Annotated in this window: 58 protein-coding genes and 1 riboswitch (2 of these 59 running past the window's edge); of the genes, 32 read left to right on the top strand and 26 right to left on the bottom strand. The window is 72.1% G+C overall.

Annotated elements, in window-relative coordinates; translation table 11 throughout:
- The 4 genes from QFZ71_RS05220 to QFZ71_RS05205 all read right to left on the bottom strand — a co-directional run.
- A protein-coding gene (locus tag QFZ71_RS05220; protein ID WP_307667076.1) for a cobyric acid synthase crosses the window boundary here: on the bottom strand, positions 1 to 1,216 show its 5' portion. It extends 512 nt beyond the left edge of the window; only the first 1,216 of its 1,728 coding nucleotides appear in the window; it begins with the start codon at positions 1,214 to 1,216; its stop codon lies beyond the left edge, outside the window.
- Between the two features lie 121 nt (positions 1,217 to 1,337).
- Positions 1,338 to 2,303: a cobalamin biosynthesis protein gene (locus tag QFZ71_RS05215; protein ID WP_307667075.1), complete on the bottom strand. Its 966-nt coding sequence runs from the start codon at positions 2,301 to 2,303 to the stop codon at positions 1,338 to 1,340.
- Positions 2,304 to 2,438: 135 nt separating this feature from the next.
- Positions 2,439 to 2,571: riboswitch (cobalamin riboswitch) on the bottom strand.
- Between the two features lie 173 nt (positions 2,572 to 2,744).
- Complete coding sequence (locus QFZ71_RS05210; protein ID WP_307667074.1) at positions 2,745 to 2,972, bottom strand: hypothetical protein; 228 nt, start codon at positions 2,970 to 2,972, stop codon at positions 2,745 to 2,747.
- A gap of 12 nt (positions 2,973 to 2,984) precedes the next feature.
- Positions 2,985 to 4,247 (bottom strand): inorganic phosphate transporter, encoded by a 1,263-nt coding sequence (locus QFZ71_RS05205; protein ID WP_307667073.1) that lies wholly within the window; start codon positions 4,245 to 4,247, stop codon positions 2,985 to 2,987.
- A 278-nt stretch (positions 4,248 to 4,525) separates the two neighbouring features.
- Between QFZ71_RS05205 and QFZ71_RS05200 the strand changes: the two genes are divergently transcribed.
- The 3 genes from QFZ71_RS05200 (at position 4,526) to QFZ71_RS05190 (ending at position 7,917) form a co-directional block, all read left to right on the top strand.
- Positions 4,526 to 5,185 carry a class II aldolase/adducin family protein gene (locus QFZ71_RS05200; RefSeq protein ID WP_307667072.1) on the top strand — a complete coding sequence of 220 codons (660 nt, stop codon included), beginning with the start codon at positions 4,526 to 4,528 and terminating at the stop codon, positions 5,183 to 5,185.
- A gap of 67 nt (positions 5,186 to 5,252) precedes the next feature.
- The gene (locus QFZ71_RS05195) at positions 5,253 to 6,380 is read left to right on the top strand and encodes an alpha/beta hydrolase (protein WP_307667071.1); all 1,128 of its coding nucleotides are present in this window, start codon (positions 5,253 to 5,255) and stop codon (positions 6,378 to 6,380) included.
- A gap of 184 nt (positions 6,381 to 6,564) precedes the next feature.
- The gene (locus QFZ71_RS05190; protein ID WP_307671343.1) at positions 6,565 to 7,917 is read left to right on the top strand and encodes a hypothetical protein; all 1,353 of its coding nucleotides are present in this window, start codon (positions 6,565 to 6,567) and stop codon (positions 7,915 to 7,917) included.
- 163 nt (positions 7,918 to 8,080) lie between these two features.
- Here the strand turns inward: QFZ71_RS05190 and QFZ71_RS05185 are convergent, their stop codons facing one another.
- Complete coding sequence (locus QFZ71_RS05185) at positions 8,081 to 8,491, bottom strand: VOC family protein (protein WP_307667070.1); 411 nt, start codon at positions 8,489 to 8,491, stop codon at positions 8,081 to 8,083.
- A 294-nt stretch (positions 8,492 to 8,785) separates the two neighbouring features.
- On the opposite strand from QFZ71_RS05185, the gene QFZ71_RS05180 reads away from it, so the two are divergent.
- The 3 genes from QFZ71_RS05180 (at position 8,786) to QFZ71_RS05170 (ending at position 11,853) form a co-directional block, all read left to right on the top strand.
- Entirely contained in the window at positions 8,786 to 10,384 is a 1,599-nt protein-coding gene (locus QFZ71_RS05180; RefSeq protein WP_307667069.1) for an ABC-F family ATP-binding cassette domain-containing protein, read from the top strand.
- A gap of 320 nt (positions 10,385 to 10,704) precedes the next feature.
- Complete coding sequence (locus QFZ71_RS05175) at positions 10,705 to 10,926, top strand: helix-turn-helix domain-containing protein (RefSeq protein WP_006123601.1); 222 nt, start codon at positions 10,705 to 10,707, stop codon at positions 10,924 to 10,926.
- Positions 10,927 to 11,061: 135 nt separating this feature from the next.
- Entirely contained in the window at positions 11,062 to 11,853 is a 792-nt protein-coding gene (locus tag QFZ71_RS05170; protein ID WP_307667068.1) for an enoyl-CoA hydratase/isomerase family protein, read from the top strand.
- Positions 11,854 to 12,013: 160 nt separating this feature from the next.
- Here the strand turns inward: QFZ71_RS05170 and QFZ71_RS05165 are convergent, their stop codons facing one another.
- Positions 12,014 to 12,793, bottom strand: coding sequence for a hypothetical protein (locus QFZ71_RS05165; protein ID WP_307667067.1), 780 nt, complete (start codon positions 12,791 to 12,793; stop codon positions 12,014 to 12,016).
- A gap of 107 nt (positions 12,794 to 12,900) precedes the next feature.
- On the opposite strand from QFZ71_RS05165, the gene QFZ71_RS05160 reads away from it, so the two are divergent.
- Genes QFZ71_RS05160 through amaP form a run of 5 tightly spaced genes read left to right on the top strand, consistent with a single transcriptional unit; the run spans position 12,901 to position 15,231 of the window.
- The gene (locus QFZ71_RS05160; protein ID WP_307667065.1) at positions 12,901 to 13,371 is read left to right on the top strand and encodes an Asp23/Gls24 family envelope stress response protein; all 471 of its coding nucleotides are present in this window, start codon (positions 12,901 to 12,903) and stop codon (positions 13,369 to 13,371) included.
- A 60-nt stretch (positions 13,372 to 13,431) separates the two neighbouring features.
- Positions 13,432 to 13,623, top strand: coding sequence for a hypothetical protein (locus QFZ71_RS05155; protein WP_030117412.1), 192 nt, complete (start codon positions 13,432 to 13,434; stop codon positions 13,621 to 13,623).
- Positions 13,620 to 13,973, top strand: a complete 354-nt coding sequence (locus tag QFZ71_RS05150; RefSeq protein ID WP_307667064.1) for an Asp23/Gls24 family envelope stress response protein — start codon at positions 13,620 to 13,622, stop codon at positions 13,971 to 13,973. Before QFZ71_RS05155 ends, QFZ71_RS05150 begins: the two co-directional genes overlap by 4 nt.
- Complete coding sequence (locus QFZ71_RS05145; protein WP_307667063.1) at positions 13,970 to 14,647, top strand: DUF6286 domain-containing protein; 678 nt, start codon at positions 13,970 to 13,972, stop codon at positions 14,645 to 14,647. The genes QFZ71_RS05150 and QFZ71_RS05145 overlap by 4 nt, the downstream gene beginning before the upstream one ends.
- Before the next feature lie 5 nt (positions 14,648 to 14,652).
- A complete protein-coding gene (gene amaP / locus QFZ71_RS05140) occupies positions 14,653 to 15,231 on the top strand; it encodes an alkaline shock response membrane anchor protein AmaP (RefSeq protein WP_373465183.1) in 579 nt (192 codons plus the stop codon).
- A 101-nt stretch (positions 15,232 to 15,332) separates the two neighbouring features.
- Here amaP and QFZ71_RS05135 read toward each other — a convergent pair whose 3' ends face one another.
- The 7 genes from QFZ71_RS05135 to QFZ71_RS30415 all read right to left on the bottom strand — a co-directional run bounded on the left by QFZ71_RS05135 (position 15,333) and on the right by QFZ71_RS30415 (position 20,914).
- Entirely contained in the window at positions 15,333 to 16,088 is a 756-nt protein-coding gene (locus tag QFZ71_RS05135) for an SDR family oxidoreductase (protein ID WP_307667061.1), read from the bottom strand.
- Between the two features lie 4 nt (positions 16,089 to 16,092).
- On the bottom strand, positions 16,093 to 17,886 hold the full coding sequence (locus QFZ71_RS05130) for a glycoside hydrolase family 15 protein (protein WP_307667060.1): 1,794 nt from the start codon (positions 17,884 to 17,886) through the stop codon (positions 16,093 to 16,095).
- A 58-nt stretch (positions 17,887 to 17,944) separates the two neighbouring features.
- Positions 17,945 to 18,748, bottom strand: a complete 804-nt coding sequence (locus tag QFZ71_RS05125; protein ID WP_307667059.1) for an SURF1 family protein — start codon at positions 18,746 to 18,748, stop codon at positions 17,945 to 17,947.
- Positions 18,749 to 18,826: 78 nt separating this feature from the next.
- Positions 18,827 to 19,060 (bottom strand): hypothetical protein, encoded by a 234-nt coding sequence (locus QFZ71_RS05120; protein WP_078507646.1) that lies wholly within the window; start codon positions 19,058 to 19,060, stop codon positions 18,827 to 18,829.
- 63 nt (positions 19,061 to 19,123) lie between these two features.
- Entirely contained in the window at positions 19,124 to 20,137 is a 1,014-nt protein-coding gene (locus QFZ71_RS05115) for a DEDDh family exonuclease (RefSeq protein WP_307667058.1), read from the bottom strand.
- Positions 20,138 to 20,191: 54 nt separating this feature from the next.
- Entirely contained in the window at positions 20,192 to 20,482 is a 291-nt protein-coding gene (locus tag QFZ71_RS05110) for a hypothetical protein (RefSeq protein WP_307667057.1), read from the bottom strand.
- A 60-nt stretch (positions 20,483 to 20,542) separates the two neighbouring features.
- Positions 20,543 to 20,914, bottom strand: coding sequence for a hypothetical protein (locus QFZ71_RS30415; RefSeq protein ID WP_373465182.1), 372 nt, complete (start codon positions 20,912 to 20,914; stop codon positions 20,543 to 20,545).
- Between the two features lie 315 nt (positions 20,915 to 21,229).
- Between QFZ71_RS30415 and QFZ71_RS05105 the strand changes: the two genes are divergently transcribed.
- Positions 21,230 to 22,189 carry a sterol desaturase family protein gene (locus tag QFZ71_RS05105; RefSeq protein WP_307667056.1) on the top strand — a complete coding sequence of 320 codons (960 nt, stop codon included), beginning with the start codon at positions 21,230 to 21,232 and terminating at the stop codon, positions 22,187 to 22,189.
- Entirely contained in the window at positions 22,186 to 22,890 is a 705-nt protein-coding gene (locus QFZ71_RS05100; RefSeq protein ID WP_307667055.1) for a lysoplasmalogenase, read from the top strand. The genes QFZ71_RS05105 and QFZ71_RS05100 overlap by 4 nt, the downstream gene beginning before the upstream one ends.
- An 87-nt stretch (positions 22,891 to 22,977) precedes the next feature.
- Here the strand turns inward: QFZ71_RS05100 and QFZ71_RS05095 are convergent, their stop codons facing one another.
- Positions 22,978 to 24,516, bottom strand: a complete 1,539-nt coding sequence (locus QFZ71_RS05095; RefSeq protein ID WP_307667054.1) for a S8 family serine peptidase — start codon at positions 24,514 to 24,516, stop codon at positions 22,978 to 22,980.
- A gap of 375 nt (positions 24,517 to 24,891) precedes the next feature.
- On the opposite strand from QFZ71_RS05095, the gene QFZ71_RS05090 reads away from it, so the two are divergent.
- From QFZ71_RS05090 to moaA, 3 genes are all read left to right on the top strand, one after another.
- Entirely contained in the window at positions 24,892 to 25,257 is a 366-nt protein-coding gene (locus QFZ71_RS05090; RefSeq protein ID WP_307667053.1) for a DUF485 domain-containing protein, read from the top strand.
- The gene (locus tag QFZ71_RS05085; protein ID WP_307667052.1) at positions 25,254 to 26,897 is read left to right on the top strand and encodes a cation acetate symporter; all 1,644 of its coding nucleotides are present in this window, start codon (positions 25,254 to 25,256) and stop codon (positions 26,895 to 26,897) included. The genes QFZ71_RS05090 and QFZ71_RS05085 overlap by 4 nt, the downstream gene beginning before the upstream one ends.
- Positions 26,898 to 27,105: 208 nt before the next feature.
- Positions 27,106 to 28,095 carry a GTP 3',8-cyclase MoaA gene (gene moaA, locus QFZ71_RS05080; RefSeq protein WP_307667051.1) on the top strand — a complete coding sequence of 330 codons (990 nt, stop codon included), beginning with the start codon at positions 27,106 to 27,108 and terminating at the stop codon, positions 28,093 to 28,095.
- A 72-nt stretch (positions 28,096 to 28,167) separates the two neighbouring features.
- Here the strand turns inward: moaA and QFZ71_RS05075 are convergent, their stop codons facing one another.
- Positions 28,168 to 28,431: a hypothetical protein gene (locus tag QFZ71_RS05075; protein WP_307667050.1), complete on the bottom strand. Its 264-nt coding sequence runs from the start codon at positions 28,429 to 28,431 to the stop codon at positions 28,168 to 28,170.
- 221 nt (positions 28,432 to 28,652) lie between these two features.
- The gene (locus QFZ71_RS05070) at positions 28,653 to 29,030 is read right to left on the bottom strand and encodes a DUF3099 domain-containing protein (RefSeq protein ID WP_307667049.1); all 378 of its coding nucleotides are present in this window, start codon (positions 29,028 to 29,030) and stop codon (positions 28,653 to 28,655) included.
- Positions 29,031 to 29,231: 201 nt separating this feature from the next.
- Here QFZ71_RS05070 and QFZ71_RS05065 point away from each other — a divergent pair, with 201 nt between their 5' ends.
- The gene (locus QFZ71_RS05065) at positions 29,232 to 29,507 is read left to right on the top strand and encodes a GlsB/YeaQ/YmgE family stress response membrane protein (protein ID WP_307667048.1); all 276 of its coding nucleotides are present in this window, start codon (positions 29,232 to 29,234) and stop codon (positions 29,505 to 29,507) included.
- Between the two features lie 552 nt (positions 29,508 to 30,059).
- Here QFZ71_RS05065 and tyrS read toward each other — a convergent pair.
- The 3 genes from tyrS to QFZ71_RS05050 all read right to left on the bottom strand — a co-directional run bounded on the left by tyrS (position 30,060) and on the right by QFZ71_RS05050 (position 34,313).
- Positions 30,060 to 31,331: a tyrosine--tRNA ligase gene (gene tyrS / locus QFZ71_RS05060; protein ID WP_307667047.1), complete on the bottom strand. Its 1,272-nt coding sequence runs from the start codon at positions 31,329 to 31,331 to the stop codon at positions 30,060 to 30,062.
- A gap of 67 nt (positions 31,332 to 31,398) precedes the next feature.
- Complete coding sequence (locus QFZ71_RS05055; protein WP_307667046.1) at positions 31,399 to 32,793, bottom strand: metallopeptidase TldD-related protein; 1,395 nt, start codon at positions 32,791 to 32,793, stop codon at positions 31,399 to 31,401.
- Positions 32,790 to 34,313, bottom strand: coding sequence for a TldD/PmbA family protein (locus QFZ71_RS05050; RefSeq protein ID WP_307667045.1), 1,524 nt, complete (start codon positions 34,311 to 34,313; stop codon positions 32,790 to 32,792). Before QFZ71_RS05050 ends, QFZ71_RS05055 begins: the two co-directional genes overlap by 4 nt.
- A gap of 216 nt (positions 34,314 to 34,529) precedes the next feature.
- Between QFZ71_RS05050 and fabG the strand changes: the two genes are divergently transcribed.
- From fabG to QFZ71_RS05035, 3 genes are all read left to right on the top strand, one after another.
- A complete protein-coding gene (fabG, locus tag QFZ71_RS05045) occupies positions 34,530 to 35,249 on the top strand; it encodes a 3-oxoacyl-[acyl-carrier-protein] reductase (RefSeq protein WP_307667044.1) in 720 nt (239 codons plus the stop codon).
- A gap of 5 nt (positions 35,250 to 35,254) precedes the next feature.
- Complete coding sequence (fabI, locus tag QFZ71_RS05040; RefSeq protein WP_307667043.1) at positions 35,255 to 36,022, top strand: enoyl-ACP reductase FabI; 768 nt, start codon at positions 35,255 to 35,257, stop codon at positions 36,020 to 36,022.
- Between the two features lie 184 nt (positions 36,023 to 36,206).
- Complete coding sequence (locus QFZ71_RS05035; RefSeq protein ID WP_307667042.1) at positions 36,207 to 36,578, top strand: hypothetical protein; 372 nt, start codon at positions 36,207 to 36,209, stop codon at positions 36,576 to 36,578.
- A gap of 92 nt (positions 36,579 to 36,670) precedes the next feature.
- Here QFZ71_RS05035 and QFZ71_RS05030 read toward each other — a convergent pair whose 3' ends face one another.
- A complete protein-coding gene (locus tag QFZ71_RS05030; RefSeq protein ID WP_307667041.1) occupies positions 36,671 to 37,375 on the bottom strand; it encodes a FadR/GntR family transcriptional regulator in 705 nt (234 codons plus the stop codon).
- 138 nt (positions 37,376 to 37,513) lie between these two features.
- Here QFZ71_RS05030 and QFZ71_RS05025 point away from each other — a divergent pair, with 138 nt between their 5' ends.
- The 4 genes from QFZ71_RS05025 (at position 37,514) to QFZ71_RS05010 (ending at position 39,973) form a co-directional block, all read left to right on the top strand.
- The gene (locus QFZ71_RS05025; RefSeq protein WP_307667040.1) at positions 37,514 to 38,824 is read left to right on the top strand and encodes an MFS transporter; all 1,311 of its coding nucleotides are present in this window, start codon (positions 37,514 to 37,516) and stop codon (positions 38,822 to 38,824) included.
- A 17-nt stretch (positions 38,825 to 38,841) separates the two neighbouring features.
- Positions 38,842 to 38,958 carry an SGM_5486 family transporter-associated protein gene (locus QFZ71_RS05020; protein ID WP_007446146.1) on the top strand — a complete coding sequence of 39 codons (117 nt, stop codon included), beginning with the start codon at positions 38,842 to 38,844 and terminating at the stop codon, positions 38,956 to 38,958.
- 197 nt (positions 38,959 to 39,155) lie between these two features.
- Positions 39,156 to 39,362, top strand: coding sequence for a hypothetical protein (locus QFZ71_RS05015; protein ID WP_307667039.1), 207 nt, complete (start codon positions 39,156 to 39,158; stop codon positions 39,360 to 39,362).
- Between the two features lie 92 nt (positions 39,363 to 39,454).
- A complete protein-coding gene (locus QFZ71_RS05010; RefSeq protein WP_307667038.1) occupies positions 39,455 to 39,973 on the top strand; it encodes a histidine phosphatase family protein in 519 nt (172 codons plus the stop codon).
- Positions 39,974 to 40,138: 165 nt separating this feature from the next.
- On the opposite strand, the gene serB is transcribed toward QFZ71_RS05010, so the two are convergent.
- Entirely contained in the window at positions 40,139 to 41,434 is a 1,296-nt protein-coding gene (gene serB / locus QFZ71_RS05005) for a phosphoserine phosphatase SerB (protein WP_307667037.1), read from the bottom strand.
- Positions 41,435 to 41,858: 424 nt separating this feature from the next.
- Between serB and QFZ71_RS05000 the strand changes: the two genes are divergently transcribed.
- Positions 41,859 to 44,477: an FHA domain-containing protein gene (locus QFZ71_RS05000; protein WP_307667036.1), complete on the top strand. Its 2,619-nt coding sequence runs from the start codon at positions 41,859 to 41,861 to the stop codon at positions 44,475 to 44,477.
- 127 nt (positions 44,478 to 44,604) lie between these two features.
- On the opposite strand, the gene QFZ71_RS04995 is transcribed toward QFZ71_RS05000, so the two are convergent.
- Entirely contained in the window at positions 44,605 to 45,357 is a 753-nt protein-coding gene (locus QFZ71_RS04995) for a transglycosylase SLT domain-containing protein (protein ID WP_307667035.1), read from the bottom strand.
- Positions 45,358 to 45,858: 501 nt separating this feature from the next.
- On the opposite strand from QFZ71_RS04995, the gene QFZ71_RS04990 reads away from it, so the two are divergent.
- Together QFZ71_RS04990 and QFZ71_RS04985 are read left to right on the top strand one after the other, a co-directional pair.
- Positions 45,859 to 47,004, top strand: a complete 1,146-nt coding sequence (locus tag QFZ71_RS04990) for a GAF domain-containing sensor histidine kinase (protein ID WP_307667034.1) — start codon at positions 45,859 to 45,861, stop codon at positions 47,002 to 47,004.
- Positions 46,997 to 47,641 (top strand): response regulator transcription factor, encoded by a 645-nt coding sequence (locus QFZ71_RS04985; protein ID WP_307667033.1) that lies wholly within the window; start codon positions 46,997 to 46,999, stop codon positions 47,639 to 47,641. The genes QFZ71_RS04990 and QFZ71_RS04985 overlap by 8 nt, the downstream gene beginning before the upstream one ends.
- A 222-nt stretch (positions 47,642 to 47,863) precedes the next feature.
- Here QFZ71_RS04985 and QFZ71_RS04980 read toward each other — a convergent pair whose 3' ends face one another.
- Positions 47,864 to 48,655, bottom strand: coding sequence for a hypothetical protein (locus tag QFZ71_RS04980; protein ID WP_307667032.1), 792 nt, complete (start codon positions 48,653 to 48,655; stop codon positions 47,864 to 47,866).
- 132 nt (positions 48,656 to 48,787) lie between these two features.
- Between QFZ71_RS04980 and QFZ71_RS04975 the strand changes: the two genes are divergently transcribed.
- The 4 genes from QFZ71_RS04975 (at position 48,788) to QFZ71_RS04960 (ending at position 52,129) form a co-directional block, all read left to right on the top strand.
- Positions 48,788 to 49,585 carry an ABC transporter ATP-binding protein gene (locus QFZ71_RS04975; protein ID WP_307667031.1) on the top strand — a complete coding sequence of 266 codons (798 nt, stop codon included), beginning with the start codon at positions 48,788 to 48,790 and terminating at the stop codon, positions 49,583 to 49,585.
- Positions 49,586 to 49,690: 105 nt separating this feature from the next.
- Complete coding sequence (locus QFZ71_RS04970; protein ID WP_307667030.1) at positions 49,691 to 50,119, top strand: NfeD family protein; 429 nt, start codon at positions 49,691 to 49,693, stop codon at positions 50,117 to 50,119.
- A gap of 168 nt (positions 50,120 to 50,287) precedes the next feature.
- Entirely contained in the window at positions 50,288 to 51,277 is a 990-nt protein-coding gene (locus tag QFZ71_RS04965) for an SPFH domain-containing protein (protein WP_307667029.1), read from the top strand.
- A gap of 78 nt (positions 51,278 to 51,355) precedes the next feature.
- Positions 51,356 to 52,129: a sulfite exporter TauE/SafE family protein gene (locus QFZ71_RS04960; RefSeq protein ID WP_307667028.1), complete on the top strand. Its 774-nt coding sequence runs from the start codon at positions 51,356 to 51,358 to the stop codon at positions 52,127 to 52,129.
- Positions 52,130 to 52,238: 109 nt separating this feature from the next.
- Here QFZ71_RS04960 and QFZ71_RS04955 read toward each other — a convergent pair whose 3' ends face one another.
- From QFZ71_RS04955 to QFZ71_RS04945, 3 genes are all read right to left on the bottom strand, one after another.
- Positions 52,239 to 52,748 (bottom strand): HNH endonuclease, encoded by a 510-nt coding sequence (locus QFZ71_RS04955; protein ID WP_307667027.1) that lies wholly within the window; start codon positions 52,746 to 52,748, stop codon positions 52,239 to 52,241.
- Positions 52,749 to 52,886: 138 nt separating this feature from the next.
- Positions 52,887 to 53,423, bottom strand: a complete 537-nt coding sequence (locus QFZ71_RS04950; RefSeq protein WP_307667026.1) for a YbhB/YbcL family Raf kinase inhibitor-like protein — start codon at positions 53,421 to 53,423, stop codon at positions 52,887 to 52,889.
- Between the two features lie 64 nt (positions 53,424 to 53,487).
- Positions 53,488 to 54,270 (bottom strand): sporulation protein, encoded by a 783-nt coding sequence (locus tag QFZ71_RS04945; RefSeq protein ID WP_307667025.1) that lies wholly within the window; start codon positions 54,268 to 54,270, stop codon positions 53,488 to 53,490.
- Between the two features lie 87 nt (positions 54,271 to 54,357).
- Between QFZ71_RS04945 and QFZ71_RS04940 the strand changes: the two genes are divergently transcribed.
- On the top strand, positions 54,358 to 54,480 hold the 5' portion of the coding sequence (locus QFZ71_RS04940) for a DNA-3-methyladenine glycosylase (protein WP_307667024.1). 531 nt of this gene lie beyond the right edge of the window; only the first 123 of its 654 coding nucleotides appear in the window; its start codon is at positions 54,358 to 54,360; the stop codon falls past the right edge of the window.

The following is a 54,480-nucleotide window of genomic DNA, read 5'->3' as shown; positions in this document are numbered from 1 at the left end:
CCCGCACATCGGCCACCCCGTGGTGGATCTCGTACCCCTCCACCGGCTCGCCCAGCGCCGAACCGACCGGCCGCGCCAGCGTCTTGGCCCGGTCGAAGCGGACGCGTACGGGCAGCAGTCCGAGCCCGTCCACGACCCCCGCCCGCGACTCCACCTCGTCCTCGATCCGCTCGCCGAGCACCTGGAACCCGCCGCAGATCCCCAGCACCGGCCGGCCCTCCGCCGCCCGCCGCGCCAGCGCGTCCGCGAGGCCGCGCTCGCGCAGCCAGGCCAGCGCCTTCACCGTGCCGCGCGTCCCCGGCACGACCACCAGGTCCGCGTCGGCCAGCTCCTCCGCCCGGTCCACGAACCGCACGACGACGCCCGGTTCGGCGGCCAGCGCGTCCACGTCGGTGAAGTTCGACATCAGCGGCACCGCGCAGACCGCGACCCGCAGCACGTCCTCGCCGTGCGGGGGAGCCACGACCGACTCCCGCACCGCACCCCGCAGGGAGACCCGCAGGCCGTCCTCCTCGTCGATGCCGAGCCCGTGGGCGAAGGGGAGCACCCCGTACGTCCGCCGCCCGGTCAGCCCGTACAGCATGTCCAGGCCCGGCTCCAGCAGGGAGACGTCGCCCCGGAACTTGTTCACCAGGTAACCGGCGACCAGCGCCTGGTCCTCGGGGCTCAGCAGCGCCGTGGTCCCGAAGAACGAGGCGAAGACCCCGCCCCGGTCGATGTCCCCGACCACCAGCACGGGGAAGCCCGCGGCCCGCGCGATCCCCATGTTCACGATGTCGGTGCGCCGCAGGTTGATCTCCGCCGGCGAACCGGCCCCCTCGCAGATCACCGCGTCGTACGCCGACCGGAGCTGCTCCAGGCAGTCGGTGACCGTGCCGAGCAGCGCCTCCTGACGGCCCCCGTGGTATCCCCGCGCGCTCATCTCGCCGACCGGCCTGCCCATCAGGACCACCTGACTGGACCGGTCGCCGCCCGGCTTCAGCAGCACCGGGTTCATCAGGGCCGTCGGCTCCACCCGTGCCGCCTGCGCCTGCATCGCCTGGGCCCGGCCGATCTCCGCGCCCTCGCGGGTCACGAAGGAGTTCAGCGACATGTTCTGCGCCTTGAAGGGCGCGACCTTCACACCCTGGCGCACCAGCCAGCGGCAGATGCCCGCCGTGACGACGCTCTTGCCCGCATCGGACGTGGTCCCCGCGACCAGCAGCCCACCGCTCATGCCCGCTCCCGTTCCTGTACCGCGTCCCGTGCCGGACCGTCCACGCCCGTCCCCTCGGGGCGCCCCGTGCCCGTACCGCGGCGCGTCCCCGCGGCGCGTCCCGTTCCCGTGCCCCGACCGCTCACGTCCGTCCCCGCTTCCGCCCCGCGAGGAGGCATCCCGCCGCCAGCCGGCCCGCCACGCACACCCCGAGGGCCAGCAGACCCACCCGGCGCGACAGACGCACCGCGCGTTCGATGTCCGCGCCGCGCACGTCCCGCCCGGCCGCCCCGTTCAGCACCGGCCGGTGCTCGACGCGCCCCGCGTACGCCAGCGTGCCGCCGAGCCGTACGCCGAGCGCCCCGGCGAACGCGGCCTCCACCGGCCCCGCGTTCGGGCTCGGGTGGCGGTGCGCGTCGGCCCTCCAGGCGCGTACGGCGTCCAGGGGCCGCCCGCCGCCCACCACCGCCAGCGCGGCCGTCAGCCGGGCGCCCGGCCACCCCGCCACGTCGTCCAGCCGGGCCGAGGCCCAGCCGTAGCGGCGGTAGCGGGGCGACCGGTGGCCGACCATCGCGTCGAGGGTGTTCACCGCACGGAACCCGACGAGCCCCGGCACTCCGCCGATCGCGCCCCACACCAGCGCGCCCACGACGGCGTCCGAGGTGTTCTCCGCGACCGACTCGACGACGGCGCGGGCGATCCCCGGACCGTCCAGGGCGTGCGGATCGCGCCCGCACAGATGCGGCAGCCGCCGCCGGGCCGCCTCCAGGTCCCCGGCGGTCAGCGCATCCCCGATGGCACGGGCCTCCCGGCCCAGCGACGTACCGCCGACGACGGACCAGGCGGTGGCGGCGGTCAGCGCGACGGCGAGCGCGGGGCGGGTCCGGACGGCGCGCGCGGTCAGCGCGGCGGCCCCCACGGCGCCTCCGGCGCAGACGAGGGTGTGCAGTGCGCCCCGGCCCCGGTCGTCCCGCCACAGCAGGGACTCCACCCGTGCGGCGGCCCGGCCGAACCCGGCGACGGGGTGGCCCCGCCGTGGATCGCCCAGGAGGGCGTCGGCGATCAGCCCGGCCGTGGCGCCGTACGCGAAGACGCGATCGGCCCGCACGGGTCAGCCCGCCGCGGGGAGAGGCGTTCCGGCGGCTCGGCCCGGAGTCGGGGGCACGGAATGCGGCACACGGCGGCCGGGCATGGCGTAGTCCTCACTCAGGGTCCGCGCCCTGGTTCGACGTGACGGCGACGAGAGTCTCCTGGCTCCCGGATCCGCAGTTCCCCCGGCCTTCCAGCCCGCGTACCGCGAGCCGTGACGTCCGGTGTGGGGGAGTGCTCCCCGGTGACAGTGGCGGGACCGCGCCGGATTCGCACCGGCTTCCTCTGCTGTCGCCGTAAATGGCTCCGGCAGTCCACCACGCCCCGCGAACAGCCGTCAACTCGCTGTTGACCTGCGGGGCTCCACTGTGGGCAGACGCACATCGGGCCGGACACACAGGTGTGGGTCCGGCCCGATGGAGTGCCGATGCGGGGCGCCCGGGGGCGTACGCGTGACGGGTCAGGCGACGATCAGGTAGATCCCGTACGCGACCGCCGCCGCGCACGCCGCGAAGCAGGCGTAGGCGCTGGTGCGGGCCAGCGCGGCCGACCCGCCGGAGGCGCCGCCGGACGGGGCCGACAGCTTGGAGAGGGCGACGATGCCCAGGGTGAAGAGGCCGACCAGCGCGACGGTGACCACGAGGCTGACACCGAAGACGGAGGCGAGAGCTGCCCAGTCGATTTTCATGTGGATCCGTCCTTACACCGTGGCCGTCGGCCGGGCCGGGTCGTCGGGCGCCGATGCCGGGGCCGCGATGGTGGTCATGAGGCCGGCGGCCGGGACGCCGGCGGGCGGCGGCTGGACCGCGGCCATGGCGGTGGTGACGACGCCCCGGGGCTCGTCGTCGCCGTCCGAGTCGTTGACGTTGGTGTGGTCGACCGGCTGGCGGCGCGAGGCCAGCCAGATGGCGAAGGAGCCGCCGACGAGCAGGAGCGCGGTGACGGCGATGCCCCACGTGCCCTGCTTGGTCAGGAACTCGGCGGCGGCGCCGACCAGACCGGCGGCCGGCAGCGTCAGGCCCCAGGCGACGAACATCCGGGTGGCGGTGGACCAGCGGACCACGCCCCCCTTGCGGCCGAGGCCCGCGCCCATCACGGCACCCGAGCAGGACTGGGTGGTGGAGAGCGAGAAGCCGAGGTGCGAGGAGGCCAGGATGACGGTGGCCGCACTGGTCTGGGCCGCGAAGCCCTGCGGCGGCTTGAGGTCGGTCAGGCCCTTGCCCATGGTGCGGATGATGCGCCAGCCGCCGAGGTAGGTGCCGAGGGCGATGGCGACGCCGGCGGAGACGATGACCCACATCGGCGGGTTGGAGCCGGGAGCCAGGACACCGCTGGTGACCAGGGCGAGGGTGATGATGCCCATCGTCTTCTGGGCGTCGTTGGTGCCGTGGGCGAGCGAGACGAGCCCCGCGGAGGCGATCTGCCCGGCCCGGTAGCCCTTGGCGGTGGACTTCAGCTGGTTCGGGTCGGTGACGTTCCGGTTGATCCGGTACGTCAGCCGCGTGGCCAGCATCGCGGCGAAGCCGGCGACCAGGGGGGCGGCGATCGCCGGGAGCAGGACCTTGGTGACGACGGTGCCGCCGTTGATCGAGGACCAGCCGGCCGACATGACCGCGGCGCCGATCAGACCGCCGAACAGGGCGTGGGAGGAACTGGAGGGGAGGCCGACCAGCCAGGTCAGCAGATTCCACAGGATGGCGCCGACGAGCGCCGCGAAGATGACCTCTGTTCTGAGGCCGTCCTCGTTGACGATCCCGCCGGAGATCGTCTTGGCGACCTCCACCGAGAGGAACGCGCCGATCAGGTTGAGAACGGCGGACATCGCCACCGCTGTCTTGGGTTTCAGTGCGCCGGTCGAGATGGTCGTCGCCATCGCGTTGGCGGTGTCGTGGAAACCGTTCGTGAAATCGAACACGAGAGCTGTTACGACCACAATCGCAAGCAGCAGCGTGATGTGTTCCATTTACCCAGGCAATCGTTCGACGTCAGTGGCTCGTAGAACGTAGGCAACCTGAGTGAACGGAAGATGAACTGGGCAGGGCGTTGCGGTGACCCCAAGTGGAGTGGGTCGCCTCCGGTTGTGTGCGGGAGAGGTCGTACGAGGTCCGTGGGGCGCGGCGTGGACCGCCCTTTGCCGCTTGATGGCGAACATTTTGAACGGCCGTTCGACCCCTGATGGAGATCCCCGTCACGTCCCCCCGTGACGTTCCGGTTACGCGTGTTCCCGCCTAGCCTCGCCCCATGACTCACCAGCACCCGGAATCCGTGGACCGCACGTGGCGGGACCTCGTCGGCACGGCGCGCCGCAGCGCCGCGGACGGCCTGGTCGTCGGCACGTCGGGCAATGTGTCCGCCCGCGTCGGTGACCTGATCCTGGTGACCCCCAGCGGAGTGCCCTACGACCGGCTCGGACCCGGCGACGCGGTCGGCGTCGATCCGGAGGGGCGCCAGGTCCTCGGGGAGCTGAAGCCGACCAGCGAACTCCCCCTCCACCTGGCGGTCTACCGCTCCACCGACGCCGCCGCCGTGGTGCACACCCACGCCGTGCACGCCACCGCCGTCTCCACCCTCGTCGCCGAGGTTCCGCTCGTCCACTACGCGGCGGCCATCCTCGGCGGGCCCGTCCGCACCGCCGCCTACGCCCGCTACGGCACCCCGGAACTGGCCGAGGCGATGCTCGAAGCCCTCCGGGACCGCACCGGCTGCCTGCTCGCCAACCACGGCACCGTCACCTACGGCGACACCCTCGACCAGGCGTACGACCGCACCGCCCAGCTGGAGTGGCTCTGCCGTCTCTGGCTCACCGCGAGCTCGCTCCCCGGCCGCACCCCGGCCCTGCTCGACGAGGGCCAGCTGGCCGAGGTGACGGAAGCGCTCAAGGGGTACGGCCAGAGCGGCTGACGTACGCCCGCCCCCGGACGGCCGCCGTCCACTGGCAGCCCGCCGCCCGCCCGACGACACTGAAGCGGTGCGCCCGGTAACCGCGACGGCAACGGCCGTCACCACAGTCCTCGGGGTCGGTGCGGCAGCGGTCGCGGCCGGCCGGTACGCGGGCGACGTCGCCCTCAGGCCGACGCCCGGCCGTCCTCTCCCCGCCGACCGCCGCCTCACCGTGCACGCCACGGCGGCCGGGCGGACCACCCTGACCCGCTCCTTCTCGGCGCTCCGGCCCGGCACCTACGGCCTCGCCGGGCCCGGCGTCCACGCGGTCGTCGGCCCCGTGGTCGAGGGAGCCTCCCGGGGCGCCGACACCGTCGTACGGAGGCTGGAGAGCGTCGGCCAGGGGCTCCTCGAACCCGGCGCGAAGGTCCGGCTCACCCCCGAGCTGTACGGCGGCGACCCGAGCACCGACCTCGGCCTGGACCACCAGGAGGTCGAGATCCCCGGCGAACTCGGGCCCCTGCCCGCCTGGTACGTCCCCGGCGGGCGCGACACCTGGGTGATCACCGTGCACGGCCTCGGCACGAGCCGCGCCCACCCCATGAACGTGATGGGCTTCCTGCACGGGCAGAGCCTCCCCGTGCTCGACCTCGCCTACCGGGGAGACCCCGGAGCCCCGCGCCCCGCCGACGGCGTCGGCCACTTCGGAGCCTCCGAGTGGCGCGACGTCGACGCCGCCATCCGCTTCGCCCTGCGGTACGGGGCCCGGAACGTGATCGTCCACGGCTGGTCCACCGGCGCCACCATGGCTCTGTACGCCGCCGTCGAGTCCCCGCTCCGCGACCGGATCAGCGGCATCGTCCTCGACTCCCCGGTACTGGACTGGCAGGCCACCCTGCGGGCCCTGGCCGCCGCCCGCGGCGTTCCGGCCGCGCTGCTGCCGCTCGCCGTGCGGGCCGCCCAGGGCCGGACCGGCCTGAACCCCGCCCCGGTGCTGGAGACCTCCGCCCCGGTCACCCTGGACACCCCGACCTTGATCTTCCACGGCCCCGACGACACGATCGCCCCCTGGGGGCCCTCCCGCGAACTCGCCGCCCGCCGGCCGGAGCTGGTCGCCCTCCACGCCGTACGGCAGGCTCCGCATGCGTCGATGTGGAACGCCGGCCCGGCCCGCTACGAGGAGACCCTGCGCCGCTTCCTCACCCCCCTGATGTGAGCCGATGGGGTGAACTCTCGCCCTTGTCGTCGCGCCGGGGGAACCTTTCACGTACCGGTGAAACGCCTTCCGTTTGGGCTTTCGGGCCGTCAGGGGCAAGACTGCTCCCGTGACGTCCCGTACTCCGCGCGACTCCAGGCTGCGACTTGTCCGCCCGCGACCCCTCGCCACCGCCCGCAAGGCGGTGACCACCCGGCGTACCAGGCCGGCGCCCCGGCCCCCCGAGGGGACCCCGCCCCGGGCGGAACTGGCCCGCCAGGCCAGGGCCGTCCTCGCCGACGCCGTACGCATCGCCCACTGGGCGGCCGGCACACCGGCGCCGGGCGCCACCGCCCCGCTCGCGGCCCACGCCCTCGAACGGGCGGCCACCGCCCTGGAGCTCTCCCCGGCCCGGGTCCGGGCGGGATGGGACCGGGCCCGGCTGGCCGGGCTGATCGAGCTGCACGGCGACACCGCCCGCCCCGGCTGGCGGCTGCGGGCCTGGGACCGGGACGACTCCGCCGTCCTGCGCGGCTGGGTGGCGCTCTTCGACGCCTGGTCGCTCGTCCACGCCGCCCCCGCCGGCATCGAGGCGGGCGCGGTCGCCGAAGCGGTCGAGGCCGTGCCCCAGGTGCTCTCGCTCCTCCAGCTCTCGGCGGGCCCCGTCACCGTCCCCGCCCTGCTGGACCTTCTCGGTCAGCGCGTCGCCGAACTCCAGGAGGAGCGCTGCGAAGTCCCCCTGGGACCCGGCAGACCGGCGGCCCCGGCTCCCGACGGGCCGCCCGCAGCCGCCGACGGGACGGCCGGCGGCCGGGCCGGTGCCGCCCGCGGCGGCGACCTCAACGCCCTGCTGCTCGACTGGGCCCTGGAGGGCCTCGCCGCCGTCGGGGCGCTCACCCTCGGCGACGGGCACGCCACCCTCACCCCCCTCGGCAACTGGGCGGTCTGGGTCAAACTGGAACAGATCTGCGTCGCCGCCCAGAGCCCGGCCGGGAACATCGAGCAGTCGGCCGCCGACATGCTCCTCGGCTGCGCCCGGCTGACCCCCGGCCCGGCCCGCGACGAATACCGGGCCTGGCTCGCCGCCCGCACGGTCGGCAGCGCCGTCGCCGAACTCCTCGCCGTCGCCCGCGGCGAGGACGCCCTGCTGCGCGGCCTGGCCTTCGAGGCGCTGAGGGTCGTCGGCGCCCCCGCCGAGCCGGAGGTCCGCTCCGTGCTCGCCGAGCCCTCGCTGCGCCCCTACGCGCTGCTCTGGCTCGCCGAGTACGAGGGCAACGACCCCGACGACGCCCAGGACGTCCTCAGCCGCGAGGAGGCGACCTGGCTCTGGGTCGACACCGCGGCCGCCGTCGCCGACCACGGCGAGACCGGGCTGCTGGTGCGCCACCTCGACTCCGCCGTCCAGGGCACCGTGCCGGCGCTCCTCGACGAGGTCAGGGCCGTCGGCCACCCCCGCACCGTCCAGGTCCTGGTCGCCCTGGCCGCCGCCCACCCCGACCCGGCCCTGGCCAAGGCGGTCCGCCGGGCGGCCTTCCAGGTCCACACCGGGGGATCCTGAGCCGCACGGCCGCGGACCCGCGCGGGTCCGCGGCCACCGGAACGGTCCCACGCGGGTCATCGCCTCCGGCGAACCGCGCGCAACGGTCGTCCCCGAGAGGGCTGCGGGACCGCGGGCGAAGGCCCTGCCCGCCGGACGCGGACCGTCCGTCGCCGGGCTCCGCTCAGCCGGATCCCGGCGCGTACGTCCCGAAGCTCCACACATTGCCCTCGGCGTCCCGCGCCATGTAGTCGCGGGAGCCGTAGTCCTGATCGGTGGGCTCCATCAGGATCTCCACCCCGAACTCCCTGGCGCGGGCCCAGTGCTCGTCCACCTCGTCCACCACCACGTACACCCCCGCCGGGCCCGCACCCGCCATCGCCCGCGCGAACACGCCCCCGCGCCCCTTTGAGCCGAGCATCACCCTGCCGTTGCCCTGGGACAGCTCGGCGTGGAGCACGCTGCCGTCCTCGCCCGTGTGGACCGCTTCCTCGGTGAAGCCGAGCCCCTGCGTCAGCGTCCTGATCGCCGCCTTCGCGTCCTCGTACAGGATCGTCGGGCAGACCGTCGCCACCCCGGTCGTCGCACTCGCCATCGCCCTCACCTCTCCAGCCGTCCGTACGCGCGATGTGATCTGCGTCTCAGTCTTCCACCATCCATCGACAGCGGCAGCCGTACCCGAACGGACGCAGGTGACGCAGGTGTCGCACCGGGCCACGGGCCCCGTCCGGCACGGAGACATCAGGTGGTTCGTCCCACCAGGTGTGCGGAAAAGGAGTTGCGCACCGCCGGTAGAATGGGCCGTATGGCCTTTCTCCTTGTGCATTAGCGGCGTCGAGAGACCTCCGCCCTCGTCCCTCCGCCGTCCAAACTGCCCTGGAGTTTTTCCGTGATCACCGCCTCCGGCATCGAGCTGCGCGCCGGCGCCCGCATCCTCATCGAATCCGCCTCCTTCCGCATCGCCAAGGGCGACCGCATCGGCCTCGTCGGCCGCAACGGAGCGGGCAAGACCACCCTCACCAAGTGCCTGGCGGGCGAGGGCACCCCCGCCGCGGGCACCATCACCAAGTCCGGCGAGGTGGGCTACCTCCCGCAGGATCCGCGCACCGGCGACCTCGACGTCCTCGCCCGCGACCGCATCCTCTCCGCCCGCGGTCTCGACGAGATCCTGCGCAAGATGCACGAGAACGAGGACCGGATGGCGAACGGCAAGGGCGCCACCCGCGAGAAGGCGATGAAGAAGTACGAGCGCCTGGAGACGGAGTTCCTCACCAAGGGCGGGTACGCCGCCGAGGCCGAGGCCGCCACCATCGCCGCCGCGCTCAACCTGCCCGACCGGGTCCTCGGCCAGCCCCTGCACACGCTCTCCGGCGGTCAGCGCCGCCGCGTCGAGCTGGCCCGCATCCTCTTCTCGGACGCCGACACCCTCCTCCTGGACGAGCCGACCAACCACCTCGACGCCGACTCCATCGTCTGGCTGCGCGACTACCTCAAGTCCTACCGGGGCGGTTTCGTCGTGATCTCCCACGACGTGGAACTGGTCGAGACGGTCGTCAACAAGGTCTTCTACCTCGACGCCAACCGCTCCCAGATCGACGTCTACAACATGGGCTGGAAGCTCTACCAGCAGCAGCGCGAAGCCGACGAGAAGCGCCGCAAGCGCGAGCGCCAGAACGCCGAGAAGAAGGCCGCCGCACTCAACTCGCAGGCCGACAAGATGCGCGCCAAGGCGACCAAGACCGTCGCCGCCCAGAACATGGCCAAGCGGGCCGACCGGCTGCTGGCCGGCCTGGAGGCCGTCCGCGTCTCCGACAAGGTCGCCAAGCTGCGCTTCCCCGAGCCCGCCCCCTGCGGCAAGACCCCGCTGATGGCGGAGGGCCTGTCGAAGTCGTACGGCTCGCTCGAGATCTTCACCGACGTCGACCTCGCCATCGACAAGGGGTCCCGCGTCGTCATCCTCGGCCTCAACGGCGCGGGCAAGACCACGCTGCTGCGCCTGCTCGGCGGCGCGGAGAAGCCCGACACGGGCGAGGTCATCCAGGGCCACGGCCTCAAGCTCGGCTACTACGCCCAGGAGCACGAGACCCTCGACCCGGAGCGCACGGTCCTGGAGAACATGCGCTCCGCCGCCCCGGACCTCGACCTCGTGGAGGTCCGCAAGACGCTCGGCTCCTTCCTCTTCTCCGGCGACGACGTCGACAAGCCCGCGGGCGTGCTCTCCGGCGGTGAGAAGACCCGGCTCGCGCTGGCGACCCTGGTCGTCTCCTCCGCCAACGTGCTCCTGCTCGACGAGCCGACGAACAACCTCGACCCCGCCAGCCGCGAGGAGATCCTCGGGGCGCTGCGCACCTACAAGGGCGCGGTCGTCCTCGTCACCCACGACGAGGGCGCGGTCGAGGCGCTCCAGCCGGAGCGGATCATCCTGCTTCCGGACGGGGTCGAGGACCTCTGGGGAGCGGACTACCGCGACCTCGTCGCGCTCGCCTGATCCACTGCGGATGGATCATTCGGCCTACGCGTGATCCGTCATCTGCGTGAGAGCCTCTCGTACTCCGGTGGTGCGCCGGGCGCTCGCCCGTCGTGCGCCCCCTTCCGGACGGCTTCTCCTCGTACGGCCCTGACCTGCCGGTTCTCCGGAAGATCGGGGCCGTACGCGTTCGTGGGCCCGTGGGAATCAGGGATTCCGATCGTGTCGACGCGCTCCGTGACCGGCAAACCGGATGCACCGACCTTGCCGAATGGGTGGCCAGGAAGCGCGGGAGGGGTGATCATGAGAGTCCAGAGCGCACTTCCTACGAGGAGGCACGGGTGGCCGAGACTCTGAAGAAGGGCAGCCGGGTGACCGGCGCCGCGCGTGACAAGCTCGCGGCAGACCTGAAGAAGAAGTACGACTCCGGTGCGAGCATCAGGGCGCTGGCCGAGGAAACCGGCCGCTCCTACGGGTTCGTCCACCGGATGCTCAGTGAGTCCGGAGTGACGCTGCGGGGACGCGGCGGCGCGACGCGGGGCAAGAAGGCCGCTTCGGCCTGAGGCCGCGGGTCTCCGACCTCTTCGGGCTCAACGGATTTCGGGGTGGCCACCCGGTCGACCGCAGGGTCGTCCGGGTGGTTACTGTTCAGTCACTTAGTTCCTTCGTGCTGACCGCACCCCATCCGGAGGCGCCCCATGACCTCGTTCGACACTGTGCTCGACAAGGACGGCGTACGGCTCACCGTCGACGACGCCGTCGCCACGGTGACGCTCACCAACCCGGCCAAGCGCAACGCTCAGTCTCCCGCTCTGTGGCGGGCGTTGACAGAGGCCGGACGGGCGCTGCCCGGCACGGTGCGGGTCGTGACGCTGCGCGGTGAGGGCAAGTCCTTCTCCGCCGGCCTCGACCGCCAGGCGTTCACGCCCGAGGGCTTCGACGGCGAGCCGTCGTTCCTCGACATGGCGCGCGGCCCCGAGGCGGAACTCGACGCCATCATCGCCGAGTACCAGGAGGCGTTCACCTGGTGGCGCCGCAACGACCTCGTGTCGATCGCGACGGTCCAGGGGCACGCCATCGGCGCCGGCTTCCAGCTCGCCCTCGCCTGCGACCTGCGCATCGTCGCCGAGGACGTGCAGTTCGCCATGCGCGAGACCAGCCTCGGCCTCGTTCCCGACCTCACGGGCACCCACCCCCTGGTGCACCTCGTGGGGTACGCCCGCGCGCTCGAGATCTGTGCCACCGGCCGCTTCGTGCACGCCGACGAGGCCGAGCGCACCGGCCTGGCCAACCTCGTGGTCCCCGCCGACCAGCTCGACGCTGCCGCCCGCGATCTCGCCGCCGCCCTGGTGGCGGCGCCCCGCGACGCCGTCGTGGAGACGAAGGCGCTCCTCGCCGGGGCGCTCACCCGCGACTTCGAACAGCAGCGCGTCGCCGAGCGGGCCGCCCAGGGTCGCCGCCTCCGCGACCTGGCGGGCATCACCGACTAGGAAGTGCGCCACCGGCTCAGGCGGTGGAGGACCGTGTGAGCGACGCGGCGGCCGGAGGCCGGCGCGATCGCGGGTTCCCCGACCCGCCGGGCAGGCCCGGGCGCCGGGCCGCCGGACGCGTGGTCCGGCGGGTCGGGCCCGTCCCGCCCTCCTGTCCGGCTCAGGCGCCGGAGCCGCCGATGGAGCCGGAGCCGCTCGGCCCGGTGCCGTCCGCCGGTCCCACCACGTCCGTGACCAGGACCGACACGGGGAGCGGCCGGTCCAGGGCGGCCGTCACCGCCGTGTGCACCGACCGGGCGACCTCCCGTGCGGCGCGGTTCCCGGCCGTCGCCACCTCGACCCGCACATGGTCCGCGGCGGTGAGCACCGGCGAGCCCAGGACGCGGGTGAGCGAGACGACTCCCGGTACTCCGGCGGCCGCCTCCGCCACCGGCCCGTCCGCTCCGGCGACCGGAACCGCCGGTGCCGTCCGCGCCGTCACCTGATCGGGCGCGCCGTCCGCCAGCAATGCCGTCACCGTCAGGTCCACCTCGGTGACCTTCAGGCCCAGCCGGGCCGCGGCGGCCGTGAGGAGTGCCGAGCGCAGGGCCGCCGCCGCATCGGGCAGCGGCCGGTCGAGGGAGGCCGAGAACTCCGCCTCGATCCGCAGCGGCACCGGGGGCAGCGCGCCCGGCGGTGCCGGTGCGACCGCCGGGGCGCCGGGGCCGGGAGGGGCCGCCGGAGCGCCTGCCATCGCCTCCTCCGCCGGGCCGATCCGCAGCTTCCCCAGCACCGTGCCGGGGTGGGCCGCCGCCCCGCGCAGCACCGCTGCGGCCGCCGTCTCCGCGATCCAGGCCCCTTCCGCAGGGCCGCCCAGGGGCAGCAGTCTGCCCAGGCCGAGCCTTTCCCGTACCGCAGCGGTCCATCCGTCGACCCTCTGCGGGTCCCGCGCCGTTGTCATCGCCCCAGACTGCCGTATCCACGGCGCGAGATCGTGAAAGCGCACTTAACGTGGGCTACGAAGTCCCTGTCCCGATAGTCCCGAATGTCCCGAAGGGAAGAGCGGCGATGACTGAAAGCTCCCAGCGCACCAACCCCGACAGCGGCACGGGCGGCAAGGCCCTCGGTAAGCGTGGCGGCGGCGATCCGGGCACCCGTGGCCGTACCACCATCGCCGACGGCGTCGTCGAGAAGATCGCCGGAATGGCGGCGCGCGACGTGTCCGGCGTCCACGCGATGGGCAGCGGCCTCTCGCGGACGTTCGGCGCCGTCCGCGACAAGGTCCCCGGCGGTGGGAAGTCCGTCACCCGCGGGGTGAAGGCGGAGGTCGGCGAGTCCCAGGCCGCCCTCGACCTGGAGATCGTCGTCGAGTACGGCGTGGCCATCTCCGGGGTGGCCCGTGACGTACGCGAGAACGTCGTCGCCGCGGTGGAACGCATGACCGGCCTCGAAGTCGTCGAGGTCAACATCGCGGTCAGCGACGTCAAGCTGCCGGACGAGGACGACGATGACGACCAGTCCGAACAGCGTGTCCAGTAGCCCTTCCGCGTCCGGGGCGCACGGGGGCCGAGTCGCACGGCAATCGAGGAGAGAGACACGATGAGCATGGCTGTCGCCGGTCTGTTGGCCGGCATGGCGCTCGGGTTCGCCGGATACTTCGGCGGGTTCGGAGCCTTCGTACTGGTGGCCGCCCTGGGCGCCGTCGGCTTCGTCGCCGGCCGCTTCCTGGACGGTGACCTGGAGCCCGGCGACTTCTTCCGGAGTCGCGAGCGCGCTGACCGGCGACGGTGACGGCGGTGAACGGCCGGGTCGCCGCCGCCGAACGCGGCGAGACCCGGATCGCCGACCGCGTCGTCGCCAAGATCGCTGCCCAGGCGGCGAAGGAGGCCGTCGGCGAACCACCGGCGGACGGGTCCTCGCCGCGCGCGACGGTCACCGTGCACCGGGACACCGCGCGGGTCCGGGTCAGCCTGGAGCTGCGCTACCCCAGTGATGTCGGCCGCCAGTGCGGCGCCGTCCGCCGCCGTGTCGCCCAACGGGTCAAGACGCTCGCCGGGATGGAGGTGCCCGAGGTGGCCGTGCAGGTCGAACGGCTGCACCCGGCCGCCGCCGGCGCCGCCGCACAGGGGAGGATCCGATGACCGAGCCCGGCGAACCGACCGGCTCCACCCGGCGGATGCCCACCGCGGAGCACCACGAGGGCGACGCGTCCGCGGAGACGCCCTCCGCCGCCCGCGAAACGGTCCCGACCCTCGAACAGGGCGACGGCGACCGGACGGGCCGCTTCTGGTCCGCGCGCCGCATCCCCGCCGCCCTGGTGGCCCTCGTGATCCTGGGCGGAGCCGGACTGCTGCTCTACGACATCGCGGCCGTACGGGCCGGCCACCCCGCCATGCAGTGGCGGCGCTCCCTCGCGGACGGCCTGGCCGAACGGCACCTGGACGACGTGGCGATGTTCATCGGGGCGGGCGTCGCCGCGGCGCTCGGCCTCTGGCTGATCCTGCTGGCCCTCACCCCCGGACTGCGCCACCTGCTGCCGATGCGCCGCGACCGCGCGGGCGTCCACGCCGGACTCGACCGCACCGCCGCCGCACTGGTCCTGCGGGACCGCGCCGTGGAGGTGTCCGGGGTGCAGTCCGTACGGGTCGGGATGGGGCGGCGGAAGGCGAAGGTGCGCGCGCTCTCGCACTTCCGGGAACTCGACGACGTGACGGCCGACCTGAACTCCGCGCTGGAGAAGGCCGTACGGGAACTGGGCCTGGCGAAGCCGCCGGCCCTCTCCGTCCAGGTGCACCGACCGCCGAAGAAGGGATGAGCCGCATGCGTTCCACCGTCAACCGGGTCCTGCTGGCCCTGGCCGGACTGGTGCTCGCCGTCCTCGGCGCAGCCGTGCTCGCCGTGGGCCTCGGCGCGTCCGCGCCGACCTGGTGGCCCTGGGACGCCAAGGGCGACGTGCTGCTCAGCACGGCCGCCCGGCACCGCTGGCGCGACGAGGGCTGGTGGTGGCCGACGGTGATCGCGGTCCTCGCCGTCCTGGTGGTCCTCGCCCTGTGGTGGTTCCTCGCCCAGCTCCGCCGCGGCCGCCTCGCGGAGGTCCTGGTGGACAGCGGCGACGGCGAAGGGGCCCGGCTGCGGGGCCGCGCCCTGGAGGACGTGCTCGCCGACGAGGCGGGCGCGCTGGACGGAGTGGCCCGCGCCCGGACGATGCTGACCGGCCGCCGGACGGCGCCCCGCGCCAGGATCCGGCTGCTGACGGAACCGCACGCCGCGCCGCGGGAGACCCTGAACGCGGTCGCGGACGGAGCGCTGAGGCACGCCAGGGAATCGGCCGGGCTGGCCGAACTCCCCGCCGAGGTACGGCTCAAGGCCGTCAAGCACCGCGCGACGCGGGTCTCCTGACGGCCCGAGCGGGTCCGCGTACGGAACCGGGCGGCGGACGCCCGGAACCTGTGTGCAGGAGTGACGCGGGCACACCGCCGGGCCGGGCGGCGTCCGCCCGGTCAGAAGCCGTGCCGGGCCCCGCCGTCGACCGGGACCATGATGCCCGTGAGGTACGAGGCGGCGGGGGAGAGCAGGAAGGCGGCGGTCTTCCCGAACTCCTCGGGCGTCCCGTAGCGCCGCAACGGAATCCGCGCCTCGTTCGCGGTACGGGCCGCCTCCGCGTCGCCGGACAGGGCGTCCAGCTCACGGACCCGGTCGGTGTCGATCCGGGCGGGCAGCACGCCGACCACCCGGATGCCGCGCGGCCCCAGCTCGTCGGCGAGCGACTTGGCGAAACCGGCGAGACCGGGGCGCAGCCCGTTGGAGATGGTCAGCCCCGCGATCGGCTCGTGCACCGACCCGGAGAGCACGAATCCGATCACGCCGCCCTCGCCGAGCGCCGCCGCCGCCGTCCGGGCCAGCCGTACCGCCCCCAGGAACACCGTCTCGAACGCCGTCTGCCACTGGTCGTCCGTGTTGTCCGCGAGGAAGCCGGGGGCGGGTCCGCCGACGCTGACGAGGACGCCGTCGAGCCGTCCGAAGCGTTCCCGCGCGGTGTCCACGAGGCGCTGGGCGGCGCTCGGGTCGGCATTGTCGGCGGCGACCCCCACCACGTCCGGGCCCAGCTCGGCGGCGGCCTCCACGACGGACGGCTCGTCCCGGCCGGTGATGATCACTTTCGCGCCGTCCGCGGCCAGTGCGCGGGCCGTGGCGTTGCCGAGGCCCCTGGTCGCTCCGGTGACGACGTAGACGCGGTCCTTCAGTCCAAGATCCATGGCCCTATCCTGCCGGGTCCTCCCCGGCGAGGTCGACCGCGGAGTTCACCAGTCCGATGTGGCTGAACGCCTGGGGGAAGTTGCCCAGCTGGCGGCCCGCCGACACGTCGTACTCCTCGGCCAGCAGCCCCATGTCGTTGCGCAGCTCCAGCAGACGCTCGAACAGCTCCCGCGCCTCCCGGGCCCTCCCGGTCCGGTGCAACGCGTCGACCAGCCAGAACGAGCAGACGATGAACGTGCCCTCGTCGCCGGGCAGTCCGTCCACGGAGGCGCCCTCGGTGGAGTAGCGGCGGACCAGGCCGCCGCTGCCCAGCTCGTCGCGGACCGCGTCGACCGTGCCGATCACCCGCGGGTCGTCCGGCGGCAGGAACCCGGTCCGCACGATGAGCAGCGTCGCGGCGTCCAGCTCCCGCGACCCGTAGGACTGGGTGAAGGTGTTCCGCTCGGCGTCGTACCCCTTCTCGCAGACCTCCGCGTGCACGGCGTCCCGCATCGCCCGCCAGCGCTCCGCGTCGCCGGGCAGCTCCGGGTTCTCCTCCAGGGTGCGCACGGCCCGGTCCGCGGCGACCCAGGCCATCACCTTGGAGTGCACGAAGTGCCGGCGGGCGCCACGGATCTCCCACAGCCCCTCGTCCGGTTCGCGCCAGCTGGACTCCAGGAAGCCGAGCAGGCTGAGCTGGAGGTTCCAGGCGTGCGGCTTGTCGTCGAGACCGGCGACGCGGGCGAGCCGGAGCGCGTCGATGACCTCGCCGTACACGTCGAGCTGGCGCTGGCGGACAGCCGCGTTACCGGTGCGGACCGGCCGGGAGTGCTCGTACCCGGCGAGCCAGGGCAGTTCCGTCTCGGGCAGCCTGCGCTCGCCCGCCAGTCCGTACATGATCTGGAGGTCCGCCGGGTCCCCGGCTACCGCCCGCAGCAGCCAGTCCCGCCAGGCCTCCGCCTCCTTCAGATAGCCGGCCGACAGCATCGCCCCGAGCGTCAGCGTGGCGTCCCGCAGCCAGCAGAAGCGGTAGTCCCAGTTCCGTACGCCGCCGATCTCCTCCGGCAGCGAGGTCGTCGGGGCCGCCACGATCCCGCCCGTCGGGGCGTACGTCAGCGCCTTCAGGGTGATCAGGGAGCGCATCACGGCCTCGCGGTAGGGGCCCTCGTAGGTGCACCGCCCGGTCCACTTGGCCCAGTCGTGCACCGTGTGCTCGAGCGCCTTGTGCGGGTCGATCAGCTTCGGGCGCGGCGAGTGCGACGGGTGCCAGGTGAGCACGAACGCCACGCTCTCGCCCTCGGAGACGGTGAACGAGGAGCAGGTGCTGAACTGCTGGCCCCACGTCTTGACCGGCGGTTCGCTGCGCAGCCACACGGAGTCGGGGCCGGCGACCGCCACCCGGTGGCCGTGCGACTTCCGCACCCAGGGCACCACCGAGCCGAAGTCGAAGCGCAGCCGCAGCACCGAGCGCATGTCCACCGTGCCGCTGACGCCCTCGACGATCCGCATCAGATCCGGTGACGCGTCGCGCTGCGGCATGAAGTCGATGACCTTCACCGTGCCGGTCCGCGTCTCCCAGTACGTCTCCAGGACCAGCGAGTCCTTCACATAGGAGCGCCGGGTGCAGACGTCCGATGCCGCCGTACCCGCGGGGGCGATGCGCCAGTGGCCGTTCTCCTCGGTGCCGAGCAGTGCGGCGAAACAGGCGCCGGAGTCGAAGCGCGGCAGGCAGAGCCAGTCGACGGAACCGTTCCTGCCGACGAGCGCGGCGGTCTGGAGATCGCCGATCAGGGCGTAGTCCTCGATACGTGGGGTCACGCCAGGCGCTTTCCCGAACCGGGCCGATGTCAACCAACCGGATGATGTGCCGCTGACCTCACGCGCTCGCCGGTGCGGGCTCCTCGGCGGCTCCGGCCGTCGTGCTCCCGGCCGCGGCCTGCTCCCGGTCGCGCTTCTCGCGGCGCACGAGGATGATCCAGCCGACCGGGACGGCGGCGACGAACAGCCACCACTGGACGGCGTACGCCATGTGCGGGCCGATCGAGCTGTCGTCGGGGCGGGCGATCTGCTCGGGCAGGTCACCCGAGGGCGCGGGCTCGGTCTGCTCGATGTAACCGCCGAGGACCGTCCGGGACAGCAGCTGGGACTGCTGGTCGCTGTTGATCAGCATCACCTGCCGGTCGGGCAGCCCGGCCAGGTCCTTGATGCCGCTGCTGCCGGTCGTCTCGTCCGCCTTGAGACGGCCGGTGACGGTCACTTCGCCCCGCGGCGCCGGCGGCACGTCGGGGTAGGCGGTCTGGTTCGGCGCGGCCGGGACCCAGCCCCGGTTGACCAGGACCGTGCCGCCGCCCTTGAGGTCCAGCGGGGTCAGGACGTGGACGCCGATGCGGTCGTCGTCCGAGGTCCGGCGGCGCACGACCACCTCGTGCTCGGTGTCGAACGTGCCGGTGGCGGTGACCGCCCGCCAGTAGTCCGCCCGGGGGACGGTGTGGCCGGGGGAGGTGAGTTCGGTGACCGGGACCGGCCGCGCGTCGAGGTTCCGCGAGATCAACGCGTTCTGCTCGACCCGGTGCTCGTGCCGGTGGAACTGCCAGAAACCCAGCTCGATCATCGTCGGGATCAGCACGAGGCCGAGCAGGGTGAGAATCACCCACTGCCGGGTCAACAGGAAGCGGTACACCCCATGACCGTACAACCGGGGTCATGGGGTGCGGCACTCAGGGGTACGGCCGGAGCCATCCGGCAATCAGGTGTTCCGTCATACTTTGTCCACGATGCCTGCCTTTCCCTCGGCGCGGGCGCAGTGGGCACCGCAGTACCACTGCCCGTCGGCCTCGACTCCCTGCCCGATCACCTGGACCCGGCAGTGCTCGCAGATCGGCGCCATGCGGTGGATGGCGCAGGCGAAGCAGTCGAAGACATGCACCGCGCCCTGCGCGTGGACTTCGAAGGACATGCCGTAGTCGTTTCCGCAAACCTCACAACGTGCCATGCGCCACAGGGTGGGACGCCCGGCGGCGGCGGGCGAGCGGCTGCCGGGCGAGTCGTGCCCGGTTCACTCCGATGACGGCGGGGACGGCTGGTGGGGGAGCGCGACGCCCTCGGCCGGGGCCACATCGCGCAGCAGGTGGGTGAAGGCGCTCTCCTCCAGGATCGGCGTCCCGTACGCCTTCGCCTTCTGCGTCTTGGAGGTGGCCGCGTCCGGGTCGTTGGTCACCAGCAGACTGGTCAGCCGGGACACGCTGGTCGCCACGTGCAGACCTGCCTCCACCGCCCGGTCCTCCAGCAGTTCCCGGTCCACGGAGGTGTCCCCGGAGAACGCCACCCGCATCCCCTGCTGGAGCGGCCTCTCCTTCTCGTACCGCCCCGGATTGGGATACGGGCAGGCCGGCCGCTTGCGCGAGGGCCGCCAGCTGTTCGGCTGCCGCGCGGGCTGATATCCCACGCGCGGGGTGACGGGGGAGTCGGACCACTCGGTCAGCGGGCGGCACTCCAGCAACGGCAGCCGGACCCCGCCCCGCGCCGCCGCGTGCAGACTCGGCCGGAACGCCTCGGCCAGCACCCGCGCGTCGTCCAGGGCGTGGTGGGCCCGCTGCTGGACGACCCCGAAGTGCGCGGCGAGGGAGGCCAGCTTGTGGTTGGGCAGCGGCAGCCGCAACTCCTTGGCCAGCGCGATGGTGCACAACCGGTGCTGGACCGGGGCGACGACCGAGGCCCGCGCGTACTCGCGCGCGATCATCGACCAGTCGAACGCCGCGTTGTGTGCGACGAGCACCCGGTCCGCGAGCCGCTCCGACAGCGCGGCGGCCACCTCGGGGAAGAGCGGAGCGCCCTCCAGCACGTCGCTCGTCAGCCCGTGTATCCAGACGGGTCCGGGGTCCCGCTCCGGGTTGACCAGGGTGTACCAGTGGTCCTCGACGTCGCCCAGGGCGTTCAGCCGGTAGACGGCGGCGGACACGATCCGGTCGTCACGGGCGAGCCCGGTGGTCTCCACGTCGACGACCGCGTACCCCCGGGGGTAGGCGGTCGGCCACGGTGCGGCGGTCTGGCGGTCGTCGAGCATGGTCACAGAGAATACGGGCCGCGACTGACAGGGCCCTATTCGGTCACCCCGGTCGGGTGGTCAGGGGAGGCGGACGACGCGCTCGGGCGGGAAGAGGCGGGTGCCGGTGACGTGGGTGCCGTACGCCACATGGACCGTCAGGCCCTCCATGCCCGCCGGCGGAGCGAGGTCGTACGGTTCGTCGGTTCCGTGGAGGCGGAGAGAGGTCAGGGCGGGAAGCCCGGCGAGCGGGGGCGAGGCCGCCGGCCGGAGCGCATTGGCCCGGGGGCAGGTCGCGCAGCCGGTCCAGAGGTGCGAGCAGACGCAGGTCCGGGTCGGGCAGCTGGACCAGTTGCAGATGCTCCGGTCCATGCAACGACGGGGCCTCGCCGAGCTGCTGGAGATGGGTGGTGCCGTGCAGGGTCAGCCGGTTCAGGCTCGGCCGGCGGGAGAGGCCCTCCAGGTGGAGGTACCGGGTCCGGGGCAGCAGGGTGAGGGTGGAGACCCGCTCGCAGACGGGCAGTTCGGCCAGGCTCTCCATGAGGAACGGGTGGTCGAGGGTGAGGTGCTGAAGGTCCGGCAGATGGGCGCAGCAGCGGCCGAGAAGGTCTCGTACAGGCCGAGAGGGCGCTCCGAGAGACCGGCGGCCGGGGCCGACAGCTCGGCGCGCAACCGCTCGGGCTCCGGCTCCAGCGCGAACAGGCGCCCGGCGTTCGGCTCGCCCACCGCCGCGAACGTGTGCTCCACGGAGGCGAGTGCGGCCGGCCGTTCGTGCTCGGGGAGGTCCGCGTACGCGCCGGACATGCGGCCCGCCAGCACCTTCGCCAGCCGGTCCGGCTTCGCGGGGCGGGGGAGGGGGCGCACCGGGTCCGCCACCCAGGCCGGCGCCCGGCCTCGGGGTCAGCGGCGCCCTGGCCGCCGCCGCGGCCACCGTGGCGGCCAGCCGTAACAGGGCAACTTCCGCACCGGACACGCGTGTTCCCCCCGCTGGAGCCTGTCCGGCAGATCCTGCGGGCCGGTCGGTTGGCAGAAGGCGCCAAAGACTGCTGACAGCAGGTCTCGCATACTTGTGGGTAACAACGTCTAGCCCTCACCGACCCACGGCCCTACGGTGCTCGCATGGAGCCGAACCTGCCCGATGTCGTGCTGTGGTCAATACCGGCCTTCGTGCTGCTCACCGTGATCGAGATGGTCAGTTACCGCCTCCACCCGGACGAGGACGCCGCCGGGTACGGGACCAAGGACGCCGCCACCAGCATCACCATGGGCCTCGGTAGCCTCGGCTTCGACCTGCTGTGGAAGATCCCCATCCTGGCGATCTACATGGGGGTCTACGAGCTGACGCCGCTGCGGGTGCCCGTGCTGTGGTGGACCGTCCTGCTGATGCTCCTCGCCCAGGACTTCTTCTACTACTGGTCCCACCGGGGCCACCACGTGATCCGGATCCTGTGGGCCTGCCACGTGGTCCACCACTCCAGCGAGAAGTTCAACCTCACCACCGCGCTGCGCCAGCCCTGGACCTCCGCGACCGTCTGGCCCTTCTACCTCCCGCTGATCGCCTGCGGCGTGCACCCGGCGGCGCTCGCGTTCTGCCAGTCGGCCAACCTCGTCTACCAGTTCTGGGTGCACACCGAACGGGTGGGCAAGCTCCCGCGCCCCTTCGAGTACGTCCTCAACACGCCCTCCCACCACCGCGTCCACCACGCCTCGCAGGGCGGCTACCTGGACCGCAACTACGGCGGCATCCTGATCATCTGGGACCGGATGTTCGGGTCCTTCGCGGCGGAGACCGAGCGGCCCGTCTACGGGCTCACCAAGAACATCGCCACCTACAACCCGCTGCGCGTCGCCACCCACGAGTACGCCGCCATCGCCCGCGACATCCGCGCCGCCGACACCTGGAGCGAGCGGGCCGGGCGCGTCTTCCGGGGGCCGGGCTGGCAGCCGGCGGCGAAGGCGGCCACCGCGGCGGCGGCCGCCGGACCCGTCACCACCGCCGCGCCGGGCACGGGCGGGGCGGCGGCCACCGCCTCCGTACCGGCCCGGGGCACGGCATCCGCCCCGGAACGCGCCCTGTGACCGCCACCGGTGCGCGCCCCGCGCACCCCGGGGGCGCCGAGCGCTTCGCCCGTCCCGTGCTCCTCGCCTTCCTCCTCGTCGCGGCCGCCGACCTGGCCGGGCTGCTCGCCGGGGCCGAGACCGTCCACCTCGTCGCCAAGCCTTTGCTGATGCCGCTGCTCGCCGGGTACGCGGCCCTGCGCGGCGGACCCCGGCTGCTCGTCGCGGCCCTGCTGTTCGGATGGGGCGGCGACGTCTTCCTGCTCGCCGACGACGAGCCGGCCTTCCTCGTCGGCATGGGCTCCTTCGCCGTCGGCCACGTCTGCTACCTGACGCTGTTCGGGCGGGGCGAGGGCCCCGGCCGGGCCCCGGCGGCCCTCACCACGGGGGCCGGGTACACCGTCGTCCTCGCCGGTTTCCTCGTGCTGATCTGGCCGGACCTCCCGGCGGACCTGCGCATCCCGCTCACCGGCTACAGCCTGCTGCTCACCGCCACGGCCTGGCGGGCGGGCGTGTTCGGTCCGTACGCGGCGGCCGGCGGGGCGCTCTTCCTGCTCTCCGATGCCCTGATCGCCACGGGCATCGCCGAGTGGCCGCAGGCGCCGGTCCCCGACTTCTGGGTGATGCTCACCTACATCGCCGCCCAGGCCCTGCTGGCCCACGGGGTGCTCACGGCGGGGGCGGGCCGGGGGAGCGACCGGGTCGAACCCTCCGGCACCTGACCGCCGGACCCCCGCCGCGCGGGGAATGCCCGAGGGGCCCGGGGAGATCGATCTCCCTGGGCCCCTCGGACGTACCGTGGTGTGCCGTTACCAGCGCACCGCGTCCAGCGCGTCCGCCACTCCGGCTCCGTAGAAACCGTTGTAGCTCTTGCCGCCCTCGCAGACCGCGTCGATGACGCCGTCCCCGTTGATGTCGTACGGCTCACCGCACGCCTTCGCGTCCGCCTGGAGCGTCAGCAGCGCCTTCACCGCGGCGGGCGAGGCGTAGGGGTGCTTGGACTTGATCAGCGCCACGACGCCCGCGACGTGCGGGGAGGCCATCGACGTACCGGCCTTGTAGCCGAACCTGCCGCCCGGCAGCGTGGAGAGGATCAGCCCGCTGACGGCCGGCGGCTCGGGGGTCTGGTAGACCGTCGAGTCACCGCCCGGCGCCGCCACGTCGATGATGCCCTTGCCGTAGTTCGAGTACGAGGACTTGAGGCCCTTCGCGCCCGTGGCGGAGACCGTCACGACGCCCGGCAGCATGGTCGGGATGTCCGGGCACGCGCTCGGGTCGATCGTCCGCGTGACCGTCTCGGAGTCGTTCGGGCTGGTCGTGTCCTCGATCGCGTCGGTCGCCAGGTCGTGGCGGGAGTTGCCCGCCGCCGCGACGTTGACCGTGCCCTTGCGCTCCGCGTACTTCACGGCGCGGGTGAGCGCGTCGACGAGGGCGCCCTGGTCCGCGTCGTTCTTGCAGTTGAACAGCCACGGGTCGGTGTAGTAGCTGTTGTTGGTCACCTCGACGCCGTGCTCGGCGGCCCAGAGGAACCCGCAGACGACGGCCTCGGTGTAGAAGAACCCGTCCGGGTTGGACACCTTGATGCCCGACACCTTCACGCCCGGCGCGACGCCGGTGACGCCGACGCCGTTCTTCGCGGCGGCGATGGTGCCCGCCACGTGCGTGCCGTGGTCGCTCTCGCCCGCCGCCGGACGCCAGGAGCCGGCGGTGGTGTCCGGAGCGCCCGACACGCAGTTGGCCGAGGCGCGGCTGTCGAAGTTCGGGGCCAGGTCCGGGTGGGTGTCGTCGACGCCCGTGTCGATGACGGCGACCGTCACCTTCTTCGAGCCCAGCGACTTCTGGTGCGCCTGGTCCGCCTTGATGGCGGGCAGCGACCACTGGAGCGGCTCCAGCGGGTCCTCGTCGGCCTTCGCGTCCGCGGCGGCGGCGGCCGCCTGCTCCGCGGTGAGCGGCTCCGCTATCGAGCCGACGTCCTTGGTGGCCTGCGGCACGATCGGGTTCGTGCGGGTCGCGCCCGCCGACTCCACGCCGCGGACCCGGCGGATCGTTTCGCCGAAGGACGGGTTCTGCGAGTGGACGACGATGACGCCGATCTGCTCGTAGGCGATGACGACCGTGCCGCCCGCCTCGGCGATCGCCTTCTTGACCTTCTTGACGGTGCCGTGGCCGCCCCGGGTGTTGACCACGTAGGACAGCTTCGGCCCGTCGGTCCGCACGCTCGCGGAGGTCTGCTCGCCGGTGGGAGCCGCCGTGGCCGTCGCCGTCGGCAGGAAGCCGAGCGAGGCCGTCAGCGCGAGTCCGACGGGGACCGCGAGTGCGCGGGTCCGTCTCGATGCCAGATGAGCCATGGGTTCTCCACATCATCCGTGCCGGACGACCGGACACCTGGCGTGCTCGGTCGCGTACATGACGAGTGAAGCTATCGCTGATCATCCCAGCGCATCAACGTTTTGGGGCAAGTGAGTTCGAAGAGTGATGGATGCGGCCTCGTGCGAACGGGCGACGTCCCGGCGACCGGGTGCGGCGCGACCTCTCCAGGAAGGCGGAAGCCCCGGTTCCGAGGAGGCGGGGGCGCGGTTCCGAGGAAGCGAAAGACGCGGTGAACCGCTTCGTCGCGCCCTCCGTGCCGTTGTCCAGGAGGCACATCACCGTCCCCCGGCGACGAGGCTTCCTTGACACCCACCGTCCCCCGGCCCACCGCACCCGCGTCGCGAGGAGAATCCGTGGCTACCGATGCACCGCCGCCCCAGGGCACATCGCCCGGCGGCCCCGCCCAGCCCACCACCGAGGCGTTCGTCACGATGCAGGCGAGCCCCGAATTCGCCGACCTGCGCCGTTCCCACCGGTCCTTCGCCTTCCCCCTGACCATCGCCTTCGTGACCTGGTACCTCCTCTACGTCCTGCTCTGCAACTACGCGGGCGGATTCATGGCCACCAAGGTCGTCGGCAACATCAACATGGCGCTCGTCCTCGGTCTGGCCCAGTTCGCCACCACCTTCCTCATCGCCTGGCTCTACTCCCGGCACGCCGCCACCAAGCTCGACCCCAAGGCCGAGGCGATCAAGTCCCGTATGGAGGCCGACGTATGAGCGCCGCCCACGCCCTGTACCCCACCGTCCAGCTCGCCGCGACGGAGGGCGCGAGCGAGCACCGGCCGCTGATCATCACGCTGTTCGCCGCCTTCGTCGTGGCGACCCTCGTCATCACCGTCTGGGCCGGCCGCCAGACCAGGAGCGCCTCCGACTTCTACGCGGGCGGACGCCAGTTCACCGGATTCCAGAACGGCCTCGCGGTCTCCGGCGACTACATGTCCGCCGCGTCCTTCCTCGGCATCGCCGGAGCCATCGCCCTCTTCGGCTACGACGGCTTCCTCTACTCCATCGGCTTCCTCGTCGCCTGGCTCGTCGCCCTGCTCCTGGTCGCCGAACCGCTGCGCAACTCCGGCCGCTACACCATGGGCGACGTCCTCGCCTACCGGATGCGCCAGCGCCCCGTCCGCACCGCCGCCGGCACGTCCACGATCGTCGTCTCGATCTTCTACCTGCTGGCCCAGATGGCCGGCGCGGGCGTCCTCGTCTCGCTGCTGCTCGGCATCACCAGCGACGCCGGGAAGGTCCTCATCGTCGCCCTGGTCGGCGTGCTCATGATCCTCTACGTCACCATCGGCGGCATGAAGGGCACCACCTGGGTGCAGATGGTCAAGGCCGTCCTGCTCATCGCGGGCACCCTGCTCATCACCTTCCTGATCCTGCTGAAGTTCAACTTCGACATCTCCGACCTGCTCGGCACCGCCGCCAGCAACAGCGGCAAGGGCGCGGCCTTCCTGGAGCCCGGTCTGAAGTACGGTGCCACCGGCGTCTCGAAGCTGGACTTCATCTCCCTCGGCCTCGCCCTGGTCCTCGGCACCGCGGGCCTGCCGCACATCCTGATCCGCTTCTACACCGTGCCCACCGCCAAGGCCGCCCGTAAGTCCGTGAACTGGGCGATCGGCATCATCGGCGCCTTCTACCTGATGACGATCGTGCTCGGCTTCGGCGCCGCCGCGATCCTCAAGCCCGGCGACATCATCGCCTCCAACAAGGCGGGCAACACCGCCGCGCCCCTGGCCGCACTGGAGATCGGCGGCGGCTCCGGCTCCACCGGCGGCGCCATCCTCCTCGCGGTGATCTCCGCCGTCGCCTTCGCCACCATCCTGGCCGTCGTCGCCGGACTCACCCTCGCCTCCTCCTCGTCCTTCGCCCATGACATCTACGCCAACGTCATCCGCAAGGGACAGGCCACCGAGAAGGAGGAGGTCCGCGCGGCACGGTGGGCCACCGTCGCCATCGGCATCGTCTCCATCGCCCTCGGCGCCCTCGCCCGCGACCTCAACGTCGCCGGACTCGTCGCCCTGGCCTTCGCCGTCGCGGCCTCCGCCAACCTGCCGACGATCCTCTACAGCCTCTTCTGGAAGCGGTTCACCACCTCCGGGGCCCTCTGGTCCATCTACGGAGGACTCGCCTCCTCCGTGCTGCTGGTGCTGTTCTCACCGGTCGTCTCCTCCAAACCGACCTCGATGTTCCCCGGTGTCGACTTCGCCTGGTTCCCGCTGGAGAACCCCGGACTGATCTCCATCCCGCTCGGCTTCCTGCTCGGCTGGGCCGGCTCGCTGCTCTCCAAGGAGAAGCCCGACAAGGACAAGTACGCCGAGCTGGAGGTCAAGTCCCTCACCGGCATCGGAGCCCACTGACGGGACCGCGGCGGAACCCCCGGCGCGACGCGGGGGACCCCTCGGCACCTCACCCCCCATCCGCGGCCGGGCCGCGTCGTAGGACCCTACGACGCGGCCCGGCCGCGCCTCGTGGCAAACGAGCCACGCCGATGTCACACGACTCACGTAGGCTCGGACGTACCGGAAGCCGACAAGAGCGAGAGCCTCACCGGGGGAGGGACCGACCGTGCTCATCGACACCTACGACCGGGTCGCCACCGACCTGCGCGTGTCACTCACCGACAAGTGCAACCTGCGCTGCACCTACTGCATGCCGGAAGAGGGCCTTCAGTGGCTCGGCAAGAGCGCGTTGCTCTCCGACGACGAGATCGTGCGCCTGATCCGTATCGCCGTCACCTCGCTCGGCATCACCGAGGTCCGCTTCACCGGTGGCGAGCCCCTGCTGCGCCCCGGCCTCGTCTCCATCGTCGAGCAGTGCGCCGCGCTCACCCCGCGCCCCCGCATGTCGCTCACGACCAACGGCATCGGCCTCGGACGGACCGCCACCGCCCTCAAGGCGGCCGGACTCGACCGGGTCAACGTCTCGCTGGACACCCTGCGGCCCGACGTGTTCAAGACCCTCACCCGCAGGGACCGCCACCAGGACGTCCTGGCAGGTCTGGAGGCCGCCCGCGAGGCCGGCCTCACCCCGGTGAAGGTCAACTCCGTCCTGATGCCGGGACTCAACGACGACGAGGCCCCCGACATGCTCGCCTGGGCCGTCGCCCACGGTTACGAGCTCCGCTTCATCGAGCAGATGCCGCTCGACGCCCAGCACGGCTGGAAGCGCGACGGCATGATCACCGCCGGGGACATCCTCGCCTCGCTGCGCACCCGCTTCACCCTCACCCCCGAGGGCGACGAGACCCGCGGCTCCGCACCCGCCGAGCGGTGGACCGTCGACGGCGGCCCGCACCGCGTCGGGGTGATCGCCTCCGTCACCCGCCCGTTCTGCCGCGCCTGCGACCGCACCCGGCTCACCGCCGACGGCCAGGTCCGCACCTGCCTCTTCGCGCGCGAGGAGACCGATCTGCGCGGAGCGCTGCGCGGGGACGCGCCGGACGAGGAGATCGCCCGGCTCTGGGAGACGGCCATGTGGGGCAAGAAGGCGGGATCCGGACTGGACGACCCCGGCTTCCTGCAACCCGACCGCCCGATGTCCGCGATCGGCGGCTGACTCCCGGCCGCGATCGGCGGCCGGGACCCGCCCATGACCGGCGGCTGAACGCGGGCGATCGCCGGCCGGATGTCAGACCGTCCGGCCGGTGGCGGGGCCGTCCCCGGACTCCCAGTCCTCCAGCGCCACGACGTCCTTGAGGAAACCCCGCACGTCGAGGAACGAGGACAGGTGCTCCCGGTGCTCGTCGCAGGCCAGCCACGTCTTGCGCCGCTCCGGGGTGTGCAGTTTGGGGTTGTTCCAGGCGAGCACCCACACGGCGGCGGCCCGGCAGCCCTTGGCGGAACAGAGCGGGGCGCCGGTGGGACTCTCGGCGGACGTCTCGGAAAAGATCACGCACCCCAGCCTAGGTCAGGCGCTCCACGGGCTTTCCGACCCGTCCCCCGGCCGGGGAAAAGGCGACGCCGGGCAGCCACGGGGGGAGCTGCCCGGCGTCGGTCCATCGCTCCGACGGGGGATACGGAGCGCGTTCGAAGTATGTCACGGGCACCGGCGTCCGGTGCACCGGAACGTCATGATTGATCTGAGCTCCCGCCGAGCTGTACGGGGGCTGCGGGTCAGGCGTGCCCGTGCGGCGGCGGGACCCGGCCCGACGCCCCCTCGGCGTCCCCGGCCTCCGCCGTACCGGAGACCGGACCGGCCCCCAGGGCGGGCCGCATCGGCATCGGCACGAACGTCGTCGGCAACGAAGTCACGTTCTCACGGCCCGCGTTGGCGATGACCACCGCGATGTACGGCAACAGCACGCCCAGCGCGAGCGCCACGATCGCCACATGCCGCTCCACGTTCCACAGCACCGCGGCCAGGACCACCGACACCGTGCGCACCGACATCGAGATCACGTAGCGTCGCTGACGGCCCCGGACGTCCTCCGTCAGCCCCTGACGGGCGCCCGTGATCCGGATGACCTCCGGCCCGGCGTTCTTCCGCAGCATGCTCCACCACCCGATCTCGTCGCCGGGCTTCCCGGGCCCGCGCGCTGCGTCCACGGTACGCCCGGCCCCGGCCGGGCGGGCGACCGGGGCGGCCCCGCGCGGGAGGGCCGGGTCCCCCGGACGGCCCAACCGGACATGCGCCGCCCGAACGGCGGGCCCAGTCTGGACGAACGCGCACTCCGCGCCGTACGAGGAGGCGAAATGGGCTGGTTGTGGGCAATCATTGTGGGACTGGTGCTGGGTGTCATCGCCAGAGCCATCCTGCCCGGCAAGCAGGACATCCCGCTCTGGCTGACCGTCGTGTTCGGCATCCTCGGAAGCGTCCTCGGCAACGCCGTCGCCAGTTGGATCGGCGTCGAGGACACCAAGGGCATCGACTGGATCCGCCACCTGCTGCAACTGGCGGGCGCCGTGGCGGTCGTCGCCGTCGGCGACATGGCCTGGCAGGCGATCCGGGGCAACCGGCAGAGAACCTGACCCACCGAAGGCACCTCATGGCGCCGCGGCCGGGCACGCCTTCCTCGCGTGCCCGGCCGCGGCGCCATGAGGTGCCGGAGTCCCGGCCGGTGCCGCTGCTCCAACCCCTGATGAGGCGGCGCACCGGGCTGGCGGTGCGCCGTTCGCGGGCCCAGACTGGGGGGACGATCTCTACGAAGCGGGGGACGCCTTCTACTGGCCCCCCGGTCACGCCTCGGTGGCGTTGGAGGACTGCGAGTACGTGGACATCTCGCCGGCCAAGGCCTTCGACGAGGTCCTCGAGCACATCACGGCGCAGAAGGGATGACGGCCGTCCCGCCGAGGGCACCGTGAGGGGCCGTCGACGCGCACGCCCGGAACCGGCTCGTGCCCGTGAACGACCCGCGTACCGGGGGAGGCGCACGCGCGGGACCGGCTCGTGCGCCGGAACGACCGCGTACCGGAGACCGGCCCGTACGACGGCGCGGCGGGTCCTGGCACCGAAGCGCCGCGGCCGGACACACATCCGATGCGTGTCCGGCCGCGGCGTCCGTGCGTGCGGTGCGCGAGGGATCAGCCCGCCGGGCTGACCTCCACGGCCGCCAGGTTCTTCTTGCCCCGGCGCAGCACCAGCCAGCGCCCGTGCAGCAGCTCACCGGCGTCCGGCGCGACCTCACCGTCGACGACCTTCACGTTGTTCACGTACGCGCCGCCCTCCTTCACCGTGCGCCGGGCGCCCGACTTGCTGGGCGCCAGGCCGACCTCCACCAGGAGGTCCACCAGCGGGCCCAGCTCGGCGACGGTGGCGTGCGGCACCTCGGACAGCGCGGCGCTCAGCGTCGCCTCGTCCAGCTCGGCCAGGTCGCCCTGCCCGAACAGCGCCTTCGACGCCGCGATCACCGCCGCGCACTGCGCGCCGCCGTGCACCAGCGTCGTCAGCTCCTCGGCCAGCGCCCGCTGCGCGGAACGCGCCTGCGGCCGCTCCTCGGTCAGCTTCTCCAGCTCCTCCAGCTCCGCACGGCTCCTGAAACTGAGGATGCGCAGGTAGCGCGAGACGTCCCGGTCGTCCACGTTCAGCCAGAACTGGTAGAACGCGTACGGCGTCGTCATCTCCGGGTCGAGCCAGACGGCGCCGCTCTCCGACTTGCCGAACTTGGTCCCGTCCGCCTTCGTCATCAGGGGCGTCGCCAGCGCGTGCACGACCGCGCCCGGCTCCAGCCGGTGGATCAGGTCGATCCCCGCGGTGAGGTTGCCCCACTGGTCGCTGCCGCCCTGCTGGAGGGTGCAGCCGTGGCGGCGGTACAGCTCCAGGAAGTCCATGCCCTGGAGGAGCTGGTAGCTGAACTCGGTGTAGCTGATGCCCTCCTGCGACTCCAGCCGCCGGGCGACCGAGTCCTTGGTGAGCATCTTGTTGACCCGGAAGTGCTTGCCGATGTCCCGGAGGAACTCGATCGCGGACATGCCCGCGGTCCAGTCCAGGTTGTTGACCATCGTCGCCGCGTTCGGGCCCTCGAAGGTGAGGAAGGGCTCGATCTGCCCCCGCAGCCGCCGCACCCAGTCGGAGATGGTCTCCGGGTCGTTCAGCGTGCGCTCGGCGGTGGGCCGCGGGTCACCGATCTGGCCCGTCGCCCCGCCGACCAGCGCGAGCGGTCTCAGCCCGGCCTGCTGGAGCCGGCGCATGGTGAGCACCTGCACCAGGTGGCCCACGTGCAGGCTGGCCGCGGTCGGGTCGAAGCCGCAATAGAAGGTGACGGGACCGTCCGCGAGAGCCTTGCGCAATGCGTCCTCGTCAGTGGACTGGGCGAACAGCCCGCGCCACTTCAGCTCGTCGACGATGTCCGTCACGGTTCCGTGTCTCCTCGTTTATGTCATTGGGTTGCAACATGGAGTCGCAACGTCGAAGTCTAGGCGGTCATACGCCCTGGCTGACCGAGCTCATGTTGAAGTCCGGGATACGCAGCGCGGGCATCGCCGCACGGGTGAACCAGTCGCCCCACTCGCGCGGCAGCGTCTGCTCCGTACGCCCCGCCTCCGTGGCCCGCGACAGCAGGTCCACCGGGGACTCGTTGAACCGGAAGTTGTTCACCTCGCCGACGACCTCGCCGTCCTCGACCAGATAGACGCCGTCCCGCGTCAGCCCGGTCAGCAGCAGCGTCGCCGGGTCCACCTCGCGGATGTACCAGAGGCAGGTCAGCAGCAGCGCCCGCCCGGTCGTCGCGGCGACCATCTCCTCCAGTGACCGCTCGCCGCCGCCCTCCAGCAGCAGGTTGTCGACGGCGGGGGCGACCGGGAACCCGGTCAGGCCCGCCGTGTGCCGGGTCGTCGTCAGCCGCTCCAGCCTGCCGTTCCGGATCCATTCCGTCGACGCCAGCGGCAGCCCGTTGTCGAAGACGGAACCGCTGCCGCCGGAGGAGTGGGCGATCACGAACGGCGCGGACTCCAGACCCGGCGCGTGCGGATCGCTGCGCAGGGTGAGCGGCAGCGGGGAGAGCGTCTCGCCCAGCCGGGTACCGCCGCCCGGAGTGGAGAACACCGTCCGGCCCTCCACCGCGTCCCGCGCGGTCGACGACCAGAACTGGTAGATCAGCAGGTCCGCCACCGCGGTCGGGGGCAGCAGCGTCTCGTACCGGCCCGCGGGCAGCTCGACACGCCGCTCCGCCCAGCGCAGCCGCTGCGCCAGCTCCGCGTCCATCGCCGCCGGGTCGACGTCCGTGAAGTCACGGGTGGCTCGGCCCGCCCACGCGGAGCGTGTACGGTCCGGCGACTTCGCGTTGAGCTCCAGCGTCCCGTTCGGCTGGTCGTGGCGCAGCCGCAGCCCCGTCGACGTCCCCAGATAGGTGGACGTCATCTCGTGGTGGGCGAACCCGTACAGGTCGCGGCCCCCGGACCGGGCGCGGGCGAAGGCGTCGCCGAGCGCCGGGGTGAAGTCCGCGAAGACCTCCGGACCGGTCTCGGCCGGCGCGTCCGTGAAGCCGGGGGAGGAGGGCGCCCCGCACACCAGCGGCTGTGCGTCCTCCGCCGGACCCGCGCCCCGGGCGGCCGCCTCGGCCGCCCGCACCAGCGGCTCCAGGTCCTCGCTGGTCACGGCGGACCGGGAGACCACGCCGGACGCCGTCCCCCGCGCCCCGTCCACGGTCGCGATGACGGTGAGAGTCCGGCCACGGGTCACGCCGTTCGTGGTGAGCGCGTTGCCCGCCCAGCGCAGATCGGCGGAGGACCGCTCGTCGGCGATGACCACCAGACCGTCCGTACCGGACAGCTCCAGCGCCCGTTCGACGATCTCGTACGGCTTGCTGACGCGGCTCATCGTCCGGCCTCCTGCGTCGTGTTGAGGATGTTGACACCCCGGAAGAGTGCGGAGGGGCAGCCGTGCGACACCGCCGCGACCTGGCCCGGCTGGGCCTTGCCGCAGTTGAACGCCCCGCCGAGGACGTACGTCTGCGGTCCGCCGACCTTCTCCATCGAGCCCCAGAAGTCCGTCGTCGTCGCCTGGTACGCCACATCGCGCAGCTGCCCGGCGAGCCTGCCGTTCTCGATGCGGAAGAACCGCTGCCCGGTGAACTGGAAGTTGTACCGCTGCATGTCGATGGACCACGAACGGTCGCCGACCACGTAGATCCCCCGCTCGACCCCGCCGATCAGGTCCTCCGTGGACAGCCCGCCCGGCTCCGGCCGGAGCGACACGTTCGCCATGCGCTGCACGGGGACATGACCCGGCGAGTCCGCGTACGCGCAGCCGTTGGAGCGGCCGAGTCCCGTCAGCTTCGCGATCCGGCGGTCCAGCTGGTAGCCGACCAGGGTGCCGTCCTTCACCAGGTCCCACGACTGCGCCGCGACGCCCTCGTCGTCGTACCCGACCGTCGCGAGCCCGTGCTCGGCGGTGCGGTCGCCCGTCACGTTCATCACGGGGGAGCCGTACGCCAGTTTGCCCAGCTGGTCGAAGGTGGCGAACGAGGTCCCGGCGTACGCCGCCTCGTACCCCAGGGCCCGGTCCAGCTCCGTGGCGTGGCCGATCGACTCGTGGATGGTCAGCCACAGGTTCGACGGATCGACGACCAGGTCGTACGCCCCCGCCTCCACGCTCGGCGCGCGCATCTTCTGCGCGAGCAGCTCGGGGATCTCCTCCAGCTCGGCGTCCCAGTCCCAGCCGGTCCCGGTCAGGTATTCCCAGCCCCGGCCCACCGGCGGCGCGATCGTGCGCATCGAGTCGAACTCGCCGGTCGTCCCGTCCACCGCGACGGCGGTGAACTGCGGGTGGACACGGACCCGTTGCTGCGTGGTGACGGTGCCCGCCGTGTCCGCGTAGAACTTGTTCTCGTGGACGGTCGTCAGGGACGCGTCCACATGCGCGACACCCTCCGCGCCCAGCAGCCGACCGCTCCACCCGGCGAGCAGCGCCGCCTTCTCCCCGTCCGGTACGGAGAAGGGATCGACGTCGTACGCCGAAACCCAGGTCCGCTCGCCGTGCGACGGCTCGTCCGCCAGCTCCACCCGCTCGTCCGAGCCGGCGGCCGCGATCACCTTCGCCGACAGTCTGGCCATCTCGACCGCCCGTGAGGCCACCTTCGCGGCCGCGTCCATGGTCAGGTCCACGCCCGAGGCGAACCCCCACGCCCCGCCGTGCACGACCCGTACCGCGTACCCGAGGTCCGTGCTGTCGGACGCCCCGGCCGGCCGCGCGTCCCGCAGCCGCCAGGTGGCGCTGCGCACCCGTTCCAGCCGGAAATCGGCGTGCGTCGCGCCGAGCGCCCGCGCCCGCGCGAGCGCCGCGTCGGCCAGCGCGCGCGACGGCAGGGCCAGGAACGACTGATCTACCTCGTGGGGCACCGGGAGTTCCCTTCTCGAACCATCACGGCAGTGAACCACGCCCGGGGGCGGCCGCACCGGGGGATATCGCCGACGCGTGGAGCGACCACGCATCGGCACGGACTGTAGGAACCCGACAGCACCCCGGACAAGCCACTGTCAGGGCCCGATTCCTCGATCGGCGCACGGTACCGATAGGTTTTCGACGTACCAGACCGCCAAGGAAAGGGTGATCCGATGAGCCGCTCGGTTCTCGTCACCGGAGGAAACCGGGGCATCGGCCTCGCCATCGCCCGCGCCTTCGCCGACAACGGCGACCAGGTCGCGATCACCTACCGCTCCGGAGAGCCCCCTCAGGTCCTCACCGACGCCGGTGTCCTCGCGGTCCGCTGCGACATCACGGACGCCGAACAGGTGGAGCAGGCCTACAAGGAGATCGAGGAGAAGCACGGTCCCGTCGAGGTGCTGGTCGCCAACGCCGGCATCACCAAGGACCAGTTGCTGATGCGGATGTCGGAGGACGACTTCACGTCCGTCGTCGACACCAACCTCACCGGCACCTTCCGGGTCGTCAAGCGCGCCAACCGCGGCATGCTGCGCGCCAAGAAGGGCCGGGTCGTCCTGATCTCCTCGGTCGTCGGCCTCCTCGGCTCGGCCGGCCAGGCCAACTACGCCGCCTCCAAGGCCGGGCTGGTCGGCTTCGCCCGGTCGCTGGCCCGTGAACTCGGTTCGCGGAACATCACGTTCAACGTCGTCGCCCCCGGGTTTGTCGACACCGACATGACCCAGGCGCTCACCGAGGAGCAGCGCAAGGGCATCGTGGCCCAGGTGCCGCTCGGCCGCTACGCGCGGCCCGAGGAGATCGCCGCCGCGGTGCGCTTCCTCGCCTCCGACGACGCGTCGTACATCACTGGAGCCGTCATTCCCGTTGACGGCGGATTGGGCATGGGTCACTGATCACCATGAGCGGAATTCTCGACGGCAAGCGCATCCTGATCACCGGGGTGCTGATGGAGTCGTCCATCGCGTTCCACGCCGCGAAGGTGGCCCAGGAGCAAGGCGCCGAAGTCATCCTCACAGCCTTCCCCCGCCCCACCCTGACCGAGCGCATCGCCAGGAAGCTGCCGAAGCCGGCCAAGGTCATCGAGCTGGACGTGACCGACCAGGAGCACCTGGACCGGCTCGCGGGCCTGGTGCGCGACGAGCTCGGTTCGCTGGACGGCGTCGTCCACTCCATCGGCTTCGCGCCGCAGGACGCGCTCGGCGGCAACTTCCTCAACACGCCGTTCGAGTCCGTCGCCACCGCGATGCACGTCTCGGCGTTCTCGCTGAAGTCGCTGGCCATGGCCTGCAAGCCGCTGATGAGCGAGGGCGGCTCGATCGTCGGCCTCACCTTCGACGCCCAGTACGCCTGGCCGCAGTACGACTGGATGGGCCCCGCCAAGGCCGCGCTGGAGGCCACCTCCCGCTACCTCGCCCGCGACCTGGGCAAGGACGGGCTGCGCTGCAACCTGATCTCCGCCGGACCGCTCCGTTCCATGGCGGCCAAGTCCATTCCGGGCTTCGAGGAGCTGGCCGACGTCTGGAACACCCGTGCTCCGCTGGCCTGGGACATGAACGACCCGGAGCCGGCCGGCCGCGGCATCGTCGCCCTGCTCTCCGACTTCTTCCCGCGCACCACGGGCGAGATCATCCACGTCGACAGCGGCGTGCACATGATGGGCGCCTGACCCCCACGGCTCACGCAGGACGGCCCCCGGCCGCGTCACCCCTCCCGTACCCGGAGGCGGTACGCGGCCGGGGGCCGTTCACGCTCCGTGGCCCTCCGCTGCCGCTCCGGTCGAAAAGTCGGCCGATCCACCGCAGAATGAGGAGGAACCGGACTTCTGGTCAGGCTGTGGGAGGGAGATCGCTGTGCGCCCCACGTGCCGACGGACCCGTCTCCTCCTGCTCGCACCCCTGGCCGCCGCCGCACTCGCCACCTCCCTGGGCGTCCGCGCCGCCACGGGAGCCGACCCCGGTACGGGAGCGGAGCCGCCGAGACCCGAACCGGCGGGCTCGGAGTGCCGTACGTCCGTCGAGGGCTCCCGCGTCGTCGCGTACTGCCACAACCCCTACCCCTCCGTCGACCTGGTCCGGCTGCACACCGAGTGCGACCGATGGTGGGACGTCGACGCGGACGGCGAGGCGATCGCGGTGGAGCCCGGCCGGACCGTACGGCTGGAGGACCGCTGCTGGAAAGAGGTCGCCACGGCGTGGGTCAGCCACCGCCCCGCTCCGCCGTGACGGGCGCCGGGGAGGCCGCGTCCGGCCGGCGGGCCGCGGTGAGGGCTCGGCGGGGTGACCGTGAAGCCCGCCGGTACGGGAGGTGGGGCCGGTCAGCCGGCCGCCCCCGGCCCGTCGGCCTGTTCGGCGCGCGGCTCCAGCCACTTCAACGCGTGGCCGGCCGCCTCGGCGGCCGCCGTCTCCGCGTCCCCGGCCCGGATCGCCTCGACCAGCCGGGCGTGGTCCATGTGGTTCTCCGGTCGCAGCTCGGGACCCACGTCACCGCGCAGGTAGTCGCGCAGCAGGTCCCCGAGGTCGGCGTACAGCCCGGTCAGCACGTCGTTGTGCGAGGCCGCGACCACCGCCAGGTGCAGCGTCGCGTCCGCGGCGACGAATGCCTCCGTGTCGCCCGACGCCCAGGCCTCCTCCCGGCGCGCCATCACCGTGTCCAGCTGCCGCAGATCCCGTTCGGTGCGCCGGACCGCCGCCAGCCGGGCCGCCGACGACTCCAGCGTCGAGCGCAGCTCGGCGATGTGCCGGGGGTCGGCGGCGGCGAACCTGCGGTGCATCACCCCGGCCAGCTCGCTCGTGGCGATCACGTACGTGCCGGAGCCCTGCCGGATGTCCAGGAGCCCGTTGTGCGCGAGGGCCCGCACGGCCTCGCGGACGGTGTTACGGGCCACGCCCAGCTGCTCGACCAGCTCGGGCTCGGTCGGGATCCGCGAGCCGACGGGCCATTCGCCCGAGGTGATCTGGTTCCTCAGTTGGGCGATCACCTGGTCGGAGAGTGCCGAACGCCGCGGGGACGTCAACGCCATGGTGCTCCTTGCTCGGGGCCCGCCCGGGAAACGGGCCGGGAGGGAAGGTCTCGGGGCCGGATTCTCTCAGGTGGCCAGGCCGGTCACGGGGTGGGACGGAGTGGACAATCAATCATCCCATGATTCTATGATGGTGCTATGCCGGACGACGACACGCAGACCCCGACCCTGAAGAACGCTCCCTCCCCGCGCACCGCCCACCCACTCCGAGCGCCGCGGCTGCCCGACGCGAGCGAGTCCCCGGCGCCCTGGCTGCTGCGCCTCATAGCCGTCGGGCTCGTCCTGGCCGCCTTGAATCTCCGCCCCGCCATCACCAGCCTCGGCGCGCTCCTGGAGGAGGTCCGCGACGGGCTGCACATGAGCGGGAGCGTGGCCGGTGTGCTCACCTCCGTACCGCCGCTCTGCTTCGCGGTCTTCGGCGTGATGGCACCGCGCCTGGCCCGCCGTTTCGGCGCGGGCGCCGTGGTCTGCGCGGGCATGGCCGCCATCGCGGTCGGCCTGGTCGTCCGCCCGTACATCGGTTCCACCGTCGGATTCCTGGCCGCCAGCGCGCTGGCCCTGATGGGCATCGCGGTCAGCAACATCCTGATGCCGGTGATCGTCAAGCGCTGGTTCCCCGACCGCGTCGGCAGCATGACCGGCCTCTACTCGATGGCCCTGGCCCTCGGCACCGCCCTGGCCGCCGCCCTCACCGTCCCCGTCACCGGTGCGCTGGGCGGGAACTGGCGGACCGGCCTGGCCGTCTGGGCCGCGCTCGCCGCCGCCGCGGTGCTGCCCTGGATCGTCCTCGTGCGCGACCGCACCCCGGCGCCCGCCCCGGTCGCGGTCGCCTCCGTCGACTCCGCCGCCCCCGGCGCGGGAGCCCCGGCCCTCCGGATCACCCGCAGCCGCACCGCCCGGGCCCTCGCCTGCTTCTTCGGGCTCCAGGCCACCGCCGCGTACATCACGATGGGCTGGATGCCGCAGATCTTCCGTGACGCCGGAGTCTCCGCGGGCACGGCCGGACTGCTGCTCGCGGTCACCATGGCGATGGGCGTCCCGCTGGCGTTCGTCATCCCGCGGATCGCCTCGCGGCTCAGGCAGCAGGGCCCCATCGTCGTCTTCCTCGGACTGTGCGGCCTGATCGGCTACAGCGGCCTCTACCTCGCCCCCGCAGCCGGAGCCTGGGCCTGGGCCCTGCTCCTCGGGGTGGCCAACTGCGCCTTCCCCCTCGCCCTCACCATGATCGGCATGCGGGCCCGGTCCGGCGCGGGCGTGGTCCGGCTCTCCGCCTTCGCCCAGTCCGCCGGCTATCTGCTCTCCATCCCCGGCCCGCTGCTCGTCGGCGTGCTCTACCAGCACAGCGGCGGCTGGGGGCTGCCGATCGCCCTGATGGCGGGACTGCTGATTCCCCAGATGGCGGCCGGCGTCCTCGCGGGACGTGACCGGACGATCGAGGACGAGTGCTGAGATGCGACACTGACCTCATGCCAGTGCTCGACCCGAATCCCCAGAACGGCCAGAAGAAGCTCCTCCTCGTCTTCGGAGCCATGCTTCTCATCACCGTCGTCATCGGTGTGATCGCCACGATCGCCTCCCCCTGACGTTCGGCCCCCGCAGGCTGTGGGGCCGACGTCCGGCTGCCCCGCCGGGCCGCCCCGTGCACCCCTGCGGGGTGGGGCAGGCCCCCCTCCCTTAGGGGGCCGGCGTCAGGGTCAGGTGGGTGGGTCACCGGATGGAAGCGGCCGCCCCCGGTCCGTAAGTTCTTCGGTGACGACCCGATGACTCGACGGAGGCGGACATGCCGGCACCGACAGACCCCACGTCCCCCCGGCCGGCCGTGGCCGGCGTCGGTATCCGGCTGCCCTGGTGGGCACTCGCCCTGCCCGCCGTCGCCTTCGTCGCTCTGCTGGCCATGATCCTCAGCCCCGGACAGGCCCACGCCGCCACCGGCACCTTCGTGCTCGGACACCTGATCGAGCAGGCCCTCCAGCTGCTGTTCCGCTGACCGTGAGCCGCCCCGGACCGGTCCGCCAACTCCCTGGACGAGCCCGTCAACACCCTGCGCCACAGGCCGGATTTCATGCGAAGCTGAGACGTATGAGCGTCGAGACACCTCGCAGGATCGTCCTTCTCCGGCATGCCAAGGCGGAATGGTCGCAGGCTTCCGATCATGAGCGCCCGCTGGCCGAGCGCGGTCGCAAGGACGCGCCCGTGGCCGGCCGCAGACTCGCCGATTCCGGCATCGATTTCGATCTGGCCCTCTGCTCCAGCGCCGCCCGGACGAGGGAGACCTGGAAGCTGGCGGTCCACGAGTTCGCCCAGCGCCCCCGGACCGTCTACGAGGAGAGGCTGTACGAGGCGTCCCTCGGCGAGCTGATCGCCCTGTTCAACGAGACCCCGGACGAGGTGCGCAACCTCCTGGTCATCGGCCACAACCCCGGAATGCACGCCGCCGCCGACGCCCTCTCCGGTTCCGCCGAGGGCGACACCCTGGCCCGGATGACACGTGACGGCTTCCCCACCGCCTCGTACGCCGTGGTGGAGTTCCCCGGCTCCTGGAAGAGCGTGGAACACGGCGCCGGCAAGCTCACCGAGTACTGGACGCCGAACGACTGAGCCGCCCGTACGACCGAGCGCATACGCTGAGGGCCCCGGCACGACGTGCCGGGGCCCTCAGCGTATGCGTCCGCGAAACCGGTGCCGGGGACGGGTCCGGCCCTGCGCGCGGACCCGCGCGACCGAGTCTCCGCCCCTACGCCCCCGGAGCCGGAATCCGCTCCGTCAGCCGGCGAGGCCGTCCGCCGCCTCCACCTCTTCGCGGGTGATGCCGAGCAGGTAGAGCACGGTGTCCAGGAACGGCACGTTCACCGCGGTGTGCGCCGCCTCCCGGACCACCGGCTTGGCGTTGAACGCGACGCCGAGCCCGGCGGTGTTCAGCATGTCGAGGTCGTTCGCCCCGTCCCCGATCGCCACCGTCTGCGCCAGCGGCACCCCGGCCTGCTCGGCGAAGCTCCGCAGCAGCCGCGCCTTGCCCGCCCGGTCCACGACCTCGCCGACGACCCGGCCGGTCAGCTTGCCGTCCACCACCTCCAGGGTGTTGGCCGAGGCGAAGTCGAGGCCGAGCCGCTCCTTGAGGTCGTCCGTGACCTGCGTGAAACCGCCGGAGACCACGCCCACCTGGTAGCCGAGCCGCTTCAGCGTGCGGATGAGGGTGCGGGCGCCGGGGGTGAGCCGGACCTCGGCCCGGACCTTGTCCACCACCGACACGTCCAGCCCGGCCAGCAGCGCCACCCGTGCGTGCAGCGACTGCTCGAAGTCCAGCTCGCCGCGCATCGCCTGCTCGGTCACCTCGGCGACCTTGTCCTCGCAGCCCGCGTGCGCCGCGAACAGCTCGATGACCTCGTCCTGGATCAGCGTGGAGTCCACGTCCATGACCACCAGGCGCTGGGCCCGGCGGCTCAGCCCGGCCGAGACCACCGCGACGTCCACGCCGATCTCCGCGGCCTCGGTCGCCAGGGCCGTCCGCAGCTGCTCGGTCCCGGTCCCGGACACCGCGAACTCGACGGCGGTGACCGGGTACTTCGCCAGCCGGAAGATCCGGTCGATGTTCCCGCCGGTCGAGGTGATGCTGGCCGCTATGGCCGCGGTCGACTCCGCGGTCAGCGGGTGGCCCAGCACCGTCACATGGGAACGGCCGTCACCGCGGGGGCGGTTGTCCCCGATACCGGAGATGATCTCGGCCTGGAGGTTCAGGGAGTCGGCCCAGCTGTGCACGGTCGCCCGCAGGTCGCCCTCGGTGCTCCCGCCCACGGTGGGCGGGGTGACGAGGGCGCAGAGCACGATGCGGCCCCGCGTGACCACCTGCTCGATGTCCACGACGTCGACCGCGTACGCGGCGAGGGTGTCGAAGAGACCCGCGGTGATGCCGGGACGGTCCTTGCCGAAGATCTTGACGAGAAGCGTGGGGGTGTCGGCGGCGCGGGAGGGCTCACCGCCCGTCCCACCGGCCCGGCGGGGCTCGGGGGGCTCGACGGGCCCAGGAGACGGCAGGGGCTGAGATGGCTGGGATGCGCTCATGGTGCTCCCACCGTATCGGTCCCGCCGTCCCCTCCGGCCGGCCGTCCCGAGTGCCGGACGGAATCACCCCGACGCCCCCGCACCGCGCAGCGCGGTCCCCCGCCCCGTCCGGTGGCGGTCCGCGGCCCCGGCCGACCAGGGAGGGCGTGGATCTGGCCGGTAGGGGTCTTGTGCTCGGCCGCGCCGACTGCTGCGTAATACGCCGTTATACGGATACAGGAACGATTCCTGGGGATAACCAGCTGTTCGCCCGAACTTCGCCCGTTCCGATCGGGTTCACCCCCCGATTTCGGGGCCTTCGGCCGGGTCTCCGCGCGGTCTTCACCCGCCCGACTTTCCGATACGGGACTGGTCCTGGAATAGTTCCCCACGATGTTCAGCATCCCTAGACTCCCTGCGACGGGGGTAACACGGGGGACAACTAGTGGGGCGCGGAGTGCCGGAACTCGTACTGGAATTGAATGGCAGCACCTGGACGCTCGATCCGTCCAGGACGTACACCCTGGGGCGTGATCCGCAGGGCGACATGACGATCGACGACGCCAGGGTCTCGTGGCGGCACGCCACGATCAGCTGGAACGGCCGCAGTTGGTCGATCGAGGACCACGGCAGCACCAACGGCTCCTATGTGCAGGGCCGGCGTGTCCAGCAGGTGGAGATCGGCCCCGGCACGGTGCTGCACCTCGGCAACGCCACCGACGGGCCGCGGGTGAGTCTCAGCGCCGCGGCGGGCGCCGGAGTCGCCGGCGGTCAGGCGGCCGCCGCTCAGCAGGCGCCCGTGCAGCCGCCCCACCAGCAGCCGCAGGGCGGCGGTGCGGGCTGGCACGGACAGCAGGCCCCGGCCCAGCACCAGGCGCCCGCCCAGCAGCAGGCGTGGCAGCAGCCGCAGACACCCCAGCAGCAGGTCCCGCACCAGCAGCCTCCGCACCAGGGGGTGCCGCACCAGCAGAGCCCCGGCCACCCGGCGGGGCCGGGAGCGGGACATGCCGGACCGGGAGCGGGCGGTGCCGCAGGGGCGTCGCCCGTCCACGGAGACCGCAGCCCGACCACGTTCCACCAGCTGGACCTCGGCCGGGTCATGCGCATCGGTCGTGCGCTGGAGAACGAACTGGTCGTCTCCGACCTCCAGGTCTCGCGCCACCACGCCGAGTTCCGCGCCACGCCGGACGGCCGCTTCGAGATCCGCGACCTCGGTTCGCACAACGGCACGTACGTCAACGGCCAGCCGCTCCACAAGTCCGGGTCCGCCCTCATCGGTCCCCACGACATCGTCGGCGTCGGCCACTCGACGTTCCGGCTGGTCGGGGACCGGCTGGAGGAGTTCGTCGACACCGGTGAGGTCTCCTTCTCCGCCCGCCACCTCACGGTGACGGTCGACGGCGGGAAGCAGATCCTCAAGGACGTCTCCTTCGGCGTCCCGGAGAAGTCGCTGATCGCGGTCATCGGCCCCTCCGGTTCCGGAAAGTCCACCCTGCTCAAGGCGCTCACCGGCTACCGGCCCGCCGACCAGGGCGACGTCCTCTACGACAACCGGAACCTGTACAAGCAGTTCGCCGAGCTGCGCCAGCGCATCGGCCTGGTCCCGCAGGACGACATCCTGCACAAGGAACTGACCGTCTCCAAGGCGCTCAAGTACGCGGCCAAGCTCCGCTTCCCCGCGGACACCACCGAGGCCGAGCGCCAGGCCCGGATCACCGAGGTCCTCGCCGAGCTGAAGCTCGACATCCACAAGGACAAGCGGATCACCTCGCTCTCCGGCGGCCAGCGCAAGCGCGTCTCGGTCGCCCTGGAGCTGCTGACCAAGCCGTCGCTGATCTTCCTGGACGAGCCGACCTCCGGTCTCGACCCGGGGATGGACCGCGACGTCATGCAGCTGCTGCGCGGCCTCGCCGACGACGGCCGCACGGTGCTCGTGGTCACGCACTCGGTCGCCGAACTGGCGATCTGCGACAAGCTCCTCGTGATGGCGCCCGGCGGCTCCGTCGCCTACTTCGGTCCGCCGGAGGAGGCGCTGAACTTCTTCGGCTACACCAGCTGGGCCGACGTCTTCTCCGCCTTCGAGAACTACCGCGACTACGACTGGGCGGGCCGGTGGCGCGGTTCGCAGCACTACCAGCTGTACGCCGCCGACATCGACGCGGTCGCCGCCCAGCCGGTCACCATGCCGCCGCCCCAGCAGATGCGGCCGCCGAAGCCGCAGACCTGGGGTGCGCAGCTGTGGACCCTGGTGCGCCGCTACGCCTCCGTCATCGCCTCCGACAAGGCCTTCCTCGGCCTGATGGTGGCGCTGCCGGCGGTGATCGGTGTGCTGAGCGCGGTCATCCCGGCGGAGTTCGGACTGACCGCGCCCACCCCGCCGACCCGGTTCAACGGGAAGTCCGGAATGATCCTGCTGATCCTCGCGGTCGGCATCTGTCTCGCCGGTTCGGCCAGCTCCGTACGTGAGCTGATCAAGGAACGCGTCATCTACGAACGGGAACGGGCCACCGGCCTCTCCCGCTCGGCCTATCTGGCGTCCAAGGTGATCGTGCTCGGCGTGATCACCGCTTTCCAGAGCGTCATCCTCTGCGGCATCTGCTTCGCCGTGCGCGACCTGCCGGCCGAGGGCCTGTTCATGCCTCCCGCCGTCGAGATCTGCATCTCCATCGTGGCCCTCGGGTTCACCTCGATGATGTTCGGCCTGATGATCTCCGCACTGGTCAAGACCTCCGAGATGACCATGCCCCTGCTGGTCATGTTCGCCATCGTCCAGCTGGTGTTCACCGGCGTCCTCTTCCAGGTGTACGGGACGCCCGGCCTGGAGCAGCTCACCTGGCTGATGCCGTCCCGCTGGGGCGTCGCGGCGGCGGGCACCACGCTGGACCTGGCCCACCTGATGCCGCCGTGGGACCCGAAGGACCCGACCGACCTGGACCCGCTCTGGGAGGCCACGGCGACCCAGTGGGGGATCAACATCTTCGTGCTGCTGGTGATCGCCCTCGTCTGCGCCTTCGCGGTCGCCCGCCTGCTGCGCCGCCACGAGCCCGAGGTCATGCGCAAGTAGGTTCCGCCCGCGCCGCGACCGTACGGCGCGCCACCGGTACGACACCGAGGCCGGCACCCCGTGGGGTGCCGGCCTCCGGCATGGGTACGACAGGGTCGGGCGGATCGGCGCCCGGTGGGTCAGCGGCTCAGTAGGCGCTGTTCACGTTGTCCATGGAGCCGTAGCGGTCGGCCGCGTAGTTGCAGGCGGCGACGATGTTGGCGACCGGGTCGTACAGGTCCTTCTTGGTGCCCTTGACGTGGTACCGGTCGAAGGTCGGCTGGATCACCTGGAGCAGGCCCTTGGACGGGATGCCGTTCCGGGCGTTGATGTCCCAGTTGTTGATGGCCCAGCGGTTGCCGCTGGACTCGCGGATGATGTTGCGGTGGATCCCCGCGTAGGAGCCGGGGATGCCTTCCTTCTTCATGATCGACATCGCCTCGCGGATCCAGCCGTCCAGGTTGTTGGCGTAGACGGGCTTGCGCGCGGTGGAGCGGTTGGCGGCCTCGGAGCCGCGCTTCTTCGCGTCGGCCTTGGCCTTGGCGGCCTTCTCGGCCTTGTCCTTCGCCTCGGCCGCGGCCTTCGCCTTGGCGGCCTTGGCCCTGGTCTCGGCGGCAGCCCTCGCCTTGGCGGCGTCGGCGGCCTTCACCAGCTTCTCGGCGGTGGAGTGCTGCTCGATCACGCTGTTCTGCACGGTCTTGGCCTGCGCGGAGCCGGTGATGCCGGTGAACGCGACGGGCGCGGCGGCGGCAGCCGCCTGCGGGGCGACCTCGGCCTCGCCGTTCGACGGGACGAGCGAGAAGGTCAGGGCGGCGACGCCCAGGGCCGACACACCGGCCACGGAGATCTTCTGGACCTTGTTCAGACGACGGAGACGACTGGGGATGCGATTCGCAGACATGTAGGGCTACCTCTTCGAATACTCAGGTGTCCTCACGGAGGACGAGACCGGAGGCGGTGAAGCGCACCTCCGTCGGGGACGAGAGCAATTCTTAGCGGCAGCAAAATGCCGTGGCAAAGGTGTGACGTACGAAGCTGGGTAGTGGACAAGGGTCCTGTTCGCCCGAAATGACCCTGACCTGCTCCTGGTCAAATCACCCTTATCGTCCCACTAGGTGCGTTCGTAAGTGACCTGGGCCCTATGCCTGGGCTCACATCGGCACCCCTGTGATTTCACGTATCGTTGCTGGAGCAATCCGGAGAGTTATGTTCCTCATCCGGCAGGAGGAGAGGCCGCCCCGAAACTCCCACCCGAGGCGCCGTCCGCGGACCCGGCCTCCTCCCCCCGGCGGTCCTACGCCCTGCGACCGAGCCGCCCCGCCGCCCGGGCCTAGGTCTCCGCCCGTCGGCCCCCGCCCCCGGCCCGATACGGCCGTCGGCGCCCCGCCGGTACGGTGATCCCATGAGTCACCGCCCACCGTCGGGCCTCGCCGCGGTGAGTGCCGCGCTGCTCGCCATGAGCCGTCACCTCGAAGTGGGCGACGTCCTCAAGACGATCGTCGCCTCCGCCCGCGAACTGCTCGACGCCCAGTACGCGGCCCTCGGCGTCCCGGACGACCACGGCGGCTTCGCCCAGTTCGTGGTCGACGGCGTCAGCGACGAACAGTGGAAGGCCATCGGCCCGCTGCCCCGCCAGCACGGCATCCTCGCTGCGATGCTCCACCGGTCGGGGCCCGAACGCCTCGCGGACGTCCGCGAGGACCCCCGGTTCGAGGGCTGGCCGGACGCCCACCCCGACATGTCCGACTTCCTCGGCCTGCCCATCACGGACGGGGACGAGATCATCGGCGCCCTGTTCCTCGCCAACAAGCTGTGCCCCAAGCCCGAAGGCGGCTGCGGCTTCACCGTCGAGGACGAGGAACTGCTCTCGATCCTCGCCCAGCACGCGGCGATCGCCCTGACCAACGCCCGCCTCCACGAGCGCAGCCGCGAGCTGACCATCGCCGAGGAACGCTCCCGACTGGCCCACGAGCTGCACGACGCGGTCAGCCAGAAGCTGTTCTCGCTCCGCCTCACCGCGCAGGCCGCGGCCGCCCTCGTCGACCGCGACCCCGCCCGCGCCAAGGGGGAGCTCCAGCAGGTCGCCGTCCTCGCCGCCGAGGCGGTCGACGAGCTGCGGGCCGCCGTCGTGGAACTGCGCCCCGCGGCGCTCGACGAGGACGGCCTCATAGCCACCCTCCGCACCCAGATCCAGGTCCTCGACCGGGCGCACGCCGCCGAGGTCGCCTTCGAGTGCCAGGGGGTGCGCGCCCTGCCCGCCGCCCAGGAGGAAGCGCTGCTGCGGGTCGCACAGGAGGCCCTGCACAACGCCCTGCGCCACTCCGGCGCGGAGCACGTCACCGTCACCCTGACCCGGCGCGCGGCCGCCACCGTCCTGCGCGTCGCCGACGACGGGCGCGGCTTCGACCCCACCGCCGTCCGACGGGCGGGCCGCCACCTCGGCCTCGTCTCCATGCGTCACCGGGCGAGCAGCGTCGGCGGCCGACTCACCGTTGCCTCGGAGCCCGGCAAGGGCGCCACGATCGAGATGGAGGTCCCCGGTGGCTGAGAAGATCATCAGGGTGCTGCTGGTCGACGACCACCAGGTGGTCCGCCGCGGACTGCGTACGTTCCTGGAGATCCAGGAGGACATAGAGGTCGTCGGAGAGGCGTCCGACGGCGCGGAGGGCGTGGCCCGTACCGAGGAGCTGCGCCCCGACGTCGTCCTCATGGACATCAAGATGCCCGGCACCGACGGCATCGAGGCCCTGCGCCGCCTCCGCCGGCTGGACAACCCGGCCAAGGTCCTCATCGTCACCAGCTTCACCGAACAGCGCACGGTGGTCCCCGCGCTGCGCGCCGGAGCCTCCGGCTACGTCTACAAGGACGTGGACCCGGACGCCCTGGCCGGGGCGATCCGGTCGGTCCACGCCGGTCACGTCCTGCTCCAGCCGGAGGTCGCGGGCGCGCTGCTGGCGCAGGAGGAGGCGGGCTCGGGCACCGGGCGGGGGAGCACCCTGACCGAACGGGAACGCGAGGTGCTCGGCCTCATCGCCAACGGCCGCTCGAACCGGGAGATCGCCCGCGCGCTGGTCCTCTCCGAGAAGACGGTCAAGACCCACGTGTCGAACATCCTGATGAAGCTCGACCTGGCCGACCGCACCCAGGCGGCGCTGTGGGCCGTACGCCACGGGGCCGCGGACTGACCCGGCCCGCGCCCCGCCCGCGCCCCGGTCCGTCCCGGTCCGCCCTCCCGCGCCGGACGGACCGAGGACGTCGAGGAGCCGCCCGAGGCACCGAAGCGGACGGCCCGCGCCGGGGGCCGTCCGCCCCCGGCGGTCCGGTGAAGCCCCCGCCGCCGGGGACGGAACACCACCAGGCGCACACCGGGGACGGAACACCACCAGGGCGGAACGCCACCGCCCGGTCTACCGCCGCACCTCCCCGCCCTCCACATACGCGTTGTACGCCGCCACCTGTGCCCGCCGAGCCACCCGCTCCACCGGCCGCAACGCGTCCCCCCGCGCCGCGATCTCCGCCGCGCTCACCGCACCGCCGTGCCCGTTCTCGTACGCCACCGAGACCAGCAGCCCGACCCGCCGCGCCATCTCCAGCACCCGCACCGCCCGCGGCGGATACCCGGGCGCCAGCACCTCGCGCCCGTCACCCCGCTCCACCCGCGCCCGGTACGCGTCCACCGCGGCGTCGGCCACCGGCCCGGACCCGGCCACGTCCAGCCGGGCCAGCACCGCCGTCGCGTCCCGCAGCGCCTCGGCCAGCTCGCGCTCCGCCTCGCCCAGCGACGGCACGTCCGCCGGCGGGGCCTCCCGAACCGGCAGCACCCGCCACACCACCTCGACGTGCAGGTCCCCCTCCGGACCGGCCTCGCTCACCTCCGGCACCAGCCCGTACGGCGCTCCGTACGCGACCACCGCCTCCTCGGCCTCCAGCGCCCGCGCGTTGAAATCCGGCGGACCGCTCAGCCCCAGCGGATGCCCCGGCACCGGCAGCGCGACCCGGAAGCCGGTCACCCCCAGGCCCCTCAGCCGGCCGAGCGCCAGCGTGAGCCCGACCGGCCCCGCCTCGCCCGGCAGCCCCTGGACGCGGTGCACCGCGTCCTCACCGACAATCGCGAGGGCCGCCTCGTCCGGCGAGACGAGTCCCGCCAGCAGAGCGTTCCCCCAGGCGGCCAACAACCCTGAACGTGGTTCGACAAGCATGCCGACAGCCTAGGCAACGCCTCGGGACGGCCCTCACGGCCGGAGCACTCGCGCGGTGGCGTAGGTTTTCCCCGTGAGCCGTGCCCACCGGCACGCGACGATCGACGAGACTGCATGGGGAGACAACGCGCCATGAGCGATGTACTGGAGCTGGTGGACGTATCCGTGGTCCGCGACGGACGGGCTCTGGTGGAAGACGTCTCCTGGTCGGTCAAGGAGGGGGAGCGCTGGGTCATCCTGGGCCCCAACGGCGCGGGCAAGACGACCCTCCTCAACCTCGCCTCCAGCTACCTCTTCCCCAGCAAGGGCACCGCCACCATCCTCGGCGAACAGCTCGGCGGCGTCGGCACCGACGTCTTCGAACTCCGTCCCCGGATCGGCATGGCGGGCGTGGCGATGGCCGACAAGCTGCCCAAGCGCCAGACCGTGCTGCAGACGGTCCTCACTGCCGCGTACGGCATGACCGCCACCTGGAACGAGAACTACGAGGCCGTCGACGAGGAGCGCGCCCGCGCCTTCCTCGACCGCCTCGGCATGACCGAGTACCTGGACCGCAGGTTCGGCACGCTCTCCGAGGGGGAGCGCAAGCGCACCCTGATCGCCCGCGCCATGATGACCGACCCCGAGCTGCTGCTCCTGGACGAGCCCGCCGCCGGGCTCGACCTCGGCGGGCGCGAGGACCTCGTCCGCCGCCTCGGCCGCCTCGCCCGTGACCCGTACGCCCCCTCCATGATCATGGTCACGCACCACGTCGAGGAGATCCCGCCCGGGTTCACCCACGTCCTGATGATCCGCCAGGGCAAGATCCTCGCGGCCGGCCCCATGGAGACCGAGCTCAGCTCCCGCAACCTCTCCCGCTGCTTCGGCCTCCCGCTCATCGTCGAGCACACCGGCGAGCGCTACACCGCGCACGGCCTCCCGCTCTCCTGACCGGGTCCCCGGAACGGACTGCCGCACCCCGATCGGCAATCCCTCCACCGCAGTTGACCCCGGTGCGCCCTGTCGGTGACGCACCGACAGTCCTACGATGACCGGGTGGACATCGACGCATGGGTGTGGTGGCTGATCGGCGCGGTGGGACTGGGCATCCCCCTCGTCCTGACCGCGATGCCCGAATTCGGCATGTTCGCCGTCGGGGCGGTGGCGGCATCGGCCGTCGCCGCCCTCGACGGCGGAATCGTCGCCCAGGTACTGGTCTTCGCCCTGGTCTCGGTCGCGCTGATCGCCGTCGTGCGCCCGATCGCCGCCCGGCACCGGGCCGGTCAGGCGGGGCACGCCAGCGGCGTCGACGCCCTGAAAGGGCGTCAGGCGATCGTGCTGGAACGGGTATCGGCCCACGAAGGGCGCATCAAGCTCGCCGGCGAGGTCTGGTCGGCCCGCACGCTCGACAGCGACCAGATCTTCGAACCCGGCAGCCAGGTCGATGTCGTGGACATCGACGGAGCGACGGCCGTCGTCATGTGACCGAAACCGTGCACAGGGCGGGCCGAGGTCTGCCAGACTCGAAGTCGATCATGTCGATCTTCGTGAGCCCCGGCCCCGGCAGCCACAACTCGCCGCCCACCGGCCGCACATGAGGTACGACCCCGATCCCCGCGATCCACCGGCCAACCGAAGGGCACGAGAGACACGATGCAGATCATCATCGTTCTGATCATTCTGGTGGTGCTCGTCTTCATCGCCCTGATCAAGACGATCCAGGTCATCCCGCAGGCGAGCGCCGCCATCGTGGAGCGGTTCGGCCGCTACACCCGCACGCTGAACGCGGGCCTGAACATCGTCGTCCCGTTCATCGACTCGATCCGCAACCGGATCGACCTCCGTGAACAGGTGGTTCCCTTCCCGCCCCAGCCGGTGATCACCCAGGACAACCTGGTCGTCAACATCGACACCGTCATCTACTACCAGGTGACCGACGCGCGCGCGGCGACGTACGAGGTCGCCAGCTACATCCAGGCGATCGAACAGCTCACCGTCACCACCCTCCGCAACATCATCGGCGGCATGGACCTGGAGCGGACCCTCACCTCCCGCGAGGAGATCAACGCGGCCCTGCGCGGCGTCCTCGACGAAGCGACCGGCAAGTGGGGCATCCGCGTCAACCGCGTCGAGCTCAAGGCGATCGAGCCGCCGACCTCCATCCAGGACTCGATGGAGAAGCAGATGCGCGCCGACCGGGACAAGCGCGCCGCCATCCTCACCGCCGAAGGCATCAGGCAGTCCCAGATCCTCACCGCCGAGGGTGAGAAGCAGTCCGCCATCCTGCGCGCCGAGGGTGAGGCCAAGGCCGCCGCCCTGCGCGCCGAGGGCGAGGCACAGGCGGTACGCACGGTCTTCGAGGCCATCCACGCCGGAGACCCGGACCAGAAGCTCCTCTCGTACCAGTACCTCCAGATGCTCCCCAAGATCGCCGAGGGCGACGCCAACAAGCTCTGGATCGTGCCCAGCGAGATCGGCGACGCCCTCAAGGGCCTCAGCGGCGCCTTCGGGAACCTCGGCGGCGGCGTCCCCGGCTTCAACACCGGCGGAGGAAACGGCGGGAACGGAGGGAACGGCGGAAGCACCCACGGTTCCATCCCGGCCCCCGCGGTGGAGCGACGCGAGGAACCCCCCGTCTCCTGACCCGGCAGCCCCTTCGTGCATGATCAGTGAGGCCCCTCGACCTTCATGGCGGGGAGGCGTCACTGACCACCGAAGGAGATGGCCTTGTCCATCTGGGAAATACTCGCCGTCTTCGCGGCCGGCGTCGGCGCGGGCACGATCAACACGATCGTCGGCTCCGGCACGCTGATCACCTTCCCCGTCCTGCTCGCCACCGGTCTGCCCCCGGTCACCGCGACCGTGTCCAACGCGCTGGGCCTCATCCCCGGCTCCATCAGCGGGGCCATCGGCTACCGCAAGGAGCTCGCCGGACAGCGCCGGCGCATTCTCAAGCTGAGCGCCGGCGCCGCGATCGGCGGCCTCACGGGGGCGACCCTGCTGCTCGCCCTGCCCTCCACCGCATTCGAGACGATCGTCCCCGTCCTGGTCGCCCTGGCGCTCGTCCTGGTCGTCCTGCAACCGCGCATCAGCAAAGCCGTACAGCGCCGCCGCGAGCACACCGGAGCCACCCCCCGCACCGACGGCGGCCCACTCCTGTTCACCGGCCTGACCCTCGCCAGCGTCTACGGCGGCTACTTCACCGCAGCCCAGGGAATCATCTACCTCTCCCTGATGGGCATGCTGGTCGACGACACGATCCAGCGCCTCAACGCCGTCAAGAACGTCCTGGCCGCCGTGGTCAACACCATCGCGGCGCTGTTCTTCCTCTTCGTCGCCGACTTCGACTGGACGGCCGTCGTCCTCATCGCGGCCGGCTCGGCCATCGGCGGCCAGATAGGCGCCAAGGTAGGCCGACGCCTGAGCCCCACCGTGCTGCGCGGCCTCATCGTGATCGTCGGCACGCTCGCCATCGTCCAGCTACTGCTCCGCTGACACACGTGGGCCCGCCCCCGCACGGGGACGGGCCCACGCATACACCACCAGGCGTACACCGCCTACGCCACGGCACCCCGCGCCGGCGGAGCACGATCCGCGCCACTCCCTACGCCGCTGCCGCCCGGTCCAGCCACTCGGGCAGCGCCGACCGGTCGCGCGCACCCATCGCCAGCAGCATCGCCTCGGCGGGGGAGGGGACGAACGGCTGCTTCAACAGCGGCATCCCCGCCTGCTCCGGCGTCCGGGCCGCCTTGCGGTGGTTGTCCTCCGCACAGGAGGCCACCGTGTTCAGCCACGTGTCCTGCCCGCCCTGCGCACGCGGCACCACGTGGTCGACGGTGGACGCCCGCCGCCCGCAGTACGCGCACCGGTACTGGTCCCGGACCAGCACGCCCCTCCTGGACCACGGCGCCTGTCTTCGGAACGGCACCCGTACGTACCGGCAGAGCCTGATCACGCGCGGCGCCGGTATGTCCACGGCGGCACCGCGCATACGCAGCTCGGGATGCGACTGCTCCACGACGGCCTTGTCCGTCAGGATCAGGACCACCGCGCGGTTGAGCGTCACCGTCGACAGCGGCTCGAAGCTCGCGTTGAGAACCAACGTGTCACGCATCCTGCCCACCTCCCGTGTGCCGCCCGCCCCCTGGCAGGCCCGGATCAACTCTGTCCGGGCGGGCCGCGATGGACAACGCAATAAAAAATGCCCTGCTCTGATCTCTCCAAGACCAGAGCAGGGCAAACGGCAGACGAACTAATCGCCGGCGGGGGCCTCGTACTCACCGATCAACTGCGCGCGGCCCAGCGTGTGGAACCGGAGGTTGAATCCCACCACCGCGGGTGACGCGTCGCTGTCGACACCGAGCTTGTCGGTGTCCACCGCGTACACGGTGAACACATACCGGTGGTTCTCCCCGGCCGGGGGCGCGGCCCCGCCGAACTCCTTCGCCCCGTAGTCGTTACGGGCCTGGACGGCGCCCTCGGGCAGTCCCTTGAACTCCCCGCTGCCCGCACCGGCGGGCAGCTCGGTCACCGACACCGGGACGTCGAAGAGCACCCAGTGCCAGAACCCGCTGCCCGTCGGGGCGTCGGGGTCGAAGCAGGTCACGGCGAAGCTCTTGGTCCCCTCGGGAAAACCCTCCCACCGCAGCTGCGGCGAGGTGTTCCCGGCCGCATACACCTGGGCGTCGTCCAGTACGGCCCCCGGAGCGAGATCGTCGCTCACGACGGTGAACGCCGGCACCTCCGGGTGGAAGTCATGCGGCAGCGGGGCCCTCTTCGGCTCGGTCACGTCTCGCACCTCTCCTGATCGGTTCGTCTGCCTTCTTCCCCGACTGTAGGGGGCGTACCGCCGCCTAGAGCCAGTTGCGCTGACCGCCGACCTGGGCGAGCCACTGGTTCAGGTAGGCCGCCCAGTCGGTCTGCTGGTAGTCGTGCAGGCCCACCTTGAACGCGCGGTAGGAGTCACTGCCCTCGCTGAACAGCCCCGGCTTCTTGTCCATCTCCAGGACGACGTCCATCTCCCGTTCGTCGGCGACGAACGTCAGCTCCACCTGGTTCAGACCGCGGTACTGGGCCGGCGGGACGAACTCGATCTCCTGGTAGAACGGCAGCCGCTGGCGCGTGCCGCGGATGTGACCGCGCTCCATGTCCGCGCTGCGGAAACCGAAACCGAGCTGACGGAAGGCGTCCAGGATGGCCTCCTGCGCCGGCAGCGGGTGCACGTTGATCGGGTCCAGGTCGCCGGAGTCCAGCGCGCGGGCGATCTCCAGCTCGGTGGTCACCCCGATGTTCATCCCGCGCAGGTGCTGGCCGCCGAACATCGTGATCGGCGTCTCCCACGGGATCTCCAGGCCGAACGGCACCACGTGCACCGCGTTCGCCTGTACCTCGAAGGCGCCGCCGAGGTTCAGCTTGGTGAACTCGATGTCCTGCTTGGTCTCCTGGTCCCCGCCCTCGACCTCGACCCGTGCCTGGAGGCCGACGTTCAGCCCCTCGATCTGCTGGGCGACCGAACCGCCCTGGATCCGCACCTCGCCCTGGACGATGCCGCCGGGGACGACGTTCACCTCGGTGAGCTCGGTCTCCACCGATGCGCCACCGGCGCCCATGCTCGCGAGCAGCCGCTTGAAGCCCATAGTCACTCCTTCTAGGTCCTGACCCCTACATACGCGCCATGACGGTAGCCGGTTCCCGTCCGGACGATCCCGGTACCCTCGGACGGCATGACCGAAAGCCCTGAGCGCACGCCGCTGACGCGCGACTTCTTCGACCGCGACGTCCTGGACGTCGCCCCCGATCTGCTGGGCCGCACCCTCGTACGACGGCACCCGGCCGGCACGATCGAA

The organism is Streptomyces sp. V2I9 (assembly GCF_030817475.1).
In the GTDB taxonomy this organism is placed as follows: Bacteria; Actinomycetota; Actinomycetes; order Streptomycetales; family Streptomycetaceae; genus Streptomyces.
The sequence above is the reverse complement of the archived record's forward strand: the minus strand, read 5'-3'. Positions and strand labels throughout refer to the sequence as shown.

Excerpts from the sequence above, each read along its gene's own strand:
- QFZ71_RS05210 (WP_307667074.1), bottom strand. The coding sequence starts at position 2,972 with ATGAAAATCGACTGGGCAGCTCTCGCCTCCGTCTTCGGTGTCAGCCTC.
- QFZ71_RS05205 (WP_307667073.1), bottom strand. The coding sequence starts at position 4,247 with ATGGAACACATCACGCTGCTGCTTGCGATTGTGGTCGTAACAGCTCTC.
- QFZ71_RS05200 (WP_307667072.1), top strand. The coding sequence starts at position 4,526 with ATGACTCACCAGCACCCGGAATCCGTGGACCGCACGTGGCGGGACCTC.
- QFZ71_RS05185 (WP_307667070.1), bottom strand. The coding sequence starts at position 8,491 with ATGGCGAGTGCGACGACCGGGGTGGCGACGGTCTGCCCGACGATCCTG.
- QFZ71_RS05170 (WP_307667068.1), top strand. The coding sequence starts at position 11,062 with ATGACCTCGTTCGACACTGTGCTCGACAAGGACGGCGTACGGCTCACC.
- QFZ71_RS05165 (WP_307667067.1), bottom strand. The coding sequence starts at position 12,793 with ATGACAACGGCGCGGGACCCGCAGAGGGTCGACGGATGGACCGCTGCG.
- QFZ71_RS05160 (WP_307667065.1), top strand. The coding sequence starts at position 12,901 with ATGACTGAAAGCTCCCAGCGCACCAACCCCGACAGCGGCACGGGCGGC.
- QFZ71_RS05155 (WP_030117412.1), top strand. The coding sequence starts at position 13,432 with ATGAGCATGGCTGTCGCCGGTCTGTTGGCCGGCATGGCGCTCGGGTTC.
- QFZ71_RS05145 (WP_307667063.1), top strand. The coding sequence starts at position 13,970 with ATGACCGAGCCCGGCGAACCGACCGGCTCCACCCGGCGGATGCCCACC.
- amaP (WP_373465183.1), top strand. The coding sequence starts at position 14,653 with ATGCGTTCCACCGTCAACCGGGTCCTGCTGGCCCTGGCCGGACTGGTG.
- QFZ71_RS05135 (WP_307667061.1), bottom strand. The coding sequence starts at position 16,088 with ATGGATCTTGGACTGAAGGACCGCGTCTACGTCGTCACCGGAGCGACC.
- QFZ71_RS05120 (WP_078507646.1), bottom strand. The coding sequence starts at position 19,060 with ATGGCACGTTGTGAGGTTTGCGGAAACGACTACGGCATGTCCTTCGAA.
- QFZ71_RS05110 (WP_307667057.1), bottom strand. The coding sequence starts at position 20,482 with ATGGACCGGAGCATCTGCAACTGGTCCAGCTGCCCGACCCGGACCTGC.
- QFZ71_RS30415 (WP_373465182.1), bottom strand. The coding sequence starts at position 20,914 with ATGTCCGGCGCGTACGCGGACCTCCCCGAGCACGAACGGCCGGCCGCA.
- QFZ71_RS05105 (WP_307667056.1), top strand. The coding sequence starts at position 21,230 with ATGGAGCCGAACCTGCCCGATGTCGTGCTGTGGTCAATACCGGCCTTC.
- QFZ71_RS05095 (WP_307667054.1), bottom strand. The coding sequence starts at position 24,516 with ATGGCTCATCTGGCATCGAGACGGACCCGCGCACTCGCGGTCCCCGTC.
- QFZ71_RS05085 (WP_307667052.1), top strand. The coding sequence starts at position 25,254 with ATGAGCGCCGCCCACGCCCTGTACCCCACCGTCCAGCTCGCCGCGACG.
- QFZ71_RS05070 (WP_307667049.1), bottom strand. The coding sequence starts at position 29,030 with ATGCTGCGGAAGAACGCCGGGCCGGAGGTCATCCGGATCACGGGCGCC.
- QFZ71_RS05065 (WP_307667048.1), top strand. The coding sequence starts at position 29,232 with ATGGGCTGGTTGTGGGCAATCATTGTGGGACTGGTGCTGGGTGTCATC.
- QFZ71_RS05055 (WP_307667046.1), bottom strand. The coding sequence starts at position 32,793 with ATGAGCCGCGTCAGCAAGCCGTACGAGATCGTCGAACGGGCGCTGGAG.
- fabG (WP_307667044.1), top strand. The coding sequence starts at position 34,530 with ATGAGCCGCTCGGTTCTCGTCACCGGAGGAAACCGGGGCATCGGCCTC.
- fabI (WP_307667043.1), top strand. The coding sequence starts at position 35,255 with ATGAGCGGAATTCTCGACGGCAAGCGCATCCTGATCACCGGGGTGCTG.
- QFZ71_RS05030 (WP_307667041.1), bottom strand. The coding sequence starts at position 37,375 with ATGGCGTTGACGTCCCCGCGGCGTTCGGCACTCTCCGACCAGGTGATC.
- QFZ71_RS05025 (WP_307667040.1), top strand. The coding sequence starts at position 37,514 with ATGCCGGACGACGACACGCAGACCCCGACCCTGAAGAACGCTCCCTCC.
- QFZ71_RS05020 (WP_007446146.1), top strand. The coding sequence starts at position 38,842 with ATGCCAGTGCTCGACCCGAATCCCCAGAACGGCCAGAAGAAGCTCCTC.
- QFZ71_RS05015 (WP_307667039.1), top strand. The coding sequence starts at position 39,156 with ATGCCGGCACCGACAGACCCCACGTCCCCCCGGCCGGCCGTGGCCGGC.
- QFZ71_RS05010 (WP_307667038.1), top strand. The coding sequence starts at position 39,455 with ATGAGCGTCGAGACACCTCGCAGGATCGTCCTTCTCCGGCATGCCAAG.
- serB (WP_307667037.1), bottom strand. The coding sequence starts at position 41,434 with ATGAGCGCATCCCAGCCATCTCAGCCCCTGCCGTCTCCTGGGCCCGTC.
- QFZ71_RS04995 (WP_307667035.1), bottom strand. The coding sequence starts at position 45,357 with ATGTCTGCGAATCGCATCCCCAGTCGTCTCCGTCGTCTGAACAAGGTC.
- QFZ71_RS04990 (WP_307667034.1), top strand. The coding sequence starts at position 45,859 with ATGAGTCACCGCCCACCGTCGGGCCTCGCCGCGGTGAGTGCCGCGCTG.
- QFZ71_RS04980 (WP_307667032.1), bottom strand. The coding sequence starts at position 48,655 with ATGCTTGTCGAACCACGTTCAGGGTTGTTGGCCGCCTGGGGGAACGCT.
- QFZ71_RS04975 (WP_307667031.1), top strand. The coding sequence starts at position 48,788 with ATGAGCGATGTACTGGAGCTGGTGGACGTATCCGTGGTCCGCGACGGA.
- QFZ71_RS04965 (WP_307667029.1), top strand. The coding sequence starts at position 50,288 with ATGCAGATCATCATCGTTCTGATCATTCTGGTGGTGCTCGTCTTCATC.
- QFZ71_RS04960 (WP_307667028.1), top strand. The coding sequence starts at position 51,356 with ATGGCCTTGTCCATCTGGGAAATACTCGCCGTCTTCGCGGCCGGCGTC.
- QFZ71_RS04955 (WP_307667027.1), bottom strand. The coding sequence starts at position 52,748 with ATGCGTGACACGTTGGTTCTCAACGCGAGCTTCGAGCCGCTGTCGACG.
- QFZ71_RS04945 (WP_307667025.1), bottom strand. The coding sequence starts at position 54,270 with ATGGGCTTCAAGCGGCTGCTCGCGAGCATGGGCGCCGGTGGCGCATCG.